General features: G+C 44.6%; 53 protein-coding genes (1 of these 53 only partly in view). 34 read left to right on the plus strand and 19 right to left on the minus strand.

Annotated features, from left to right (window positions below; translation table 11 throughout):
• Positions 1-287: 287 nt before the first annotated feature.
• The 8 genes from J4N43_RS16725 to J4N43_RS16760 are packed head-to-tail and all read right to left on the minus strand — an operon-like array spanning position 288 to position 7,345.
• Entirely contained in the window at positions 288-1,058 is a 771-nt protein-coding gene (locus J4N43_RS16725; protein WP_005375023.1) for an EAL domain-containing protein, read from the minus strand.
• A 19-nt stretch (positions 1,059-1,077) separates the two neighbouring features.
• Entirely contained in the window at positions 1,078-3,168 is a 2,091-nt protein-coding gene (flhA, locus tag J4N43_RS16730) for a flagellar biosynthesis protein FlhA (protein ID WP_005375024.1), read from the minus strand.
• 31 nt (positions 3,169-3,199) lie between these two features.
• Positions 3,200-4,327 (minus strand): flagellar biosynthesis protein FlhB, encoded by a 1,128-nt coding sequence (gene flhB, locus J4N43_RS16735; protein WP_005375025.1) that lies wholly within the window; start codon positions 4,325-4,327, stop codon positions 3,200-3,202.
• Entirely contained in the window at positions 4,324-5,100 is a 777-nt protein-coding gene (gene fliR, locus J4N43_RS16740) for a flagellar biosynthetic protein FliR (RefSeq protein ID WP_005375027.1), read from the minus strand. The genes flhB and fliR overlap by 4 nt, the downstream gene beginning before the upstream one ends.
• Positions 5,100-5,369, minus strand: a complete 270-nt coding sequence (gene fliQ, locus J4N43_RS16745; protein WP_005375036.1) for a flagellar biosynthesis protein FliQ — start codon at positions 5,367-5,369, stop codon at positions 5,100-5,102. The genes fliR and fliQ overlap by 1 nt, the downstream gene beginning before the upstream one ends.
• 12 nt (positions 5,370-5,381) lie before the next feature.
• Positions 5,382-6,140, minus strand: coding sequence for a flagellar type III secretion system pore protein FliP (gene fliP / locus J4N43_RS16750; protein ID WP_005375037.1), 759 nt, complete (start codon positions 6,138-6,140; stop codon positions 5,382-5,384).
• Between the two features lie 18 nt (positions 6,141-6,158).
• Entirely contained in the window at positions 6,159-6,530 is a 372-nt protein-coding gene (gene fliN / locus J4N43_RS16755; RefSeq protein WP_005375038.1) for a flagellar motor switch protein FliN, read from the minus strand.
• A complete protein-coding gene (locus tag J4N43_RS16760; RefSeq protein ID WP_005375039.1) occupies positions 6,527-7,345 on the minus strand; it encodes a FliM/FliN family flagellar motor switch protein in 819 nt (272 codons plus the stop codon). Before J4N43_RS16760 ends, fliN begins: the two co-directional genes overlap by 4 nt.
• 379 nt (positions 7,346-7,724) lie before the next feature.
• On the opposite strand from J4N43_RS16760, the gene J4N43_RS16765 reads away from it, so the two are divergent.
• The 8 genes from J4N43_RS16765 to fliJ are packed head-to-tail and all read left to right on the plus strand — an operon-like array spanning position 7,725 to position 15,748.
• Positions 7,725-8,744 (plus strand): MotY family protein, encoded by a 1,020-nt coding sequence (locus J4N43_RS16765; RefSeq protein ID WP_021707593.1) that lies wholly within the window; start codon positions 7,725-7,727, stop codon positions 8,742-8,744.
• Positions 8,744-10,075 carry a sigma-54 interaction domain-containing protein gene (locus tag J4N43_RS16770; protein ID WP_031778880.1) on the plus strand — a complete coding sequence of 444 codons (1,332 nt, stop codon included), beginning with the start codon at positions 8,744-8,746 and terminating at the stop codon, positions 10,073-10,075. The genes J4N43_RS16765 and J4N43_RS16770 overlap by 1 nt, the downstream gene beginning before the upstream one ends.
• Before the next feature lie 15 nt (positions 10,076-10,090).
• On the plus strand, positions 10,091-10,447 hold the full coding sequence (gene fliE / locus J4N43_RS16775; protein ID WP_005375045.1) for a flagellar hook-basal body complex protein FliE: 357 nt from the start codon (positions 10,091-10,093) through the stop codon (positions 10,445-10,447).
• A gap of 3 nt (positions 10,448-10,450) precedes the next feature.
• Complete coding sequence (fliF, locus tag J4N43_RS16780) at positions 10,451-12,202, plus strand: flagellar basal-body MS-ring/collar protein FliF (RefSeq protein WP_005384024.1); 1,752 nt, start codon at positions 10,451-10,453, stop codon at positions 12,200-12,202.
• Complete coding sequence (locus J4N43_RS16785; protein ID WP_005375048.1) at positions 12,171-13,184, plus strand: flagellar motor switch protein FliG; 1,014 nt, start codon at positions 12,171-12,173, stop codon at positions 13,182-13,184. Before fliF ends, J4N43_RS16785 begins: the two co-directional genes overlap by 32 nt.
• Positions 13,185-13,188: 4 nt before the next feature.
• Entirely contained in the window at positions 13,189-13,944 is a 756-nt protein-coding gene (gene fliH / locus J4N43_RS16790; protein ID WP_005375050.1) for a flagellar assembly protein FliH, read from the plus strand.
• Positions 13,937-15,283, plus strand: a complete 1,347-nt coding sequence (fliI, locus tag J4N43_RS16795) for a flagellar protein export ATPase FliI (protein ID WP_053350026.1) — start codon at positions 13,937-13,939, stop codon at positions 15,281-15,283. Before fliH ends, fliI begins: the two co-directional genes overlap by 8 nt.
• 24 nt (positions 15,284-15,307) lie before the next feature.
• On the plus strand, positions 15,308-15,748 hold the full coding sequence (fliJ, locus tag J4N43_RS16800) for a flagellar export protein FliJ (protein ID WP_005384016.1): 441 nt from the start codon (positions 15,308-15,310) through the stop codon (positions 15,746-15,748).
• A 16-nt stretch (positions 15,749-15,764) separates the two neighbouring features.
• On the opposite strand, the gene J4N43_RS16805 is transcribed toward fliJ, so the two are convergent.
• Together J4N43_RS16805 and J4N43_RS16810 are read right to left on the minus strand one after the other, a co-directional pair.
• A complete protein-coding gene (locus J4N43_RS16805; protein WP_025768593.1) occupies positions 15,765-16,823 on the minus strand; it encodes a S1 family peptidase in 1,059 nt (352 codons plus the stop codon).
• A 73-nt stretch (positions 16,824-16,896) separates the two neighbouring features.
• Complete coding sequence (locus tag J4N43_RS16810; protein WP_005375063.1) at positions 16,897-17,790, minus strand: LysR substrate-binding domain-containing protein; 894 nt, start codon at positions 17,788-17,790, stop codon at positions 16,897-16,899.
• Positions 17,791-17,918: 128 nt separating this feature from the next.
• Between J4N43_RS16810 and J4N43_RS16815 the strand changes: the two genes are divergently transcribed.
• The 6 genes from J4N43_RS16815 to J4N43_RS16840 all read left to right on the plus strand — a co-directional run bounded on the left by J4N43_RS16815 (position 17,919) and on the right by J4N43_RS16840 (position 22,940).
• The gene (locus J4N43_RS16815; RefSeq protein WP_053350027.1) at positions 17,919-18,842 is read left to right on the plus strand and encodes a DMT family transporter; all 924 of its coding nucleotides are present in this window, start codon (positions 17,919-17,921) and stop codon (positions 18,840-18,842) included.
• Positions 18,843-18,941: 99 nt separating this feature from the next.
• Positions 18,942-19,388, plus strand: a complete 447-nt coding sequence (locus tag J4N43_RS16820; protein ID WP_005375065.1) for an SRPBCC family protein — start codon at positions 18,942-18,944, stop codon at positions 19,386-19,388.
• Between the two features lie 83 nt (positions 19,389-19,471).
• A complete protein-coding gene (locus tag J4N43_RS16825) occupies positions 19,472-20,224 on the plus strand; it encodes a phosphatase (protein WP_033906857.1) in 753 nt (250 codons plus the stop codon).
• A 156-nt stretch (positions 20,225-20,380) separates the two neighbouring features.
• Positions 20,381-20,770 (plus strand): cytochrome b562, encoded by a 390-nt coding sequence (locus J4N43_RS16830; protein ID WP_005375067.1) that lies wholly within the window; start codon positions 20,381-20,383, stop codon positions 20,768-20,770.
• Between the two features lie 219 nt (positions 20,771-20,989).
• On the plus strand, positions 20,990-21,349 hold the full coding sequence (locus tag J4N43_RS16835) for a hypothetical protein (protein WP_080276971.1): 360 nt from the start codon (positions 20,990-20,992) through the stop codon (positions 21,347-21,349).
• Positions 21,350-21,500: 151 nt separating this feature from the next.
• Positions 21,501-22,940, plus strand: a complete 1,440-nt coding sequence (locus tag J4N43_RS16840) for a PepSY-associated TM helix domain-containing protein (RefSeq protein WP_053350028.1) — start codon at positions 21,501-21,503, stop codon at positions 22,938-22,940.
• 51 nt (positions 22,941-22,991) lie between these two features.
• On the opposite strand, the gene gloA2 is transcribed toward J4N43_RS16840, so the two are convergent.
• The 3 genes from gloA2 to J4N43_RS16855 all read right to left on the minus strand — a co-directional run bounded on the left by gloA2 (position 22,992) and on the right by J4N43_RS16855 (position 24,867).
• Positions 22,992-23,375 (minus strand): SMU1112c/YaeR family gloxylase I-like metalloprotein, encoded by a 384-nt coding sequence (gene gloA2, locus J4N43_RS16845; protein WP_042521673.1) that lies wholly within the window; start codon positions 23,373-23,375, stop codon positions 22,992-22,994.
• 11 nt (positions 23,376-23,386) lie between these two features.
• Positions 23,387-24,316, minus strand: a complete 930-nt coding sequence (locus tag J4N43_RS16850; protein WP_053350029.1) for a LysR family transcriptional regulator — start codon at positions 24,314-24,316, stop codon at positions 23,387-23,389.
• Between the two features lie 77 nt (positions 24,317-24,393).
• Positions 24,394-24,867 (minus strand): hypothetical protein, encoded by a 474-nt coding sequence (locus J4N43_RS16855; RefSeq protein WP_053350030.1) that lies wholly within the window; start codon positions 24,865-24,867, stop codon positions 24,394-24,396.
• 288 nt (positions 24,868-25,155) lie between these two features.
• Between J4N43_RS16855 and J4N43_RS16860 the strand changes: the two genes are divergently transcribed.
• The 4 genes from J4N43_RS16860 (at position 25,156) to J4N43_RS16875 (ending at position 28,912) form a co-directional block, all read left to right on the plus strand.
• On the plus strand, positions 25,156-25,839 hold the full coding sequence (locus J4N43_RS16860; RefSeq protein WP_252094188.1) for a spondin domain-containing protein: 684 nt from the start codon (positions 25,156-25,158) through the stop codon (positions 25,837-25,839).
• Positions 25,840-25,848: 9 nt separating this feature from the next.
• Positions 25,849-26,544, plus strand: a complete 696-nt coding sequence (locus J4N43_RS16865; protein ID WP_053350032.1) for a spondin domain-containing protein — start codon at positions 25,849-25,851, stop codon at positions 26,542-26,544.
• 146 nt (positions 26,545-26,690) lie between these two features.
• On the plus strand, positions 26,691-27,422 hold the full coding sequence (locus J4N43_RS16870) for a response regulator transcription factor (RefSeq protein ID WP_181881326.1): 732 nt from the start codon (positions 26,691-26,693) through the stop codon (positions 27,420-27,422).
• A gap of 116 nt (positions 27,423-27,538) precedes the next feature.
• Positions 27,539-28,912: a sensor histidine kinase gene (locus tag J4N43_RS16875; protein WP_053350034.1), complete on the plus strand. Its 1,374-nt coding sequence runs from the start codon at positions 27,539-27,541 to the stop codon at positions 28,910-28,912.
• A 26-nt stretch (positions 28,913-28,938) separates the two neighbouring features.
• On the opposite strand, the gene J4N43_RS16880 is transcribed toward J4N43_RS16875, so the two are convergent.
• Positions 28,939-29,454: a superoxide dismutase family protein gene (locus tag J4N43_RS16880; RefSeq protein ID WP_053350035.1), complete on the minus strand. Its 516-nt coding sequence runs from the start codon at positions 29,452-29,454 to the stop codon at positions 28,939-28,941.
• A gap of 541 nt (positions 29,455-29,995) precedes the next feature.
• Between J4N43_RS16880 and J4N43_RS16885 the strand changes: the two genes are divergently transcribed.
• The 11 genes from J4N43_RS16885 to J4N43_RS16935 all read left to right on the plus strand — a co-directional run bounded on the left by J4N43_RS16885 (position 29,996) and on the right by J4N43_RS16935 (position 43,709).
• Entirely contained in the window at positions 29,996-31,405 is a 1,410-nt protein-coding gene (locus tag J4N43_RS16885) for an aminotransferase class V-fold PLP-dependent enzyme (RefSeq protein ID WP_005375092.1), read from the plus strand.
• Positions 31,406-31,467: 62 nt separating this feature from the next.
• Positions 31,468-32,400 (plus strand): transporter substrate-binding domain-containing protein, encoded by a 933-nt coding sequence (locus J4N43_RS16890; RefSeq protein WP_005375093.1) that lies wholly within the window; start codon positions 31,468-31,470, stop codon positions 32,398-32,400.
• The gene (locus J4N43_RS16895; RefSeq protein WP_053350036.1) at positions 32,397-34,727 is read left to right on the plus strand and encodes a putative bifunctional diguanylate cyclase/phosphodiesterase; all 2,331 of its coding nucleotides are present in this window, start codon (positions 32,397-32,399) and stop codon (positions 34,725-34,727) included. Before J4N43_RS16890 ends, J4N43_RS16895 begins: the two co-directional genes overlap by 4 nt.
• A gap of 212 nt (positions 34,728-34,939) precedes the next feature.
• Complete coding sequence (locus J4N43_RS16900) at positions 34,940-36,133, plus strand: glycine C-acetyltransferase (protein WP_005375095.1); 1,194 nt, start codon at positions 34,940-34,942, stop codon at positions 36,131-36,133.
• A gap of 44 nt (positions 36,134-36,177) precedes the next feature.
• A complete protein-coding gene (gene tdh, locus J4N43_RS16905; protein ID WP_005383983.1) occupies positions 36,178-37,209 on the plus strand; it encodes an L-threonine 3-dehydrogenase in 1,032 nt (343 codons plus the stop codon).
• 401 nt (positions 37,210-37,610) lie between these two features.
• On the plus strand, positions 37,611-38,144 hold the full coding sequence (locus J4N43_RS16910; protein WP_017635494.1) for a Csu type fimbrial protein: 534 nt from the start codon (positions 37,611-37,613) through the stop codon (positions 38,142-38,144).
• Between the two features lie 3 nt (positions 38,145-38,147).
• Complete coding sequence (locus J4N43_RS16915) at positions 38,148-38,681, plus strand: Csu type fimbrial protein (protein WP_086012931.1); 534 nt, start codon at positions 38,148-38,150, stop codon at positions 38,679-38,681.
• A gap of 20 nt (positions 38,682-38,701) precedes the next feature.
• On the plus strand, positions 38,702-39,457 hold the full coding sequence (locus J4N43_RS16920) for a fimbrial biogenesis chaperone (RefSeq protein ID WP_025768578.1): 756 nt from the start codon (positions 38,702-38,704) through the stop codon (positions 39,455-39,457).
• Between the two features lie 17 nt (positions 39,458-39,474).
• On the plus strand, positions 39,475-41,883 hold the full coding sequence (locus tag J4N43_RS16925; protein WP_062730909.1) for a fimbria/pilus outer membrane usher protein: 2,409 nt from the start codon (positions 39,475-39,477) through the stop codon (positions 41,881-41,883).
• Positions 41,880-42,848, plus strand: a complete 969-nt coding sequence (locus J4N43_RS16930; RefSeq protein WP_053350038.1) for a Csu type fimbrial protein — start codon at positions 41,880-41,882, stop codon at positions 42,846-42,848. Before J4N43_RS16925 ends, J4N43_RS16930 begins: the two co-directional genes overlap by 4 nt.
• Before the next feature lie 141 nt (positions 42,849-42,989).
• Positions 42,990-43,709 (plus strand): carbonic anhydrase, encoded by a 720-nt coding sequence (locus J4N43_RS16935; protein WP_053350039.1) that lies wholly within the window; start codon positions 42,990-42,992, stop codon positions 43,707-43,709.
• A gap of 72 nt (positions 43,710-43,781) precedes the next feature.
• Here J4N43_RS16935 and J4N43_RS16940 read toward each other — a convergent pair whose 3' ends face one another.
• Complete coding sequence (locus J4N43_RS16940; protein ID WP_053350040.1) at positions 43,782-44,885, minus strand: mechanosensitive ion channel family protein; 1,104 nt, start codon at positions 44,883-44,885, stop codon at positions 43,782-43,784.
• Between the two features lie 301 nt (positions 44,886-45,186).
• On the opposite strand from J4N43_RS16940, the gene J4N43_RS16945 reads away from it, so the two are divergent.
• Complete coding sequence (locus J4N43_RS16945; protein WP_005375109.1) at positions 45,187-45,534, plus strand: helix-turn-helix domain-containing protein; 348 nt, start codon at positions 45,187-45,189, stop codon at positions 45,532-45,534.
• 90 nt (positions 45,535-45,624) lie between these two features.
• Here J4N43_RS16945 and lldD read toward each other — a convergent pair whose 3' ends face one another.
• The gene (lldD, locus tag J4N43_RS16950) at positions 45,625-46,764 is read right to left on the minus strand and encodes an FMN-dependent L-lactate dehydrogenase LldD (protein WP_005383962.1); all 1,140 of its coding nucleotides are present in this window, start codon (positions 46,762-46,764) and stop codon (positions 45,625-45,627) included.
• A 315-nt stretch (positions 46,765-47,079) separates the two neighbouring features.
• Complete coding sequence (locus tag J4N43_RS16955; protein ID WP_005375111.1) at positions 47,080-48,771, minus strand: L-lactate permease; 1,692 nt, start codon at positions 48,769-48,771, stop codon at positions 47,080-47,082.
• A gap of 162 nt (positions 48,772-48,933) precedes the next feature.
• On the opposite strand from J4N43_RS16955, the gene J4N43_RS16960 reads away from it, so the two are divergent.
• Positions 48,934-49,833 (plus strand): LysR family transcriptional regulator, encoded by a 900-nt coding sequence (locus J4N43_RS16960; RefSeq protein WP_005375112.1) that lies wholly within the window; start codon positions 48,934-48,936, stop codon positions 49,831-49,833.
• 120 nt (positions 49,834-49,953) lie between these two features.
• Positions 49,954-51,987, plus strand: coding sequence for a prolyl oligopeptidase family serine peptidase (locus J4N43_RS16965; RefSeq protein ID WP_158159421.1), 2,034 nt, complete (start codon positions 49,954-49,956; stop codon positions 51,985-51,987).
• Positions 51,988-52,229: 242 nt separating this feature from the next.
• Here the strand turns inward: J4N43_RS16965 and J4N43_RS16970 are convergent, their stop codons facing one another.
• Both J4N43_RS16970 and J4N43_RS16975 read right to left on the minus strand, forming a co-directional pair.
• Positions 52,230-53,861: an ABC transporter ATP-binding protein gene (locus J4N43_RS16970; protein WP_017635486.1), complete on the minus strand. Its 1,632-nt coding sequence runs from the start codon at positions 53,859-53,861 to the stop codon at positions 52,230-52,232.
• 85 nt (positions 53,862-53,946) lie between these two features.
• On the minus strand, positions 53,947-54,444 hold the full coding sequence (locus J4N43_RS16975) for a hypothetical protein (RefSeq protein WP_005375116.1): 498 nt from the start codon (positions 54,442-54,444) through the stop codon (positions 53,947-53,949).
• Positions 54,445-54,631: 187 nt separating this feature from the next.
• Between J4N43_RS16975 and J4N43_RS16980 the strand changes: the two genes are divergently transcribed.
• Together J4N43_RS16980 and J4N43_RS16985 are read left to right on the plus strand one after the other, a co-directional pair.
• Positions 54,632-56,992, plus strand: a complete 2,361-nt coding sequence (locus J4N43_RS16980) for a Lon protease family protein (protein WP_005375118.1) — start codon at positions 54,632-54,634, stop codon at positions 56,990-56,992.
• Positions 56,993-57,275: 283 nt separating this feature from the next.
• On the plus strand, positions 57,276-57,671 hold the 5' end (the start) of the coding sequence (locus tag J4N43_RS16985; RefSeq protein ID WP_005375120.1) for a methyl-accepting chemotaxis protein. 1,233 nt of this gene lie beyond the right edge of the window; 396 of the gene's 1,629 nt are visible here — the first part of the coding sequence; its start codon is at positions 57,276-57,278; its stop codon lies off the right edge, out of view.

Raw genomic sequence — 57,671 nt, forward strand, 5'->3', positions numbered from 1 at the left:
TTAGTCACTATATCTTTCAGGCCTCGGGATATTCCCTTGTCACTAACTAGAGGCGGTCGGTCGGCTTTAATGATTAATTTGAAAATTAAAAAATTTCTAAAAAAGATAAAAATTGATGATTTTTAGTGATTTGTATTCCATGAAAACCGGGAAAATCATCATATAAGCCTAAATTTTTTAGTTAAGTTAAAGAAACTATTGCCCAATGATCTTGTGGTTATCCGTTATAAATAAAAAAACAGCACGAATAAATCGTGCTGTTTTAAATATAAATGGTTGAGTTTCAACTATTCCTCATCAAAAGACTGAAAGGAGAGAGAGGTTGGGATATCGCTGAAATAACCAAAATAATAACTGGCACCCAATAAACGATAACGGTTAAGTTCCGTTTGACTCGCTACACGTCCGGCAACCCAAGTATATTTATGCTTTCTTAAGAACTTAGCAATAGGTAGGAAAGCGTGTCTTTCTTCTTTATCTTCTAGTGTGACTGACAATTTGATCATATCGGGACTAAAGTCTGCGACGCGCTCGAAGTTCACTTGCGATGTCGCGACTTCAAACCAAAGTGAATATGCATTCTCTTTTAACTTTTTGGTGAGTGTGGCGACTTTATCACGATCACATAACGTTTCATCAGCTTGAAGAGAAGGAATCACATGTTGAAAAGCAGAAGAGTGGAATTGAATCGTCTGTTCGAGAAAATAAACCCCAGGCTCCCACAGTAATGCATCAACGCGAATCGGCACGACAACATTACTAATCAAGTCGTGGTGAAAGGCTTCTAACTGAAATTGTGTTTGTCTTAGTGCAAGGTAAAGACTGAACAAATCCAGGCAGTACTGCATTTGTTCAGAGAGTTTGAATTGATAGACACTTTGTTCTCCACGCATACCAAATCTCAACGTCAGGTGTTGGAATTCTACTTCCCCTGATTGAGCTTCCCTAATTGCTTGGCATGCGTGTTGGACATCATTGTGTTTTAAAGCATCAAAGACTAATTGATCGTCATCCGTGACGATATGTTGTACTGCGAGACCAACCAAATGTTCGTACATCGCATGTGTTGAAATAAGATTAACCAAGGTTTCCTACCACATTGATTTGTTTGTTTTCTGGGATTTCGTTGTAAGACAATACTGCCAGCCCTTGTGTAAATGTACGAGCGTAACGCGCTAGAAGAGGGCGCAGCTGTGGCATAACGAGAAGGATCGGAGGTAGCCCCTGTTGCTTAAGCTGTTGTCTGATCAATGGCAAGTTTTGTTGGAACTGACCAAGAATGTTTGGCTCAATTGGGAAGCTATCTAGTGTTACCGTACCAGAAGATTGTGCTTGTTGCAGTGAAGTTAGTAGCATTTGTTCTAGCTCATCAGACAGTGCGTAGACATTTAACTCGTTCTTTTGTCCTGCAATTAAGTTAACAAGCGTACGCTTTAGTGCACAGCGTACATCAGATGCAAGTAGGATCGGGTCCTTTGTATTTTCCGCGGATTCCAACATTGTGTTGGCAATCGTGCGAATATCTTTTAGTGGCACTTGGTCCAATAAAAGCTGACGATATACTTTCAGCTGCTGCGCTGGATTAAGTGCTGCTGCTAATGCTTCTGCTAGTTTCGGGGCTTGTTGTGTCAAACGCTGGGTTATTGCTTCCACATCGTCGTGCGTAAACAATTCTGCAAGGTTTGTCTTCATGATTTTACTAATATGAGTGGCAATAACAGTGCCATCATCGACAACTTGGTAACCCATATTAAGTGCTTTTGCTTTATCTTGATGCTCAATCCACACAGCTGGCAACTGATAAGCAGGATCGCTACCCAAAATGCCATCTACCTCACCGTAAGTTTCGCCAACCGCTATCGCCATTAAACGCTCTGGTTCAATAAAACCTTGCTCAATGACTTCGCCATTTAGAGAAATTGTGTATTGGTTTGGCTTGAGGCTCAGGTTGTCACGAATACGAACTTCAGGTAATAAAAAGCCAACTTGTTCAGAAAGGTTTCGACGCACACCGCGGATACGTTGTGATAAAGGAGCCCCTTGTTCTTTGTTGACTAGATGGACGAGTCGATAACCAAGCGCAAGTGATAATGTTTGGACGTGAGGAATATCATCCCATGTCAGCGGTGTATCATCGTCTTGCATTGCTTGTGAAAGTGCTTCGACCTCTTCAATCTGGGAGTCTTGCACTGGCTTCTTGGTTTGACGCCACCCTGCGAACGCTAATGCGCCAGCAAACGCAAAAAAGGCTAGGTGTGGCATACCCGGTACCATACCGATTACCGCCATAATACCTGCGACAGTAAATAGCGTTGCAGGAGTTGCCAGTAATTGCTTTTGCATGGTTTCCGACATGCCATTATCGCTATCATTAATTCGCGTAACGATAATCGCGGCAGCCGTTGCCAATAGTAGTGAAGGAATTTGAGCAACTAGACCATCACCGATTGTGAGTAGGGCATAAGTTTTAAAGGCGTCAGACGCAGCGAGTCCATGCTCGAAGACACCAATACTGATACCACCAATGATATTGATAAACAGAATCAACAAACCTGCGATGGCATCGCCACGCACAAACTTTGATGCACCATCCATCGAACCATGAAAATCGGCTTCGTTGGCGACTTCTTTACGGCGTAAGCGAGCCGTTTCCTGATCGATAAGGCCAGCGTTTAAGTCGGCATCAATTGCCATTTGTTTGCCTGGTAAAGCATCCAACGTAAAGCGGGCTGAAACCTCAGAAATACGTTCACCACCTTTGGTGATTACGACGAAGTTGATGATCATCAAGATGACGAACACCACCATACCAACGACGTAGTTACCGCCAATGACGACTTCACCGAATGCTTGAATGACCTTACCCGCTGCGTCACCACCATTATGTCCTTCTAGGAGTACAATTCGCGTAGAAGCCACGTTCAATGTGAGACGTAATAATGTTGCGACCAGCAAAATAGTTGGAAAAACAGAGAAATCTAATGGTCGCTTTGCGGTTGTGCTGACCAGCAATACTAGGATTGCTAAGACGATATTAAAGGTAAACAGCGCATCCAGTAGCAGAGGAGGCAAAGGAAGAATCACCATTGCTAATATCATTAGCAAGACGATTGGAATGCCAACGTAGCCTTTGGTTGATGTTTGAAGTTGTTTTAACCGGTTAAGCATACTTTCGTGTCCTTGGATAAACGCGGGTTAATCAGTGCTGCAAATGTTTTGGAATCGAAAAATGAGGTAAAGGAATTGGCTCTTTTCCCTCACCTTTACGAAAGGCTTTCAATTGCAAAACGTAAGTAAGAATATGTGCCACTGCGATGTACAGTTGGCTTGGGATTGCTTGTTCAATCGCCGTCGTGTGATAAATCGAACGGGTAAGTGGCGGGGAGTTAATGATTTCCACTTTGTTTTCTCGGGCGATACGTTGAATGTGCATAGCAGTTTCGTCTACGCCTTTTGCGACGACAAAGGGCGCGTCAGAAAGCGAAGGCTCGTATTTCAGTGCGACTGCGTAGTGCGTTGGGTTTGTGATGATCACGTCAGCCGTCGGCACCATTTTATCGATCTTACGGCGCGCAAACTGTTGCTGTATTTGACGAATACGTTGTTTTACTTCCGGACGACCTTCATTATTTTTAAATTCCTCTTTCAATTCTTGTTTCGTCATGCGGAGTTCTTTTAGGTGTTCCCAACGCTGATAAGGAATGTCGATAACCCCAAATAACAACAAGGCGAAGCCCATTAAGAGTAAGCCTTCAAACAGAATGGACATTACTAGAGAAAAACCTTGGCTGAGTGGGAGGTTTTGCATGCCAAGTAATGGCTGTAAGTGGTTGTCTAAATAGCCATATAAGATGCCGAAGATCACGGCTACTTTGAACGTCGACTTTAAGAGCTCAACCACTGAGCGGGTCGAAAAAATGCGCTTTATCCCGCTCAAAGGATTAATTTTGCTGAGCTTTGGCATCACGTTCGCGGGACGGAACATCCAGCCGCCTAGCACAAGGCTACTACCACAGGTCACGATAATAATGACGGTAAACAATGGTAATAGCATGTCGATGATGACTGCTAAACTTTGTCCCAATTGCTCGACAAGTTGTTTAGGATTTTCTAGGTCGGCTCGCGTCAGCATCATGTTGTAGCGAAAGATACCCGACATGCTTTCCCAAATACTATTAAGCTGAGAGTAAAAGTAGAGCGCCACCGCTAGAAATATAACCGCAGTAGTAAACTCTTTCGCGCGAGGAATTTGTCCTTCCTGACGGGCTTTCTTTACCTTCTGCGGTGACGCTTTTTCAGTTTTGTCTTGAGAAGATTGATCGCTCATGCTCCCCCCAACATAAAGTTACTCAAGTGTCTAATGGTGTCGTGAACGAGCGCCGTGTAGCGACCAGGAACACCAGAAACTGAGATTAATACGCTGAATAGACCCAGCAGCATCGTCATAGGAAAACCTAACGCATAGACATTAAGTGATGGTGCGGCTCGGTTCATTACACCAAAACTGATGTTGGCTAGAAGCATGGAAACAATAGCGGGTAAAGCCAAAGCTAGTGAAGAGGCAAACATCCAACCGAAAATATTGACAACACCTTGCAGAGAAAGCGATGTGATACCAGATCCGACTGGCCAAACAACAAAGCTTTGAATCACGATATCTATGACGAGTAAGTGTCCTTCTAGCGCAAGAAACAACAAGGTTGAGAAAATCAGAAATATGCGTCCCAAAATGGCGACAGAAAGCCCGTTAATAGGATCATTCATCATCGCCATACCTAAGCCCATTTGCAGAGAAATCACCTGACCAAGCATGGTGAAAACGTTAAAGAGCATGTGCAAAATTAACCCAAACATTACCCCCCAAATAGCTTGCTCAAAAGCAAGGAACAGGGAAGTCATAGAGAATAATTCGACTTGTGGCATGGGTGGCATTAACGGTCCAGTAATGACAACGATCGAGAGGGCCAGTAAAGTACGAACCCAAACAGGAATAATTGCATCACCAAAGAAAGGCATTGAAATAAATACGGCTCCCACACGAAAAAACGGCCACCAGAGTTGACCGAGTATCGCCGAGAGCTCTGCAAATGTGATGGCCATTAGCCAATCATCCCTGGTATGTTGTGGAACAAGAAATCAAACAGTTCCATGATCTTACGGAGCATCCAGTGACCTGCAAAAATCACCATTAATAAGGTAACGAGCAAACGTGGCAAAAAGCTGAGTGTTTGCTCGTTGATTTGTGTGGCAGCCTGAAATACGGCGATACACAAACCGACAATTAAGCCTGGAACAACCAATACGGCAACCATCAAAATGATCAGCCATACTGCATCGGAAAATAACGTTACGGTTAGTTCTGGGGTCATAACTGCTCCTAGTTAACCGAAGCTGGCAGATAAGGTGCCAACTGTCATTGCCCAACCATCCACGAGTACAAATACCACCAACTTAAAGGGAAGTGAGACAATCAAAGGTGATAGCATCATCATACCCATTGCCATCAGGACACTGGCGACAACCAAGTCGATGACCAAAAACGGGATGAAAAGCATAAAACCAATTTGGAAGGCGGTTTTCAGTTCACTAATGACAAATGCAGGCAAGACAACGGCAAATGAAATATCCTCAACGTTTTGGTCGAGAGGCTCATTGGCAATACGTAACATTTGTTCAAGAGAGCTTTGGTGCGTCTGTGCCAACATGAACTCTCTCACTGGTTTCTCTGCAACAGAAAAAGCCTGTATTAGCGTGATTTCGCCGTTGTCGTATGGCTGAAACGCATTTTCATAAATATCGCTCCAGACAGGGCGCATAATCAGTAACGTCAATGCGAGAGCGATCCCGACCAACACTCTGTTAGGTGGGCTTTGTTGAAGACCAAGAGCTTGGCGCAAAATCGCAAGGACAACGACAATTCGAGTAAAGCTCGTCGCCATCAAAATAAATGCTGGAAGAAAACTGAGCGCCGTCATCAACAACAGAATTTGCAGTTTAACGCTGTATTCTTGTTGTGTGTCGCCATCAGAAACGGACAAGATAGTTAAGCCGTTGTCAGCCGCCATTGTTGGGAAAGCAAACAAAAGTGACACTAATACCAAAAGAGGTAACCAACGGTGCCAAGCGCTCAGATTTTTCATTGTGATGCCTACCTAAGATTATTGACCAACGCCACTCAATGCAGAGTCATGTACATCGATCAGACGAAGTCCATACTTATCATTGACAACGACAACTTCAGCGTGGCCCATAAGAGAACCGTTTACTTTCACGTCTAAAGGCTCGCCATTGAGCTTTTCCAACTCGATAACCGTGCCTTCACCCGCTTTCATTAAGTCCCCAAGTGGGATCTCCTTACTCGCAACTTCCAGCGTGACTGTGACAGGAATGCTTTTGAAAAAGCTAAGGTCACGTTCCGCAGTGGCTGGTTCTTGTTGGAGCGTATCTTCGGCTTCAAAGTCTTCTAATTGAAAATCATCAAAGTTCAGTTCTTCTGCGTCGAATGCATTAGTTTCTAGCGCTTCGCTCATCGCTGCGGTTCCTTATCAGGGTTAAAGATCAAAACAAGTTGGCCGTCTTGCTCGGCAATACGACCTGTAAATAGAGATTGGTTGCCAATGCTTACTGGAACCGTGTTAAGAAGCTCAATAGGTAAAATATCGTTGGGTTGTAAGCCAACCACATCACTTAAAGGCATCTTCTTTTTACTTAGAACAACGTTCAGTCGAACGGGGGTCGTCTCTAAAGAACGACAGAAAGGTTGAAACAAATCGGTATCAGGCTGCAGTTCAAGCTGCTCGATTAGCGTTTGAATAAGATGACCATCTAGCTTGAGATGAATTGAGCCTTGATGATCGTCAAACGCAATGTTTAATTGAACGTTAATGCCAATACCTCTAGGGGTCTCATACTCACCCGTGTCCCACATTTCACCAGGAGCAAGCCAACCGATGATGATTCGACTGATGCGCTCTTGTAAACGTAAGTCACTGGCCGTCAGAGTAGCGGCTGAACGCTCTGCACTTGCACCATAAAATCTATCAGCCAACTTTATTAGCGTGTGAGGGTTACCATGGATGAATACCATGCCGCCTTCCTGATGTTGATAGGTCGACGTTTGCTCTTTGTCCATCTCAACCGATGTAAAGCGGTGCAAGTCTACTGAGGTTAAGCTAGCTTCCACTTTTCCTGTGCTGAGCCAATTTTGTAATTCAGTCGTAAGGTTTGAGCAAGATTCTGAAATTAAATTATCGAGCTTCTCACGAATGATATGAATAGGTTTGCCTAATAATTCTACATCAAGTAGTTGACTATCAGAAATAGGCTCGCTAACTCTATTTTCCATTTATATTTTACCGTGCGTTAACAATCGAAAGTGTTTTAACTTAATGGCGTGTAGTCTACACAGAAATTTTAATGATCTTTTAGCTCCAAACTCTAAGATTGTGACTTTAGTTCACATGTTGCTTTGTTCATATAGTCATAATCTTTTAATGAAATTTAAAAAGAGTTAGTTTTCTTTATAAATCGCTTAATAAATAAAATAACAATGTTGAGCGTTTTAGTTGTTATAGCTTTTTTAAATTGCCTTTATGGCGTAACAACAACTTCAAATAAATAAATTATAAGATACTGTTTTTTATGCTTAAAGCTTCCGTTGGAGGCTAAGCGTGCTCTCTTGAGCGTTTTGTAACCAATTTTAATATTCAGAATAGGTAATTAAAATGATTAGCTATGCCAGTTCTCTCGGCTTGGTGGCATATTTAATTAAACGGTTTAAGTCATGGGAATGTAAGATATACATGAATCATGTCCGTTTGATAATTTGTAACACAATTATTGTTATCAGTTTTATTTTTTCAAAAGTGTCATATTCAGAAGAAGTCTTAACAATCCCTATGGACCTCTCTAAATGGACATATGAGGGAAATAAATTCAAATGCAACTTGTTGCAATCAAATAAAGACTATGGGAAGTTTTATTTCCTAGCGGAACCTAATAATAAATTCTATTTTATTTCCGATATAGAATATGAAAACAATAAATGGAAAACGATTGCTTTAACAACTCAAAATGCTCCTTGGGGTGATGAGCTTTATAGAAAAGAATTTGGTTCCCTTGAATTTACTAAGCCGTCTCAGCGTTTCATCTTTAATAAAGGCGCTGAAGAATTCATGGATTCAATTGCTTCGGGTAGTTGGGTGACGCTGTCACTTAAAGGAAGTAATGCTTCCTCTGTTTCAGAGATTGTGATTCCTACTCTTCAAATTCAAAACGCATTGAAATCATTTAATGCGTGTCGCGCGCGATTGCCTAAATTGTCTTTTTCAGAGGCAAGGGATATGGCGCTCTCATTTGAGTTTGGTCAGAAGACGTTAAGTCGTGGACAGAAAGCAACACTAGAAGCGCTGTATAGCTATGTATCTGTGGATGATCGAGTGACCAAAATCCTCATCGACGGTCACACCGATAACGTTGGTTCAAGTTTAACGAACCTTTCTGTGTCACGTACTCGAGCAGAGCAAGTCACCAATGCTTTGATTGAGCTTGGGGTCGACGAGTCGATGATCGAAACACGAGCTCATGGTTCACGTTACCCAATTGCCAGCAATAACTCGGTTAATGGCCAAGCAAAAAACCGACGTGTCACCCTGCGTTTAGTGAGGGACAACGAGTATACGGCTACGAAACACCACCCAGATCTACAATCACAAAATCAACAAACGAAAGTTAAGGTTCAATGATGACGAAAACGAAAATTTTGTTGGTTGAGCCAAATGAAGCTCTTGCTCAACCAGTATTGGATGTGTTGCAAAATGCAGGTTACACCGCGAAACACACTCGTACTGGTCGAGGCGCTTTGCTTGAAGAGCGAGCAGAAATCACTTTAGTGAGCTCTACGCTGCCGGATATGTGTGTTCGTGAGTTTGTCGCGTGTCACCAAAAGCAGCGAAATTCGGGTGTTGTTATTGCGATTGTCGACCAAGAACAAGGCATCTTGGCTGCTGAGACGATGAAAGCGGGCGCTACTGATTATCTATTACGCCCGTTTGAATCTAATCAGTTGGTTAATCTGCTTAAACGTGTTGAAGCGTTAGGTAAGCCAATGGCCAACATTGTTGCGGAGTCTTGGAGAAGCAAACAAGTTCTGCAATTGGCGCATCGTGCAGCATGTACTAACGCGAGTGTGCTTATTACAGGTGAATCGGGAACGGGTAAAGAAGTGCTGGCGCGATATGTGCATGAGCACTCTCCGCGTATCAATGGTCCATTTGTGGCGGTTAACTGTGCCGCCATTCCAGAGTCAATGTTAGAGGCTGTGCTATTCGGTCATGTAAAAGGCGCGTTCACCGGAGCGACAAATTCTCAAAGCGGTAAGTTTGAAGAAGCAAATGGCGGGACGATTCTGCTTGACGAGATTGGTGAAATGTCACCTGCGGTTCAAGCGAAATTGTTACGCGTCCTTCAAGAGCGTGAAGTAGAACGTGTTGGTAGCCATAAAGCCGTTCAGCTCGATATTCGTGTTATTGCGGCAACCAACAAAGACTTACGTGAGGAAGTTCAAAAAGGCACGTTCCGTGAAGATCTTTATTATCGATTAGATGTGCTGCCTCTGCACTGGCCGCCTTTGCGTGAAAGAAAAGAGGACATTCTACCGATTAGCCAATTCTTTATTGAAAAGTATCAAGATAGCAGCCGCTGTCACCTATCCCAAGATGCGATTAGTGCGCTGAGTCAGTATCACTGGCCGGGCAATATTCGTGAGTTGGAAAATGTCATTCAACGCGCTTTGGTCATGCGTCATGGTGATTACATTACAGCCCATGACCTGATGCTGCCTATTGAGCTTGTCGCGTCAGTTCCTACAGCAGAGCCAACTTCAAGTTTTGGTCATGTAGAAGCGAAGAAGCAAGCTGAATATCAGTTTATTTTGGAAAAGTTACGTCAGTTTGGTGGAAACCGAACGAAAACCGCAAACGCGCTTGGAGTCTCTACTCGAGCGCTACGCTACAAGCTCGCAGCAATGCGAGAACATGGTATTGATTTACAGTCGGCACTAGGCTCGGCTGCCTAATAGGAGAAAAAATAGATGGCAAGTCAACCTACTCATGCGGTCTCGGCAGAGCAACTTATGTTGTCAAAAATGCAGGCGATGCAGGCACAAGTGCAGCCGCCAGAGTTTATCGTGAGTGCAAATCCTTTAGATCAACAATCACTAAACGCACCTTTATCGTTCTCACAAGCGATGACAAATGTGTTGGATACAGTGAATCAACATCAATCAGTGGCTAGTCAAAAAATGACGGCCGTAGAAACAGGAAAAAGTGATGACCTAGTTGGTGCAATGGTCGCGAGCCAAAAAGCCAGCTTGTCCTTTAATGCTTTGATGCAAGTGCGCAACAAAGTCGTGACCTCATTTGAAGATATTATGAAGATGCCGGTGTAATTCATGTCAGAACTAACCCCCCAAGTCGCCGGAAACACAGCTATGGCTACCGGCACAGCACAGACATTTTCTACTGCCAACGGCATGGACGATGTGACAACGAAGCTGAAGCAAATCTGGTCTAGCAGTCAGAGAAACTTAGTGCTATCTGCGGTGTTAGCTGCGATTGTTGCAGCGATTATTGTGGTTGCACTATGGAGTTCCTCGCAGAGCTTTCGTCCGCTCTATAGCCAGCAAGAGCGTTTTGATATCGGCGAAATTGTGTCGGTATTAGAAAGCGAAGGCGTAAGCTACCGCATGCAAGAGCAAAATGGACAAGTTCTTGTACCAGAAGGTGAGGTTGCTAAGGTACGCATGTTGCTTGCATCAAAAGGTGTTAAAGCTAAGCTGCCGACAGGTTTGGATTCGCTCAAGGAAGATAGCTCTCTTGGTACGAGCCAATTTATGGAAACAGCGCGTTATCGTCATGGTTTAGAAGGTGAGTTAGTACGTACTATCATGTCTTTGAACTCAGTAGCGAACGCGCGTGTTCATTTAGCAATACCTCGTCAAACTCTATTCGTCCGCCAAAACAGTGAGAATCCTTCAGCATCTGTCATGCTTGAGCTCAAACCTGGTGAAGACTTAAAGCCTGAACAAGTTGAAGCGATCATTAACCTAGTGGTCGGCAGTGTCACGGCAATGAAGCCAGAATTTGTTTCTGTCATTGACCAGTATGGCCGTCTTCTTAGTGCGGATGTCGCTTCTGCGGAAGCCGGCAAAGTAAACGCGAAATATCTTGAATACCAGAAGAGTGTTGAAAAACAGATCATCCAACGCGCAGCAGATATGCTTACGCCGATTGTGGGGCCGAGTAACTTCCGCGTACAAGTCGCTGCCGATCTGGACTTTAGCCAAGTTGAAGAAACACAAGAAATTTTGGATAACGCGCCGGTTGTGCGTAATGAGCACACCATTCATAACAACTCGGTTGATCAAATTGCGTTGGGTGTTCCTGGTTCTCTAAGTAACCAACCGCCAGTGACAGGATCTGGTGAAGTGGAAACGAACGATAGCCAAAACACGAATGCGCGATCTGAAGTGAATCGTCAATATGCTGTAGGTAGTAGTGTTCGTCGTACTCAATACCAACAAGGCCAAATAGAAAAGCTTAGTGTCTCGGTTCTGTTGAACTCCAAAGCTTCGCCAGATGGTGTGGCGTGGAGTGAAGCCGATAAAGAGCAAATCTCAAACATGATCATGGATGCTGTTGGTATCTCTGCCACACGAGGTGACAGCTTAAGTTTAATGAGTTTCAACTTCACCCCAATCGAAATTGATGCTCCTCCTGCACTGCCGTGGTGGCAAGACCCTACAGTACAGCAGCCAATACGCTACGTTATTGGTGGCTTGTTAGGCTTGGCGATGATCTTCTTCGTACTGCGTCCATTAATCATGCACCTAACTGGCGTTGATAAACCTGTGCCTGAGCTAAATTTTGCTGAGCCTCAGGAAGAACCTGACTACGAAAACTTGCAAACGCGTGAAGAACGCGAGCATGAAGAAGTACTTGATCGCCGCCTATCTGAAAAAGGCATCTCAGCCTCTTCAGGTTTAGATGTAAACAGCGACATGCTACCACCAGCAGGTTCGCCATTAGAAATTCAATTGAAACACCTACAGCTTATTGCTAATGAAGAGCCAGAGCGCGTAGCCGAAATACTGAAACAATGGGTAAACATCAATGAACACAGTTCTATCAAAGCAGACGCTTAGTTATGTTGAACAAACCGCGCTCGTGCTATTAGGCATGGGCGAGGATGCCGCAGCGAAGGTTTTGCAACACTTTAGCCGTGATGAAACCCAGCGTGTGACTCGTGCAATGGCGAAGTTAAATGGCATTAAGAGCGATTCTGCTCGTGGTGTTATTCAAACTTTCTTTGAAGATTTTCGTGAGCACAGCGGTATTCGAGGAGCCTCGAAGGAATACCTATCTAATACATTGCGTAAAGCATTGGGTAACGATTTGGCAAAAGGGTTATTGAATACCTTATATGGCGATGAAATTCGCAACAATATGCAGCGCTTACAGTGGGTGGAAGCAGAAACTCTCGCTCGTTTCATTGTGAACGAGCACCCACAAATGCAAGCAATTTTTCTAGCGTATTTGCCAGCAGACAGCTCTTCAGCGGTATTGAAGCACTTGCCACAAGATTACCATGACGAAATCTTGTTCCGTATTGCTCAATTGCAAGATATCGATCATCAAGTTGCTGTTGATTTGCATGAACTCGTTGAGCGTTGCATCGAAAAAGTATCCGCAAGTCAAAGCACGCCGTTATCAGGTGTTAAGCAAGCTGCAGATATCATTAACCGCTTTGAAGGTGACCGTGGTTCATTGATGGAAATGCTGAAGTTGCATGATGAAGATGTTGTTAATGCAATCGAAGAAAACATGTTCGACTTTATGGTTCTTGGCCGACAACGCGAAGAAACCATGGACATGTTGGTGCAGCAAATCCCGCTAGAGTTGTGGGCAGTCGCGCTAAAAGGTTCCGATATTACCTTACAGCAAGCTATTAAGCGTTCAATGCCGCAACGTATGGTGAAAGCGCTAGAAGATGACATGGACGCACGCGGCGCTGTTGCGTTAAGTCGAGTTCAAAAAGCACGTCAAGACATCATGCAAATGGTACGTGAGCTAGATGAATCTGGTGAAGTTCAGCTGCTTCTCTATGAAGAGCCAACGGTGGAGTAAGGTCATGCTAGAGACAAAATCAAGTACTATGCGATTGCCTCCGAGCGGGTATCGTTTACACCGTTTTCCTCCTTTAGCGCAACCTAAGACTATCGAAGACGAATTCGGGCTAGATAACCAAGGCTGGCAAGAACCTCAAATAGATATCCAACAGCAACTTGAAGAAGGTTTTCAACAAGGTTTGCAACAAGGACATGAGGAAGGCTTACGCCAAGGTATCGAACAGGGCAAGCAACAAGGTCTGTTGGAAGGCCAAAAAGAAGGTTTCCAAAAAGGCTTTGTTTCCGGTGAGCAGTCTGGAAAGCAAGGCTTTTTGGAGGCGGCGAAGCCTGTCAATGAACTTTTTCACGCCCTTTCTCGTTGGCAAGATGAAAAAGAACAGCAACAACGCCATATGATTTGTGAACTGGTACAAAAGGTAGCTCAGCAAGTGATTCGTGCCGAGCTCACTTTAATGCCTCAGCAGATCCTAGCTTTGGTGGACGAGACATTGTCTGCCATGCCTGGTAAAGCGGAAACAGTAACTGTGCATTTAAATCCGCAAGATTTAGAGCGCATTACTCACATCAATGCTGATTTGCCGCAATCTTGGAAACTGGTCCCTAATACGGAGCTTCCTATTGGTGGCTGTCAGTTAGTGACTGATGACGCAGAAGCGGATGCGAGCTGCGACTCTCGTTTGGAAGCCTGTATGGACAATGTAAAGCAACACCTTTTGGATGAAGTCAGTATTCCACAGGTAGAGTCTGAGCATGAGTAATACCCTAAGCCATGAACTATTAAGTGAGCGTTTGAGCGAAGCCTTGGCTTCGCTTGATTCAATTCCTGTTGCTCGCGTAACAGGGCGATTGATAAAAGTAAACGGTTTAATGTTACAAGCCGTAGGGTGTCGGTTTAAGCTTGAGCAGCGTTGTCTCGTAGAAACCGCGGAAGGCGATATGATCGAAGCGCAAGTTGTGGGCTTTGAACACACTATTGCTTACCTCATGCCTATCCGCCGTTTAGGCGGTCTGTTTGCAGGTGCAAAAGTCATCCCTCTTGATGGTGACAGTACCGTGCAGCTAAGCTCTCAGTGGTTAGGACGCGTACTGAATGGTTTAGGTGAGCCGTTAGATGACGGGGCACCGCTTAAGGGGGGAGAGCGAGTTTCACTTGAACCAAAACCGATTAACCCACTGAAGCGACGCCCAGTTGATACACCACTCAACGTAGGCGTGCGTGCGATTAATGGACTATTAACGGTAGGCAAAGGCCAACGTATTGGTTTGATGGCTGGCAGTGGCGTCGGTAAAAGTGTGTTAATGGGGATGATCACCAAAAACACGGAGGCCGATGTAATTGTGGTCGGGCTTATCGGTGAGCGAGGCAGAGAAGTACGTGAGTTTATCGAGAGAAACTTAACCCCAGAAGCGCGCAAGAAAGCGATCATTATCGCGGCTCCTGCTGATGAATCCCCGCTAATGAGGTTAAGAGCGACACTACTTTGTCATCGCGTTTCAGAGTATTTCCGAGACCAAGGCAAAGACGTTCTACTTCTGATGGACTCTCTAACCCGATACGCCATGGCACAGCGCGAAATCGCTCTTTCGCTCGGTGAGCCTCCAGCTTCTCGTGGTTATCCGCCCTCAGTCTTCAGCGTGTTACCTCAACTCCTAGAGCGAGCGGGTAACAGTGAAAATCAACATGGTAGCTTAACGGCAATTTATACCGTATTGGCAGAAGGGGACGACCAACAAGATCCTGTCGTGGATTCCGCGCGCGCCATCTTAGATGGGCATGTCGTTTTATCGCGTCAACTGGCTGAGCAAGGGCATTATCCCGCGATAGATATCAACGCGTCTATTAGCCGTTGTATGAATACTTGTACGCAGGACGCACACAGCACGATTGCGAATAACTTCCGTCAAATGTACTCCAACTACCTTCAGGTTAAAGAGTTACTGCCATTAGGGGGTTATCAACCAGGACAAGATCCTGAGTTAGATCAATCTGTTGCTATGTATCCAAATTTGCGTGCATATCTACAACAAGCTGCCAACGAGTCTGTAGATTACCCAACCAGTTTGACCGAGCTCGCGCAGCTTTTTCAAAGTGCTTAATCAAATGGGAGTGACAAGGCTGAAATGAAATCCAAGTTAAAAGCCGTAGGCAAGTTACAGCAAATGGAAGAAAAACAGCGTGACCGTGTGGGTCAACAACTTGATGCCATGCGTCAGCGTCACTCCCATCTTTCAATGCAATTGGAACAGTTGTCGGCGTTGAAAGGCCACGCTGGACAATCAACCCGAACCGGCCCGACGCTGACGAGCGCGGCTTTGATGAACTTTAATCGTGTTGACCAAATGCTACAAAGAATGCTTCGTCACCACGAGCAAGAGCAAGCCGTTATGCAAGCGGAATGTGCATCTGTACAGAAAACGCTAGAACACAAGCACGCACGCGTTCAAGGGTTAGAAAAAGTGCTTGAACGTTGGCGTACTAAGCAGAACTATGAAAAAGCGAAAAAAGAGCAAAAGATGATTGAAGACATCATTAACTCTCGCGTTAAGCGCAAGATATTATGATGTCTTGTTGACGCTACTAGGAGCGCGAATAATTTCTGCGGTGTCTTAGCCAACCAAACCAGCCTCCAAGCATGATCAACCCTGATCCGAGAGCACCGCCGCCACTGCTGCCGTTGTTACCAAAGCCAGATGTGTTGGTATCGACAGGCTCAAAGCCAGAGTCCCCTTCGCTATGATAATCTTCCGAACTTGCTAAGAGGGCGTTATAACTGGTTTTTACACCTGAGCTGGTTTGGGTCTCAATCCATGTTGCATAGTTCAAAATCTCGGTAAACACACTTGGAATCGCAGCGGATTCGCAAACTGAAGAACCGTAGCTCACAATGCCAATTTGCTGATACATGCCATTATTGTCTTGATAGGTGAGAGGACCGCCTGAGTCACCACGACAGATGCCAGTGTAGCTTCGTTCAGGAAATCCATTCGCACATAAACTTTCCTGAGCGTTAAACCCTGTTACCAACGAAGCGCATTGGGTGTCGGTAAGGGGTTTTACTTCTGCCCAGCGTAAATAGTTAGGGGGGCTTTCATCATTGGTTGAGGTCTGACCTAAACCGAATATCTGATAAACTGACTTGCTGCTGTAGTCTCCAAAGTCTTGCGGTAAAGTGATGGATTGGACGTTATCGGTGATAGGTCTAGTCAATTCAAGGACAGCGATGTCATTAATCCATAAATCGCTAGGCACATAATCAGGATGAATCGTGATAGAGCGAACATCTTTGAATTCTTCAACAAACACGTCATTCATCGTAGGGTTTTTGACTAGCACTCGTAGATCGTTGATTGTCCAGCCATCAGTAAAAACGCTTGGTTCTACGCAGTGGGCCGCAGTTAAAATGAAGCGGTCGTTTACAATGGTTCCCCCACAAATATTGGCAAACTGATTAGCGCCAGTTTTATGTAGAATAAGACGTGCAAAAAAAGGAAGTTGGTTTTGGGTAGCCTGCTGACCCCCAATAATTGCCGTGGAGATCCCTTGTTCTGAAAGGCGGTTATCATTTTCTACTTCAGCGGTCGTACTCAAAGATACTGCAAAACAGAGTGCGCTTAGCCATATTTGATACTGCTTCATAAACCATCCTTGGATGAAAAGTGCTCTTCTAACTTTATACTAGTTTTTCAGTGAATGTGCTTAACAAAAGTTTCTAATAGTTGAATGATTGTTGTAGCCAAGATCGCAACAGATGAAACGATTCAAGCTTTAGCTTGTGTGGCGGGCATACAAAGTAAAGCTGTTGATGAGGATTAATGACGGGTTCACCCAGCTCGATTAGCTGACCATATTTGATGTCATCCTTCACAAACAAGCGATGAGTGACCAATAACCCCAAACGACGAGTTGTGGCCTGGACGGCTTGTATCGACATGTTAAAAGTGATTGGTTTTTTATTTTTAGGTCGCTGGATACCCGTCGCGTCCTGCCACACGTTCCAGTCGTTTTTTCTTCGCTCGTTAGTAACTTCAATGATGGGATACTGCTTTAAGAGTTGAGTGATGTTTGAGTCCTTTGTCGTCGCTAACAATTCAGGGCTGCACACCAAAACCAGTTCATCTTCACTGAGCTTTTCGCAGTAGTAATCCTGCCATTCTTCGGGATTTCCATGCACCAAGGCCGCGTCGATACCTTCTTGTTCTAAATTGAATCTGCCAGACAGGTTTGATAAACGAACGTCTAATTGAGGAGCAAACCCTTGTAAATCTGACATTCGAGGAATCCACCAGTGAAGAGCCAATGAATTGACCATATTGAGCGTAACACGTTGCAAGTTCTGATCTTGGATGAGTGCTTCCGTTGCATCGACAATTTGCTCTAAAGCGGGTGCCACCTTTCGGTAATACTTTTTACCGTCCGCATTGAGTTGAACTTGTCTGCCTATGCGATCAAACAGAGGCTTGTTGACTTGACTCTCCAGCGATTTAATCGCCTGACTTACGGCTGAGTGGCTCACACTTAATATCTGTGCTGCTTCTGTCATGCTGCCAGACTCAGCTACTGCAACAAATGCGTAGATGGACTTTAAGGGGACTAGTTTCCGCATAATTTAAAAACCGTAGCTGGTGATAGATAAGTTAAACTGTAAGTTTTTCTTACATCAATGGTTAATATTACTCGCTATTTGCGATGAGTGATGTCTTTTAAAATGCTCCATATATTAAGGAGTATTGAATGAATGCTGTAAATAAATCTATCCTTTTCATGTTGATGTCTACGTTAAGCTTATCTGTTACTGGACTGTTAGCAAAGCAGTTGTCAGGCGAACTTTCCGTCACACTATTTAGCTTCTTACGTTTTTTGGTGCCTGCGCTTATCTTGCTTATCTTACTTCGTGTGAAAAACCTTACCTTTCCTAAAGCGGGCACGCTAAAGCCTATTTTATTGCGAGCTCTTTGTATCGGTTTGTCACAACTTTGCTTTATCGCGTCATTACAAACGTTAACGCTCGTTGAAGGGGTCGTTTTGTTTGCTACTGGCCCATTATTTATTCCCTTGGTTGAAAAGCTGTTCATGAGGGGGCGCATTCGTGTTTCAACATTGGCGGCTTTAGCAATGGCGTTCACTGGTGTGGTTATGTTGGCGGGCGGTGGAAGTGAGATTACATGGCGAGCGGATTTATTGCTCGGCTTGGCTGGTGGACTCTTCAATTCTGGTTCTCAGCTTACGTTATATAAAGTGAGTAAAACAAATATGTCGCCGCTAGAAATCAACTTTTGGGCGTTTGGTTTTGCTGCCGTATTTCTGTTGCCGCTAACTTTGTTTAATGACTTCGACGCGTTACTTAATATGAGTGTTATGGCGCCTGAGATTTCTTCAAATACGCTGTGGATCGGTATGATGTCTCTGATGATCATTAACACCCAAGTTTTTCGCTCCAAAGCATATAAACTGGCAAGCAGTGGCTCTCAACTTGCGCCACTCATTTTTACTAACTTATTGTTCACTGCGGTTTGGCAGAGCCTGTTTTTTGAAGACCGAATGAGTCAAAGTCAAATTGTTGGGATGAGTTTAATAGTGCTCGCAATCATACTGAACACATGTTGGGTTCGCTTTAAGGCGCATCGCAGTGGCGGTTTACAAGCGAAAACTTCTTAGTCTGTCGGAAAATGAAGGGGGCAGGTAGATAAATTGGTCGTGTGGTTTGATTTTTCCTGAGTATGGGCTAGCGTCAAGAAAGGTTCAGGGAGAGAAATCATGCTTACGCTAAATTATTACGTCGAAATTTCGGCGACACCGCAACGAGTGTGGGAAGTGCTAACCGATGTTGAGTTGTATAAACGTTGGGCACAAGCCTTTTCACCGCAGTCTCAATTTGAAGGAGCTTGGGAAGAAGGAGGTGGCATCACTTTTTTTGATCCAGATATGGGCGGGACAAGGGCGATCATAGATACGGTGCTACCCCTTCAAAAACTTGAATTTCATCATGTTGCCATTTTTAATCCGGATAATCGTCAACAACTCGATGCTGACCTAGCATCTAGGTGGATCGGATCGCGAGAGATCTACCAGATCGATACCAACAACGATCGTTTACTACTCAATGTTACCATTCATACTCACAATGACTTTGTTTCCATGTTTAATCACGGATGGGAAAAAGCTTTACCCTTGATAAAAGCCATTAGTGAAGAGCAAGCTTAGGGTTCTTGCTTATCTTGGGCTGACGATGCGTTACCTGAAGGTATACAATAGCACGCAAGATAGCGCACCTAAGAGAGTGGATGATGGAATTTAAAGTTGATACCCATACACATACGTACGCCAGTGGTCACGCGTACAGTACCTTGATTGAAAATGCAAAGTTGGCAAAAGAGAACGGGCTGGATATGTTCTGCACGACCGATCACGCAGAATCAATGCCGGGTGCGCCTCATTACTGGTTCTTCTCTAACCAGAAAATTCTGCCTCGTTTTCTTGAAGGCGTTGCGATTATTCGCGGCGTTGAATCTAACATTATGAATACCGAAGGCGACATTGATATTCCACTGAGTGTGGACCGCAACTTAGATTGGGTGATCGCGAGTTTTCATGAACCCGTTTTTCGTCCAGCAAACAAGCAAACTCACACGGAAGCACTTGTTAATGTCATTCAGAGTGGTCGTATTGATGCGCTCGGTCATCTTGGTAATCCAAATTTCGACTTTGATTTTCAGACCGTTTTAGCGTGCGCGAAAGAGCACAATGTCGCGATTGAAATTAATAACACCACGCTGAAAGGCAACAGCCGAGTAGGCAGCGTAGACCGTTGCCACGAGATTGCACAAATCGGGAAAGATCTCGGTGTTTTCTTCACCACGGGCAGTGACGCGCACTTCTGTCACGATGTTGGTAATCTGGAGTTGGTTGGAGAGTTAATGGACAAAGTGGGTATTGATAGCAAGAAAGTGATTACTCACACCGCTCAGCAGTTTTTGTCTTTCTTAGCTTTGAGAGGCCGTAAACCAATTGCAGAATATGACAGCATTCTCAACGCATAAACTTGATTACATTTAAGGTATGCACCCGACGCCAGATTGCTTTACACTGCGACCCGGAAATACTCAACTAAGCTAGTTTTTCGCCTTTTATGGCGTAGGTTATTTGGGTGAATAAAGCCGACACAGAATTCGGCACTATAAATGGAGAAGTGAAAAATGTTACGTCCTTTAGTCCTAGGGTGTGCTATTGCGTTTGGCTCAACATACGCAATGGCAGAAGCGGTTGATTTAAAACAAAACATGAAACAGATGAAGATGGAATTCAAACAGGCGGCAGAAGCATCTGATGTCGAAACCATGAAATCTGCGATTGATAGCTTGCAAGCGATTGTTGAACAATCTAAGCGTGGTAATTACCCACCAGAGAAGTTTGATACTTACTTAGAAGGCTTTAACAAGCTGACGGTAACGCTAGATAAGATTGAAGCGGATCTTGATGCGGGCAAGCTACAAGAAGCAAAAGACCAACTGCGTGAAATCGATAGCCTTCGTGAAGAGTACCACGACAAGCGCAATCCAAGCATTTGGAGCAAGTTGTTCGGCTAATTATCTACTGAGCGGAGCATTTGCTCGTGGCAGTGGATTACGCGTTATCTCTAAGTAATGAATGAACACATTATCAGCCTGCCATTTCGGCGGGCTTTTTTGCGCCTGTCAATCGATGCATTCAAGAAAACCTGTGAGGTAGCAACCACTTATTGATACTGTTTTTTGAGCTATCACTCAAAATTGGTTACGCTGTGTGAAATTTGTTAAGTCACCGTTATGCGTAGATTAATTCCCTTTTACCGCTCGATGTTATTTGCTAGTGCTCTCAGTTGGGTGCTAGTGACGCTGATGCCTGTTATCAATGCTCATGGTAACAGCATGGGCGTGTGGGCGACGCTATGTACGCTTAACGGTTTTGAGTTGGTTCAAATAGAAGAGGGCGACAATTCGGTCAGCCACAAAGGCAAGCCTTGTCCGTTTAGCCACTTCTCGACTTTTCATCACGATACACTTCCAACGACACCGATACTTTCAAGACAGAGCTTGGTGACTTCTGACAGCTACGCTTATTTGGCTCTAAGTGTGCGATTTGAAACACCAGTTCCTAGAGCGCCGCCAGTTTCTCTTTTCTCATAACGAAAACAATAACAAGTAAAGTCACATAACACTGCCACTTCGAGCAGTGGTACTCCCAAATCTAAGTCAAATAACGCCGCATACGAATGTGTATGTGCAGGATGCGTTTGGCTGAATTTGGGTGTTCAACAATGAAAAAAGGAAAATACACATGTTGAGAAACTCGGCAAAGCCTCAACTCAAGGAAGCCTCACGCGCAAAATCCATCTACTTTATGACGTGGCGATGGCACTTTTACGCAGGTTTGTTCGTCATTCCATTTATGCTCATGCTTTCCCTCACGGGGTTGGTGATGTTGTTTGATGATGAAATCGAACTGGCTCGATACGAAGCGACATTACAAGTTTCACCACAAGAGCACATGATTCCTGTCTCTGCACAATTGGAAACCGTAAAGCAGGCGTATCCCGATTTTAATGTCACTCAATTTGTACCTGCTAAAACGGCCGATATCGCCAACCGATTCTCGATTCAAAACCAAGAAGGCAGCTCGCTGATTGTTGCAGTAAATCCTTACACAGGAGACGTACAAGGCACCATTAATCGTGGTGATAGCATCTATGAACTGATGAATAGTATTCACGGTACGCTGCTCATTGGCGACCTAGGCGACCGTTTAATTGAAATCGCCGCAAGTCTGGGGATTTTGCTGTTGGTATCTGGTTTGTACCTTTGGTTACCTAGAGACAACGCAAGTCGCGCCGGCTTTTTGAAAATTCGCCTTAACAATGGCCCTCGAATTTTGATGCGTGACCTGCATGCGAATTTAGGTGGCGTGCTGTCGATTGTACTGTTGTTCTTTTTGATTTCAGGTTTGTCGTGGGCAGGGATCTGGGGAGCGAAAATGGTACAAGCTTGGAATACCTTCCCAACCTATTACACATGGGGTGAGAAACCGGAATCTACACTGACACACAAAGATCTTAACCATGGTGCTTCAGAAGAGATGCCATGGAACTTAGAGCTTGCTGCTGTGCCAGAGTCGAAAGACAAACCAGCTCATGATCATGCCAATATGAAGGAAGAGATGGCATACGCAGGCAACCATGATGCGCTCTCCATTGATGATATCATCCTCAAGGCTGAAATGATGGGCTTCACTGGCTATAAGCTGTTTTTGCCACGCTCTGAGACGGGCGTTTACACCGTTGCAGCTAACTCTATGGGCGGCGATATTTCCGACCCAAGACAAGATCGCACCAGCCACTTTGACCAATATTCCGGTCGCTTGTTGGTGGACGTCACGTGGCAAGATTACAGTTTGTTTGCCAAGTTAATGGCGGCAGGTGTGTCATTGCATCAAGGTGATGTCAGTGTGCTTAACAAAGTGCTCAACGTGGTGTTCTGTTTGGCGTTCATCTTAATCTCAATCACAGGTGTGGTGATGTGGTGGATTCGTAGACCAAGTCGCAGTGCTGCATTGGGCGCGCCACCTAAGTTTCAGCAAGGCGGTATTTGGAAGCTTGGTTTAGTAACGTTGGTAGTATTGTGTCTGGCGTTCCCGATGGGCGGTTTGGCAATTGTTACGGTTCTAGCTCTGGATTGGTTGTTGTTTAACCGCGTCGAGAAGCTGAAAACGGCGTTGAATTAGTAACAGACAAAGAGTGGAATAGTAGAAGAGCCAGCGAAGTTCTGGCTCTTTTTATTTCTGATAAATTTCCAGCGGTAAGCCATCTGGATCTTGGAAGAAGGTAAAGGCTTTACCTGTGAATTCGTCAATACGAATTGGCTCAACTTCAACGTCATTCGATTCTAGGTAGGCTTTCACTTGTTCAACATCATCAACCAAAAATGCGAGATGCCTTAACCCTTGTGCTTCAGGAAAGCTCGGTCTCTCTGGTGCGCCCGGAAAGCTAAACAGTTCCACTTGGCCGCCGTCAGGTAAAGCGAGGTCAAGCTTGTATGAGTCTCTGGCTTCACGATAGTTTTCAGCAATGACTTTTAATCCCAACACTTCAGTGTAAAAGCGTTTTGACTTTGGGTAATCGCTGCAAATGATCGCGACGTGATGAATAGCATTAAACATGGTTAGCCTCTTCAAGCATGGTAAGTTTCCTCGGAGACTAAATGCTCCTTAACGAAGTCGATAAACACGCGTAGACGAGCAGGCATGTATTTGGTTTGTGCATACTGCATCGCGATAGCGCCATGGTAGTTACTCTTGATCATCCAATCCGGCAATACTTCCACCACTTCCCCTTGCTCTAATGCGTCTTTGATCACGAAGTCATGGAAGATCCCAATTCCCAAGCCAGACTTAACCCCGTTCAAGCGCATTTGAGAATGGTTGACGGCGTAGCGTCCACTCACGGCAATGGAGTGGAACGCTTCTTCTTTAAAGAATGACCAGATGTTGTCTTTGTCGTTCTCGGCAAGGTAAATGCAGTCGTGCTGCTCAAGTTCAGTGGGATGCTCAGGCATACCGTGTTTGGTGAGGTAATCTGGAGAGGCACATAAAACGAGATTGGTCTTGCTGATCTCTTTGAGTACCAGATTCTCATCGGGTTTGTCGGTGAGCTTGAATGCGACATCAATTCCTTGGCGGAACAGATCGATCTCACCATCTGCTGCACGCAGCTTAAGCTGTATATTTGGATAACGTTCTAGGAATGGCAACACAAACGGTTGAAGCACCGAATTAAGAAATGCTTCTGGGGCTGCCACTGTGAGTGCGCCTGTTGGCTCAGCATGATCTTCTGCAGATAACTCAACGGCTTGCTGCGCGGCATTCACCATTGCGATGCTTTGGTCGTAAACCTTTTGCCCAGCTTGAGTAATGATCAACTTACGAGTCGTGCGCTCAAACAGTTTCACCGAGAGGGCTTGCTCTAATCGCGTGATCAACTTACTTAAAGCCGATGGCGTTACGCCGAGTTGTTTAGCAGCAGCGGTAAAACTGCCTTCGTTTACCACCAAGATAAACGAAGCAAGATCAGGAAGTAGGGCAATGAGTTTTGGATTAACCATAATTGTTCAGTTCTGCGCAGCGGAATAACGATATTGTCTGGTACGGTTTCACGAGGTTCAAGTGTCACCGTCTCGCTTTAACGATATTTTGCCAAAAATGCATTGAGTGCAGGCAAGCCAGATTCACCAGTATGGTATTGCTGCCAACAGTGATAAATGGCCGTTTCGTGGTCTGCAATCAACTCGATAGCTTCTCGCTCAGCGATTGAATACTGCTGTGAAGCTTTCACTTCTTCATGCCACTCTCGATACTTGACCTCATAAGGTTCTACCCACTTCAGAAGAGTCGCTACCAACTCTTGCCATGGTAAACCAATCCACTTGGTTGCATCTGCCAAGCCTTTATCTAGCATTTCTTGGTGTCGACTTTCGATATCCATGCCATTTGTCAGCAGTACAGGTTTGAGCTTTTCTGCGGTGAGTTCTTCCACTTCAATCAAGGCTTGCCACAGCGTTTGTTGTTCACTTTGGGCGTAATGGCTCAAGTAGTGGTTGAAAAAAGCGATGCCGTAGATTTCGCCATAGTAGGCAGACAGAGCGTTATGAATCATGGTGAGAATCGTGATTTAAACAGAGAATACCGCATTGTAGGAGGGGAAAGCGCGAAGTGTAAATACCTGATTAAGAGTAAAAAAGTGCTGCTGACAGAATTCGAACAGAACTTGTGAGAATTTTATGAGAATTCGATGAAGTTGCTGATAGATTTGCTCGTCATCCTTAGAGGCAAGAACGCAAAACGTTCGAAACGTAATGCTTAACCTACTCAAGTCACGAACAAAGAAGTAAAGCCGTACACATGGGCTTGGGTAGTTCAACCCTCATTAAAGGATGGAATCACAATGAAAAAACGTACCCAACTCGGACTCGTCATGACTTCAGTCGCTATGGCACTAGGCTCTGCACCAGTGAATGCAGCGGAATTGGAAATCACCGTGACAAACGCAACCAAAGGCATCTACTTTACGCCTCTTATTGTTGCCGCACATGGTTCTGACCTTCAAATGTTCAGAACGGGTCAAGCAGCAACGCCAGAACTAGAAGCAATGGCAGAAGGCGGTGATATCTCTGGTCTTGCTAGTGTGATTGGTAACGCTGGTGGTGCGGTGGTTGAGAATCCTGCTGGTGGCATTTTGAATCCGGGTGTTGCAACCACCTTCACCTTGGACAGTGGCGACCACGGTTATCTTTCTCTGAGCGCGATGTTGCTGCCAACCAATGATGGTTTCGTCGGTCTAGATAGTTGGAAGATTCCAACGGAAGCGGGTACATACCGAGCAACGCTAAGAAGTTACGATGCCGGTACAGAAGCGAACGATGAACTTGCGTCTAGCATGCCAAACCCACCTTTCATTACCTTTGGTACTGGCGGCACAGGCGTTGAAGCAACGGTAACTAACGACAAGGTTCACGTGCATCCGGGTAACCTTGGTGATAGCGACCCAACCGGCGGCATCAGTGACCTAGACAGCAGCAGCCTTCGTTGGTTAAACCCAGTTGCAACCATCACAATCGTTGTGAAGTAAGGGGGATGTATGAAATACAGAATCTTACTAGTAGCAGCTTCAATCGGCTTGCTCGCCGGTTGTCCAAGCGATGATGATAATGACGTAGTGAAATCGTACCGCTACACCGTCAACGTGGCGAACTTGACTGCGAATCAACCTATGTCTCCGCTCGCGGTACTCACTCACAATGGTGACTACCAACTGTTTGAAATTGGACAAGCGGCATCTGTTGAACTTGAGCATCTTGCCGAAGGCGGTAGTAACGCTGAGCTGATTGAGTTGATGAACAGCAATGACAGTGTTTACCAAGGTATTTCGGGTAATGGATTGGTGTTGCCGGGGGCATCGGACGAAGTCACCATCACGGTTGACCCTAATCGTTACGGTTACTTGTCAGTGGCGTCTATGTTCGTGAATACCAACGATGCCTTTGTTGGCGAAACGGGGCTATCGCTCAAATCGCTCGCAGTGGGTGAAAGCTATGAAATGAGCATGAACGTTTGGGATTCCGGTACAGAGCTAAACGATGAGCTTGCCGCAACCATTCCGGGCCCAGCAGGCGGCGGTGAGGGCTTCAATGCCGCCCGTAATGATAGCAATGACGTTGTTGCTTTCCATGCAGGTGTTGTTAGCCAAGATGACGGATTAGCAAACTCAGCACTTTCTGCGAACCATCGTTTCTTGAACCCAGGTGCGAAAGTCACCATCACTCGAGTCGAGTAACACAGGCTCCGATGACGTCTCCTTTCCAAAGCGCTTGTAACCGAGCGCTTTATCCCTCATGGCGTCATCGGAACCTTTTTTGAAAGAATTTCTAATTGGTTCCGGTCATGTGCAAAGTGAGGATACTCGAAGGCAAGGAAAGGACCATGGAACAACAGGCAATCAATTTAGTCGCGAACATCTTGTTGGTGGAAGATGACGATGATTTGGCAGAACTGGTTCAGATGCATCTCAAGTTTCAAGGACACCAAGTGTCGCGAGCCACAAATGTCGCCGATGCTAAAGCGCAATACCAGCAACAACCCTTTGATTTATTGATCCTTGACCGAGGTTTACCAGATGGTGATGGCCTAGACATCTGCCATTATTTGCGTCAACAACAAGATTGGAGCCCGGTGCTCATGCTGACAGCCAGAGACGGTGAAATGGACAAGGTTGACGGTTTAGAAGCGGGCGTTGATGACTACATCACTAAGCCATTTAGCGTATTAGAATTCCAAGCACGAGTGCGAAACGTGCTCCGTAGAGTCAGCCAAACCGCAGAAGTCAAAGTAGCAGATGAAGTCCTAGACGATGCGATGGATTTTGGTCCGCTGAGAATCATTCCGGAGTTGCACCAAGTATCCCTAAACGACAAAGACGTCACTCTTACCGCGACAGAGTTTACTTTGCTGCAGTTTCTCGCGACTCGTCCGGGCAGAGTCTACAGTAAAGATGAATTGCTCGATCACGTTTGGAACACCAGTCATTCTGGTTATCACCATACGGTGTGTAGCACCATAAACCGTTTACGCAGCAAGTTGTCTTTGTCTGATTCTGATCATCACTTCATTCAAACCGTGTGGGGTGTTGGGTATAAGTTTCAACCAAGACACTAATGCAAGAAAGTAAGTCAAAACATCAAGTCAAGACAGTAAGTCGGCAGTTGTTTTCACCGTCATTTTTCAATCATCACGGGTGTTTCAAAAACACCGCTGTTTAAGGAGGCGATAGGATGAGCTTCAAATCTCGCTTGGTAGTATTTACTAGCTTGTGGTTCTGCCTCGCGGCGGTGGTGATTGCACTAACTTACAATTGGCAAAAAGAAACCATTGAGCTACGCACTAAGCAAAGCCTACATAAAGAGCTAGCAAGCCATATGCGTGACGATAATCCGCTGATGATCGGGACGGATTACAACCCTAAAGCACTTAAGTCGATCTTTCACACGCTTATGCTGATTGGCCCTGATTTTGAAATCTACTTCCTCGATAGCCAAGGCAATATCACCACCCATGCAGCGCCAGAAGGAGCTGAGATCATGGGAGCGGTGGATCTCAATCCCATTAAGCAATTCTTAAATGACCAGCCTTTTCCTATTTTGGGTGAAGACCCACGTAATCGTGGTGAGCACAAAGTCTTTTCTGTCGCGGCGATAGAGGAATTAGGCTCAACGGTCGGTTATCTCTACGTGGTGATTGGCAGTACCCGACATGACGCCATTGCCAATGCTCAAGTCGACACCCCTTACATCGCGCTGGCAGGATTGGTCTTAGTGTCCATTTTAGGCTTTGCTCTTGGAGCTTATGTGCTGGTCAAACGTAGTCTGTTGAACCCGATTGAGCGTGTGACCAAACAACTTCAACAGCAAGCTGAACATGATTTCCGCCTGCAACCTGATTTCACTCACCAAGTGCCGGAGCTCGTGCCGATTGCGAACTCTTATCAGATGATGGCGAAGCATATTCAGCAGCAGTTTTTACAGTTGGAGTATCAATCGTCTCATCGTCGTCAAAGCTTGTTGCAGCTTAGTCATGATTTAAAAACGCCATTATCGAGCGTGCTGGGCTATTTGGAAACGTGGCGTTTGCAACATCCGGAATCTGATCCTTTGATTGACGTCGCTTTCCGAAATTGTGAGAAGCTTTCAACTCAATTGCATTCTCTATTAGACGCTGCGCGTAAAGAAGCTCCAATGCCAAACTACGAGTACCGCCCTGTGGATCTTGGCACGTTGATGGCAGAATGTGCCGAAACGATGCAGAGCCAGTTTTCTCGTAAAGAAGTGGTGTTGAAAGTGGATATCGATAGCGAAATCCAAACCGTGGGTGATAAGGGGCTATTGGAGCGGTTGGTGCTTAACTTACTTGAAAATGCTTTACGCCACAGCCCAATTGGTTCGGAAGTGCATTGCCAAGCGCATTTGAGTGAGGATAAGTCGCGTATCCACTTTACCTTCGTCAATCACATCGAGAAAGAAGCGGAGGGCGGTTCTTTGGGGATCGGGACGAAGATTGTCCAATCGATCTTAATGCTTCACCACAGCTACCTTGAGACCAATGCAACATCCTCTCAGTATCAACAGAAGTTCACACTTCTCGCAATCTAAGAGAAGTGTGACACATAAGTTAATGTTTATTCAATAACACCACATATGACGCGAGCGCCACCACCACCTAGCTTACTTGGGTGATCGGAGTGATTGTCACCACCAGCATGGATCATTAACGCTCGACCTTTTAAATCCGATAATTTTAGGCGAGGCGCGACAACGGGCTGATTGGCATTGCCGTCCATGTCCACATAGAGTGGAGGCAAGTCGCCTAAATGATTGTCATCGGTCCAAGGATAGCCATGCTTCCCTGTGTTGTTAGGATCATAATGGCCACCTGCTGCGCCGCCTAATACGGTTTTGTCATCCTTTTCTATGCTATCGCAAGATGGATTAGTGTGAACATGGAAACCGTGCACACCTGCTGACAAACCTGATAATTGAGGCGTAAAAACAACGCCATAATCACTTTGTGAAATCTCAATGGTACCCGCACTCTCATTGGTGTTGAGAGCAGTCATTTCTACCGTTTTCGCTAGCACGTTAGGGGCGGCGACAAGAGCGGATGCAACTGAAATGCATAGCAATCCTTTTAACATGGGACCTCCTTCTTTTAGGGTGTACGCTCAAGCACATATTAGTGAAAACCTGTTGTACTTATGTCTGTTGAGCGGTGAGTTTATGTCATAGAGTGATGTGTATCACTTTATGGTCTTAAACTGATATCTCGATCCGAAATCAGCTTTCTTTTATTTAGTCTTAACATGTTGAGATCGTTAAGATATAAAAAGAATAGACGCCAATCTTAAAATAGCCTGAATATTTTTAAATTAACGCAAAGTTAAATTTTTAATGACTTTATAACAAAGCTCATAATTGTTTTATAAAGAATTTGGTGGAATTGTCCGCAATAAAGAATAATCAAATTAACGAATATATTAATGTGAACATTGTTGTTTATAGATTTGTGGTCAAACTGTTGCTTATATCATCAAATAAGATAAAAAATTGGAACTAAAGTCACTTAATGGCAGAGGAAAAAATTAAACTCTGATTGTAATGGGTAATAATGTTTTAGTAACAGATAGTTACGCACTTAAAATTAATAATATGGCTAATTTCCGACAAGGATTGAAAAAGATGAAAGACAAGGAATCTATTCAGACTAATAGCAGCCGCCGTAATTTTCTGAAAGGCGCAACAGGAGCTGTTGTTGCTGGTGTGAGTGCTTCCGCTTTCTCAGGCGTAGCTCAAGCACGAGAACAGAAAATTGATTGGAGCAGCCGCGGGCTAGGTAGAAAACATGATAAGCGCTTCTGGCGTAAAGTGCGAAGACAGTTCGTTTTGGATAAACGAACCACTTACATGAACATTGGTACAACAGGTTCAATGCCAAAACATGTTCTTGAAGATTACGAGCATAACAACAAGCTAGTGGCTAAATATCCTTGGGATATGAAAGGCAAATTTGGCTCTTGGCCGTATGTTTCTGAGATGGTTAAAGACGTCGCACCAGGTTTTGGTGCTAACCCAGAAGAGATCATTCTCAGCCGCAACACTACTGATGGCTTATGCTCGATCATTAATGGCTTACACTTTGAACCAGGTGATGTGATTCTAACGACACACCATGAACATATTGCTGCAACATCACCTATGAACGTAGCGAAACATCGTTTTGGTGTGGATGTGGTAGAAATTCAACTACCAGTATTTACTGGTACCGAAAACGTTTCTGAGCAAGATTACATTCAAGCGTTCCGAGACGCGCTTGATGCGAATCAAAACGTTCGCCTAATTGTTTTCTCTCATATCACATACAAAACAGGAACCGCGCTACCAGCAAAAGCCATTTGTGCTTTAGCAAAAGAGTATGGTGTACCTACTCTTGTTGATGGCGCGCATACGGTCGGTATGTTTGACCTTGATTTCCACGATATGGATTGTGATTTCTATGCAGGATCTGGTCATAAGTGGCAGTGTGGTCCGGGCGCGACAGGTATTCTGTATGTTCGTGATAACGGTAACCGTTTGAATGAGTATTGGAGTGACCGAGAGAACCCGTTATGGTTGATCAACTCCTCACTTTCTCATGCTGATTACCTAGGTAAACAGCTGCAAATGCAATACATTGGTAACGATAACTATCCTGCGAAACAAGCACTAGTTGATAGTTGCAAAATGTGGGATGAGATTGGTCGAGACCGTATCGAAGAGCGAGTTGTAAGCCTTGGTAGTTTATGTAAAACCTTGCTTCAAGAGTACTTACCACAAGCCAAAATGTATTCACCAAACGTGGAAGGCTTAACCAGTGGCTTAACGACGGTTAACCCGTTCTCCGATGTAACTAATGAAGAGATACTGACGGAATTCCGAGATCGTTTACGTGAAGAGTATGGTTACATCATCCGTACGACTAGCTTTAAGCTGCATAAGGATGATGACTTTGATACTTACGCGCTGCGTATCTCTACGCATTTGTTCCATGACGAACAAGATGTGGAAGGGCTCGTAGTGGCGATGACGAATTTGTATTACTCGTCGTTCTAACATCGTTGTTTATCACTCAAGCGCCCATTATTGGGCGCTTTGTGAAAGGTAAGGATATTATTATGTCAGTCATAACATTCAAAAGAACTTTAGCGACGGTGGCGCTCATGGTTACCTCTGTTGCGTCGTCTGCCGCTTGGTCAGACGATTTACAACAAATCCGTGAACGCGGTGTACTGCGTCACATTGGTGTCCCGTACGCTAACTTTGTCTCCTATATTGAACAAGGTGAAGTGGAAACTTTGACTGGCTTGGATGTAGAGATAATAAAAGGTTTTGCCAAGTCGTTAGGTGTTCAGTACCAGTATGTTCCAGCACAGTGGAGCGACGTGGTTGGTAAGTTGACAGGGCAAAATGTGCAATATCACAACAAGCAGGCTGTTGTCGGAGAAAGTGTTCCAATTGAAGGCGATTTGATCGCAAATGGCGTTACTATTCTTGATTGGCGCTCTGAGGTTGTCGATTTTTCACAAGATTATTTTCCTTCAGGTGTATGGTTGGTTTCCAGATCCGACTCTAGTCTGAGCCCGATTAAACCTAGTGGGTCGGTCGATGAAGATGTTAAAAACGTCAAGCAGCTGATCGATGGTCGCGAAGTGTTAGCTTTAGAACATTCTTGCTTGGATCCTAACCTTTATGACTTATATGACACAGGTGCAAAAGTTATATTACCTGATGGGGCGCGTCTCCTTAATGAGATGGTTCCAGCGATAATGAAAAATGATGCGGAAAGCACATTGTTAGATGTTGCGGATACGCTAATTGCCCTCGAAAAATGGCCGGGCGAAATAAAAGTCATTGGCCCTATATCTGAAAATCAAAAAATGGCTGTTGCATTCCGTAAAAATTCCCCTGAATTACGCAAAGCATTTGATCGTTATTTAGACTCGATAAAAAAAGACGGTTCATACGAAAAATTAGTAAAAAAATACTATCCATCTATTTACTACTTTTATAACGATTACTTTATAGAAGATAAAAAGAAAGTCCGATGAATAAGGCCGTTAAAAAATTTTCTAGTAAAAGATTTATTACAATAAGCGCAATATTAGTTTCAATTTACCTAGCTATGCTTATTACTGTGACTAGCGTAGGTCAAAATAAATTAAAAGAATCTCAATACAGAGAACTAGATTTAAAAGTTAAAAGTTATGCAAGCACACTCGATAATTTATTTACCATAGCGAGTGAAGATGTTGATAATCTAGCTACAGATAAAACAATACAAACATTCTTTGGTAATTTAGCTTCTGGAATGTCAATGGAGTATGGGTTAGGTGCCAGTTTAATTAATTTAAAGCGTCGCTTCGATGAGAAGATAGACAGTAAGCTAATTAATAGCAGCCAAATCTATAAAAAGCTCACGCTGGTCGGCAGTGATGGAGTCACCATTGTCACCACAGGCTCCGAAAACCTTGCCGAGCATAAGATGGACATACAAACCTTAATGACTCAACACGGGCATCCCGAAGAGGTTTGTGCGACGCGATACAATGATGACGTTCGCATTCAAGTCATTAAGCAAGTTAAGTTCTCCGGAAAGCCTGTTGCCTTTTTAATTGCCGATCTTAATAAGAATATTGTTATTGACCAACTTACTAACCAAGAACACGAAGATAGTTATAGCCGAATGGTGCTAAAAATAAAAGACGTGGAAATGGTTGTATGGGATACCATAAATAAAACACCTTCTCACAATAAGGATGAGAACTATTTCGTTTCTGAGGCTATAGGCGGAAAAATTTACTTTGAAGTGCCTGTGGATAAACATCACTTCAAATTGATGGCGTGGTTCGAGCCTTTGAGTGAACGAGATATATTTACATCACGGCTCTTTATTATTGGTTTGAGTATTCTCGCCGTTATGATCGTCATTGCTTTATGTTATGCATTCATCACGAACAATAATAGGATTGAATTGAAAATTAAGCTTGAGGAAGAAAAAAAGCGTAAAGATATTCTTTCTCAACAGAATAAAAAATTAACGAACGAAATTGAACGTCGAAAAGCGTCTGAAAAAGAACTCGCCTTCCAAGCTAAATATGACACATTAACCAATTTACCTAATCGTAGTTATGGTTCCGAGCGATTGGCTTTGGAGTTAATTAGGGCATCGCGTAGTGGGTCTAAAGTGTTGGTGATGTTCATCGACTTAGACCACTTTAAGCAGATTAACGATTCAATGGGACACTTTGTTGGGGATGAAATCCTTAAACTCAGTGCTCAGCGACTGTATCAAGTCGCAAGAAAAACAGACTTATTGGCGAGAATTGGTGGGGATGAGTTTTTACTCGTCATCCCAGACTTGCCTGATAATGATACTGCAAAGCGAGTTGCTTCAAGTGTGCTTTCGGCGTTTAACGATCCGTTTGTTTGGAACAACCATGAATTCTTCTTGAGTAGCAGCGTTGGAATGTCTGTGTTCCCGGATGACGGAGACAACGCTGAGCAGCTCCTTGCATGTGCTGATATGGCAATGTATCGGGCGAAACAAGATGGGCGTGATGGCTTTTGTTTTTATAACCATAATATGAACCAAGATTTGCAACGCTATTTGGATCTGGAAAATCGTCTGAGAAGTGCGATCTCCAATCAGTTGTTAGAGCTGTATTATCAGCCAATTATTGAGCTGAGTAGTGGTAAAATCGTAGGTGCAGAAGCGCTAATGCGTTGGAATGATGACAAGTACGGATTTGTAAACCCTGAAGAGTTTATCTCTATTGCAGAGAAAAATGGTTTAATTCATCAAATTGGTGAGTTTGCTATTCAACAAGCGTGTCGACAAGCGGCACAATGGCAAAGTCTGACTCCGTTGTTTGTTTCTGTAAACTTTTCTAGTGTTCAATTTAGGTACTGCGAGCGCTTACTTACGTTTATTAAACACAGCCTTGAGGAGTCTGGTCTTCCGTCAGATAAGTTCGATATTGAAGTGACAGAAAGTCTCCTCTTCAATCACGATTCTGAGCTATTAGACATGCTTAATAACTTACGAGCGTTAGGCACCAAACTTACTATTGATGATTTTGGTACTGGTTATTCTGCGCTGAGTTACTTGCAGAAGTTTCCGTTCGACCGCTTAAAGATTGATCGTAGCTTTATGCAAAATATGTTCGAGAACGACTCCGATCGCGAGCTTGTGAACGTAATCATAGCAATGGCGAAAGCGCTGGATCTTAAGATCGTCGCAGAAGGCATCGAAGAACAGCGTCATGTGGATTACCTGAAAAACCTAAACTGTGAGTTCGGACAAGGTTTCCACTATAGCCGACCATTACCTGCTAAGGACTTTGAAGCACTTTTGGCTAAGCCTACCTGGCTATAATTCCTTTTATAACAACCTCATAGAAAAGCATTAATCGAATTTGTGCCTAGGATTCATTAATGCTTTTCCACCTTAAGGTATAATCCTTCCTCCTTCCTTGAATTACACTACAATTAATTGATGAGAGATAGCCCGTGACGCCCGTCACATAAAGGCTCAACCTAATTCTAAACGAGTAAATACTCGCCAAAATAACTAGGAAGGAATTTCAAATGTCTTCTGCATTCTACCAACAGATTCAGCAGCAAATCGAAGAAGTAAAGGCGGAAGGCCTTTACAAATCAGAGCGTGTCATTACGTCTCAACAGCAAGCGGCTGTTAAAATCTCTACTGGTGAAGAAGTACTAAACTTCTGTGCGAACAACTACCTTGGTCTTGCTAACCACCCGGCACTTATCGAAGCGGGTAAAGCAGGCATGGACGAGCACGGCTTTGGTATGGCTTCAGTACGTTTTATCTGTGGTACGCAAGACATCCACAAAGAGCTTGAGCAGAAGCTTTCTAAGTTCCTAGGTAAAGAAGATACGATTCTTTACACATCATGTTTCGACGCAAACGCGGGCCTATTTGAAACTATTCTAGGCAAAGAAGACGCAATCATCTCTGACGCTTTAAACCACGCGTCAATCATCGACGGTGTTCGTCTATGTAAAGCGATGCGTTTCCGCTACTCAAACAACAACATGGAAGAGCTAGAGCAACAACTGATTGCTGCAAAAGAAGCGGGCGCTCGCCACATTCTTATCGTAACGGACGGCGTGTTCTCAATGGACGGCGTAGTAGCAAACCTTCCTGCTATCTGTGACCTTGCAGAGAAGTACGGCGCATTGACGATGGTTGATGACTCGCACGCTGTTGGCTTCATGGGTAAAACTGGTGCAGGTACGCACGAGCACCACAACGTGGTTGACCGTATCGACATCATCACTGGTACGCTAGGCAAAGCAATGGGCGGCGCTTCAGGCGGTTACACATCTGGTAAAGCGGAAGTGATTGACTGGCTACGTCAGCGTTCTCGTCCATACCTATTCTCTAACTCTGTTGCACCAGCAATCGTAAGCGCTTCTATCCGCGTTCTAGATCTACTAGAAGAGAGCGGTGACCTACGTGATCGTCTATGGGAAAACGCAGCACACTTCCGTACTCGTATGGAAGACGCTGGTTTCACAATGGGTGGTGCTGACCACGCAATCATCCCAATCATGCTTGGCGACGCAAAAGTAGCAGCAGAATTTGCAGAGCGTGCGCTGGAGAAAGGCATCTACGTAATCGGCTTCTCATTCCCTGTAGTACCAAAAGGTCAAGCACGTATCCGTACTCAAATGTCTGCGGCGCACTCTCGCGAGCAACTAGACCGTGCAATCGACGCGTTCATCCAAGTTGGTAAGGACATGGGTCTTATTTAAGATTCTAGGCCTTAGACAATAGGGCCTTTAATTAAGGTTACATTATGAAAATTAAAGCATTATCAAAGCTAAAGCCTGAAGAAGGCATCTGGATGACTGAGGTTGATAAACCTGAAGTTGGCCATAACGACATTCTGATCAAAATTAAGAAAACCGCTATCTGTGGTACAGACGTACACATCTACAACTGGGACGAATGGTCACAAAAGACAATTCCAGTGCCTATGGTTGTCGGTCACGAATACGTGGGTGAAGTGGTTGCGATTGGTCAGGAAGTTCGTGGCTTTGAAATCGGTGACCGCGTATCTGGCGAAGGTCACATCACGTGTGGTCATTGTCGTAACTGTCGTGGCGGCCGTACTCACCTATGCCGTAACACGATTGGTGTGGGCGTTAACCGCGAAGGTGCATTCGCAGAATACCTAGTTATCCCAGCGTTCAATGCGTTCAAGATCCCTGAAGGCATCTCTGACGATCTAGCGTCTATCTTTGACCCGTTTGGTAACGCAGTACACACAGCACTTTCTTTCGACCTAGTAGGCGAAGACGTGCTTATCACAGGTGCTGGCCCAATCGGTATCATGGCAGCGGCAGTAGCAAAGCACGTTGGTGCTCGCCACGTAGTGATCACAGACGTGAACGAATACCGTCTAGAACTTGCTCGTAAGATGGGTGTAACACGCGCAGTAAACGTGGCTGAAGAGAAGCTAGAAGACGTAATGGCTGAGCTAGGCATGACAGAAGGCTTCGACGTTGGTCTAGAAATGTCTGGTAACCCAGCAGCATTCAACTCAATGCTAACCACAATGAACCACGGTGGTCGCATTGCACTACTAGGTATTCCACCGTCAGACATGGGTATCGACTGGAACCAAGTTATCTTCAAAGGCTTGGTGATCAAAGGTATCTACGGTCGCGAAATGTTCGAAACGTGGTACAAGATGGCTTCACTGATCCAATCTGGTCTGGATCTATCGCCAATCATCACGCACCACTACAAGATTGATGACTTCCAAGAAGGCTTCGATGTAATGCGCAGCGGTATGTCAGGCAAAGTTATTCTTGATTGGGAATAACTTATTCAAGTAAGAAATGCGCTCCTTTTTGGGGCGCATTTTTGTTTCATGAAGATTTTTGTTTCGGGAAGAAATGGTCGCCAATCTTTTCTAAACTTCTCGTATCGTTCTGCTACTTTTTTTAGATTTTTTCCACTCAACTTCACCCTACCTTCTAACTAATTGTCAATTCTGTATTTGGAATAAGATAATAACCATTTGTTTTTAGTGGTTATTTTTTAGCATTACATGCTTAAAAATCGTTATTTTTAAGTTTAATGTTTTTATTTTCTGTTCGTCTTTATCCTTATCCTGCTTCTTTTTATTGTTTTACATTTTATATGCATTTGGTTTGTCATAATTGAGCTATAACTAATAAAAAGGTTACCGATATACAGTGGAATGTAAAAATGGAGCTTTATATGAAAAGATTTTATCTGATGATGCCTCTGCTCTTAACCTCATTTAGTTGGCAAGCGAATGGAGCGTCAGTGAGCGGTACGATTGATGTTTCAATTAACCTTGTACAAGGTTGTGTGATTAATGGAAATAATGCGGTAGATGCAGCTTCTGGCGTTGGCTTTGGCTCACTTGCCTTTGGAGACGTGCCTGCAATCTTCAGTGAACAAGATGGTGTGGTAAATGGTGGTAGTGCGACGGGTATTGAAGTGCTTTGTAGTAACGGTGTGACACCGACGTTTACATTGGGCACCGGATTGTATGATGCAAGTGCGACCGTTGGTACCTACGCGATGTCAAATGGCGCGCAATTTATTGATTATACGTTGTTTACCGACTCAGACCGAAGCACACAAATTATACAAGGCGGGACGGTAGCTCTGTCTGAATTTACTAGTGCAACATCGCAAACTATTGAGCTTTTTGCGAAAGCTTACGGTACGAGCAGCATTGCCGGCACATACTCCGATACCATCAGTGTGACGCTAAGCTGGTAAAACGTGACGCTGGTTGTTAGGGGCTTTTCACTTGTCGCGATGAGTTTGTGCTCTTTAACTGTGCTGGCTGATGCGACACAAACTTTTCAGGTGTCTGCCACCGTAGATACAGGTTGTTTGATTAACGGCGCAGTACAAGAAGAAAGCGCAACCCAAGCCGGGCAAATAGGCACGTTAGATTTTGGTGAGCATTCTTCAGTTTACGTGACGGAAGTACAAGGCAGCATCACTTACAGTTCATCACTCACATTAAGTTGTACTCCGGGTATTACGATGAATGTTTCCGTAAATGGCGGGATGAATGCATCGGATGGTGTACGTAAGCTAAAGCACAGTGAAGAAGCGACAACGGTAGATTACTTTTTGTTTCAGGATCTAAATTATACGCAGGTGCTTGATATTGACACGCAATATTCCGTCGATACTGACCAAGACCCAGATAATATTCAGTTTCCTATCTGGGCAAAGGCGACAATAAATGGGAATGAAATGGCTGGAATTTATATGGATACGCTTACGCTGACATTAGAGTGGTAAGTGAACTTTGGAGGGGTGAAATGGAATTCATACTCAAAAAACTATTATTAATAACCTTCCTTTTTGTTTTTTTCTCAAATGCCAACGCTAACTCATTATTAATTTGGCCGATTTACCCCAAAATATCAGAGGAGAGTAATGCAACATCACTTTGGATGGTAAATAAAGGCAGTGTTGATTCTTATTTACAGGTGAGAATTTTTAAGTGGGAACAAAACGAAGGAGAAGATAGCTATTCAAGTCAAAGCCAGTTAATTGCAACCCCTCCGTTTGTCAAAATTGAACCAGGTGAAAAGCAGTTAATCCGCATCATCAACCAAGATGAGGCCTCTGCGGGTAAGGAGTATGCATACCGAGTGATCATAGATGAATTACCGCCAACTCAAAACCCTCAAACAGAATTGACGGAAAATGAACTCGCTGTCAAAGTCCGAATGCGTTACTCGATACCTTTGTTTATTTACGGGAAAGGGCTGACTGATACTCAAAAACCAAACCGCGACAGTGAATTATGGGGTGATTTACAGGCACAGTTTATTAAGAAAAATAATCAGCGTTTTGTTCACATTAAAAATTCAGGAAAACACCATGTTCGCTTAGTGAATTTACAGTTGAATCTACCAAATAAAGATCCTGTCGTTATTTCCGATGGACTAGCTGGCTATATTCTTCCTGAACAGTATAAGGTTTGGTCTATTCCCCATAGTAATGTCAGGCCCTTGAGTTTGAGCGCGAATATTGGAGGTAAACGTTACCAAATACCATTGAAGCAATAATGAATAGATTTAATACAATGAATGCTTTCTTGTGGTTGGTATTACTTAGCGTAACGTGGAGCAGTATTGGTCTTTGTGCAAATTCAGCAAACCACTTCTCTGAGCTACCGAGTCCTGAAAATTTCTCATTAGAAAAGTTTGAGAATATTAGCCTCAATCTGGAGTTGGTGATCAATCAAAGAGCAACAGGGCTTGTTGCGAAAGTTGAGCGAGTTGGCGATCAGTTCTTTTTGCTCCGGGAGGACCTCATTTCAGTTGGGGTTACCGCCACGTCGTTGCCTGGAACCGAAGAGAGACTTGAGATTACGTCTATCCCAGGTGTTAACGTGCGTTACTTGCAATCGTCATTGCAACTCGCAATTGACGTACCGCCTAATTGGTTACCGATGCAGAGCTTATCAGCGCAGGATATGGGGCGATTTTCCCCGGCTCAGTTTGGGCGTGGTGGCCTGCTTAACTACAACGTATTTGGTGTGTACGAGAACGAAAGCCGACAAAAGGAGGTTTCTATAAATCATGAAGTCAGAGCCTTTTCTGAGTTTGGCGTTTTTTCTACTACCGGGATATTTAAATCTAACTTTCATCGCGATGTTCAGTCCCAGCAAAGCAGCCAGTACACTCGTTTTGATACGAGTTACGAGTACGTCAATCAAGAGAAGCGAATTCGTATGGAGGTAGGGGATTATATTGTTCGCCCTTTATCTTGGAGCCAACCAGTAAGACTGGCGGGTATTCAGTTGTCGCATGATTTCTCTATGCGTCCGGATGTCGTGACGACGCCGTTACCTGCATTTTACGGTGAGGTCACAGCGCCCACTACGTTAGATTTGTTTATCAATGGCTTTAAAACTGACTCAATGAATGTTGGGCCCGGTCCTTTCATTATTAACGATATTCCAATGCTCTCTGGTGCTGGGGAAGCAACGGTAATTGCAACGGATGCTCAAGGTAAGCAAACGGTCATGACCAGCCCATTTTTTCTCTCTTCCGATCTACTCAAGACCGGATTTACATCTTACAGTGCGAGTATTGGTGCGATCAGAGAAAATTTCGGTAATGCATCTAACGACTATGGAGACGGTGGCGTGGTTACCGCTCTGCGTCATGGCATGACTGATTGGTTAACATTAGAAGCTCAAGCCGAAGCAAAAGATGACCTGATCGTTGCGGGGCTGGGCTTTGTCACCAATGCTTTCAACTTGGGTACGGTGGATGCCTCGTTTCGTGTGAGTAATTTTCAGGATCAATCTACCTCATATGCGCTAGGTTATAGTTATCAGTCTCGGCTGTTTAGCTTCGCTGCTCGAACTCAAGTAGAACAAGCCGACTTTTATACCTTATCTCATTTACCAAATTACGAAATGCTCGATGAAGGCAAGGACGCTTTACTCGCGTCGCGCCATCTATCACAAATCAATATGGGAGTCCGTTTGGGAGATTGGGGCTCACTTTCTGGTGGGTACTTTGATATTCAACAATCCGACTCAGATTCACGTACCCTAAATCTTACTTATAGCTACGCTCTGCCTTTTAATATCAATATGTCCCTTTCTTACAACCATAGTATTGGTGGTCAGAGTGTTACGTTGGCTCAATTCTCTCTACCTTTCAGTTCTTTGGGGGGAAGTTCGGGGCTAACGCTGAAAAGAGAGGACGATGGCGATGTGCGAGGGCGAGTGGGTTACAGCCGCCTTGCGCCAATACGAGGTGGATGGGGCGTCAATTTAGCGCATGATATTAACGAACACCCAGAAAACCGTAAACAGGCTGATTTGACCTACCGTGCGTCATGGGCGCAGTTCAGAGCGGGGTTAAATGGCACCAGTGGCGACTATGATTATTTTGCGGAAATGGCAGGTTCGGTCTCTACATTGGATGGAGAAATATTCCCGGCGAATGAAGTGTATGACAGCTTCGCTGTGGTGAGCACCAGTGGTTTTGAAGGTATTCCGGTTAAATATGAAAATCAAATTGTCGGAGTGACAGACGATGAAGGTTACTTACTTGTTCCTTGGGCTACGGCGTATTACACCGCCAAATATGAAATCGATCCACTTAATTTACCTGCCAATGCTGCGTTTTCTGCGACAGAGCAGTTTGCTTCGATACATTCGGGCTACGGCTACCTGTTAGAGTTCCCAATAGAGCTACAAATTGCACTGAGCATGACGGTGGTAGACGAAAATCATTTGTTCCTTCCGATTGGTACATATGGCCGCTCAGAAACGGGCTTAACAAGCCAAATTGGTTGGGATGGTTTTACCTACTTTGAAGGCGTTGACCCAGGCCGCTACATTCAGTTTTATCCTCAAGGACAGCCGCCATGTAAAGTGTTTATTGAGGGGTTGTATCAGCGTGAGAGTCAAAAAATACAAACATTGCCTGAGCAGGTTTGTATCAAAGCCGAAGAAGAGACCGCACTATGATTTTGCGCCGCTGGCTTGCTAGCCTACTTCTCTTTTTCTCGTTCTCGACAATGGCTTGTCAGCTCACGGCGGCAACACCTTTAATCTTGTTTGGCAATGTTTCTTCGTTTACTGTTTCAAGCTCTCAGCAGCAAAGCTCAGCTCAGCCTCATGCGGGGATTACGTGTGACTTTTCTACACTTGTGTCTTTGTTAAGTGGCGACTACGTATCAGCAACGTTTAACAGTATAAATAATGGTTTGCTATTAAATGAGGATGATCCGAGTTCGGAGCTCAGCTATCAGATTTTTGGCGATCCAGGTCTTTCACAAGAGTATGTATTCGGCCAAACTTACAATTTTTTTGAAATTGGGTTACTCGATTTACTCGGGTTGTTTGGCACTCAAGCTGAGTTTCCGCTTTATGCTCGGACGGGAGTGGGCAGTAATCTTTCCGCTGGGACTTATAAAGACCAAATCACCGTATCCTGGATTTGGGATTACTGTAAGGGTATCGGGGTTCTAGGGGTATGCATTGGCCGCGCCAATGGCAGCGCTCAAAGCGTGATTACGGTTGAGTTGGAAGTGACCCCTGATTGTATGATCACGGCGCCAGATATTGATTTTGGTTCGTCCCCATTAGTGGCCGGTTTTGAGCCAGTCAGTCAGGTTATATCGTTAACTTGTACCAAGAATAGTTCCTTCTCCATTGGCTTGAATGACGGCCTAAATGCGTCCGGCGGTCAGCGGCGAATGATTTCTAGTGGTCACTATTTGGAGTATGAAATCTATAAGTCATCAACGATGGAGCGCTGGGGAGGCACCAGTTCTGAACGTCGTGAACACAGTGACGTCGATACTGGCGGCTCCATTCCGGATGGTATCACGCCACAGAATTATAATTATCGCGCGCAGATACTAACCAGCCAAACGACCCCTCCTGCAGGTACTTACACCGACTCAATAATCGTTGACGTTCAATTTTGAGCATCATGTCAATTACATCATTAGAGGCTTCTATTCCAAAAATCTTTTGTAATCATAGTTTTCACTCTGTCACTGCTTAATTTTGTGAGATTAGTATGGCTTTATTCTCACGGAATTTAACTTTCAGAAATAAGGAAAATGATGAAGAAGTCACTAACAACATTAGGTTTGGCACTGGTATTTACAGGAACAGCTTATGCAGCAAGCTGGGGCTACGAGGGAAACCATGGGCCAGCTCATTGGGGTGAGTTTGCATCTGAGTGCGCGAAAGGTCAAAACCAGAGCCCAATCAACATTGAATCGGCGACCGAAGCGAAGCTAGAAAAATTGAATTTCGACTACGAAGGTAAGGCAATTTCACTGCTGAACAACGGTCACACTTTACAGACTGGTTTAGAAGGTAAAAACACACTCACCATTGATGGTAAAGAGTTTACGTTGAAACAGTTCCACTTCCATACGCCATCTGAAAACCATGTGGACGGTAAAGAATACCCTCTAGAAGCACACTTTGTGCATGCCGACAAAGTAGGTCATCTAGCTGTTGTCGCGGTGTTCTTTAAACTGGGTGACGCGAACCCAGATCTAGCTAAGATGCTAGCTAACATTCCAACTAAAGATCAAGATGTTACCATCAAGGTTCCATTTGATGCTGATGCCATTATCCCAAGTGATAAAGACTACTACCGCTTTAACGGCTCACTAACGACACCGCCATGCTCTGAAGGTGTGCGTTGGTTCGTGATGAAAGAAGCACAAACTATTTCTCCTGAGCAGATAAAATTTTTTTCGGAAGTAATGGGGAAAAACAATCGCCCAATCCAACCGCTGAATGCACGTATGGTGTTAACGCAACAATAACCACTTCATGCGAAGAAAAATAAAAAGCCCGCTTAAACACAGCGGGCTTGATTATTTGGGTATTGGTGAGAACTAGAAGCCGTGATCTTCTTGCTCTTCCGCTTTTACCATTTGTATAGGATCAAGCTTAAGCGTCTGAGTAGGGAACGCGATATCTGCATCGTGTTCTTTAATGATGTTGATTACCTTAAGCAGTATGTCCTGCTTAACCTCATGGTATCTCACCCAATTCACGGTTTTAGTAAAGGTATAGACAAAAAAGTGCAATGATGATGGACCGAATGTATCGAAGTTGACGATAAGTGTTTGGCGTGCATCAATGTCTTTGTGATTTTTCAGCATTTCTTTTACCGCGGTGATAATTTGCGGCATTTTTTCAGCATCGTCGTAACGAAGTCCAATTTTTTCGTAGATACGTCGGTTCAGCATGCGAGATGGGTTTTCTACGACAATGCTGCTAAACACTGAGTTTGGCACATACAGTGGACGCTTATCGAAAGTTCGGATAATGGTCATACGCCAGCCAATGCGTTCTACCGTCCCTTCTATTTGTCGGTCTGGAGAACGGATCCAATCGCCAACTTTAAATGGACGATCGAAGTAGATCATAAGACCTCCAAAAAAGTTAGACAGCAAATCCTTCGCCGCTAAACCGACGATCAAACCACCAACACCACCGAAGGTAAGTAGGCCCGATAGTGACAGACCAAATGCCTGCATTACGGTTAGAATTCCGACGGTAATAAAGAACAGGCGCGCGACCTTAGCTATCGCTTGTACTGTTGTTTCATCTCGGTTCTTTTGTTCGAGAACATGCTCTTCAACATTGGTAATGAGCCGCATAACGGTCCATACGAAGATACTGATGATTAAAATCAGTTTCAGCGTACTTAACCAGTTTATTTTATCGTTGAGCTCGCTCTCTAATATGATGCCGATAGAGACGGTTGCTGGCCAACACCAAATGAGTGTACTGACTGGCGCTTTTAGCGCATCAAGCAACATGTCATCCCAGTGGAAGGGCGTTTTCTCTACGAGCGCAGCGAGGCGAGAGCGGATCAGCCGCCAAGCTATCCAAGCTATAAAGCTAGCGAGCGTAATGAAAAGGACGCTTCCACTCCAATTTTGATGAGACGTTTCAATGTAGCTTTGTAATTCGGTAAACCACTGTGGCATATATAACTTATTTCTAGTGAACCATGGAAGGAAAGGTAGCAGATATTACTCCTTCACCCCAGTGATTTCCTTTAAATCATTTACTTATGTCTAAACCGTCCGAGATGGACTTTTCCTTCCGATGACAAGAGAGTCACCTCAATGTTCTGTTGAGCGACCGCCTCATGCATGTTCAGAGGTACGCTACCAATGATTGAGGGTTGATATTTGGACGATCAATTATAACTTCTCTGACTTATCGCTAACATTTATCTTAAGTAAGTGTGAGAGTGTATTGGCTCTTGAATTAGCGGAGGCAGATATGGAATTTACAGAGCTGGATCGAAACGCGCTCTACGACATCTGGATGTCACAAAAAGCCAAAATGCACATCACTCAAATGGAAATGGCGAAGCGCCTTGGTTTGAGTCTACACGAGTTTTCTGGCTTGTTACGTGGTAATTCTCCACTGACGCTAGGTTTTGTAAAACAGCTATGCGAGCAGCTACATGTACGTCCTGGTCAGGTGATTCCGTCTTTGACGGAGCGTGATCTATCTGCATCTGGTACCGTTTATTTACAAAATCGTGTGACGGTGGATGGCGATATCAGTAACGTGTTTATCGACGGAAACCAAGTCGTGATCGAGTACGTTCACCAAGTTAGCTAGCTTGCTCGTCAAATTATCGGGTTGAAGAGCAATAAAAAACGAGCCACTGTTGGCTCGTTTTTTCGTTTCTGTTTTGCTCGCTTGCAAAGATTATGGGATTTTCACTAGCGAATCGCGTGAAAGATCCGCGATAGACTTCGCGCCTGTAAGCGTCATTGCTACACGCATTTCTTTATCGTACAGATCCAGTAGGTTTTCAACGCCTGCTCCGCCTTGTGCTGCCAATGCGTACACAAATGAACGGCCAAGAAGCGTACAGTCTGCACCAAGTGCGAGCATACGAACGACATCAAGACCAGTACGAATACCAGAGTCTACGAAGATTTTAAGATCACCTTTTACCGCATCCGCAATGCTTGGTAGTGCTTTAGCACTTGAAAGTACGCCATCTAACTGACGGCCACCATGGTTAGATACCACAATGCCATCTGCGCCGAAACGTACCGCATCTTTCGCGTCTTCTTCATCTAGAATGCCTTTGATAACCATTGGGCCATCCCAAAAATCACGAATCCACTCAAGATCTTTCCAGGAGATAGAAGGGTCGAAGTTTGCGCCTAACCAGCCGATGTAATCTTCTAGCTTTGTTGGTTCGCCACGATAAGTTGAGATGTTACCTAAGTCGTGCGGTTTACCAAGTAGACCCACATCCAGCGCCCAGCTTGGGTGGCGCATCGCCTGGAATACACGACGCATGGCCGCGTTAGGGCCACTCATACCTGAGTGCATGTCACGGTAACGTGCGCCAGGAACTGGCATATCAACGGTAAACACCAGCGTTGTTACGCCTGCTGCTTTTGCACGCTCAAGTACGTTTTTCATAAAGCCACGGTCTTTAAGCACGTAAAGCTGGAACCACATTGGACGTTCAATTGCAGGTGCGACTTCTTCAATCGGACAAACCGAAACAGTCGACATAGTAAATGGGATGCCTTTTTTCTCGGCTGCTTTTGCTGCTTGCACCTCGCCTCGGCGCGCGTACATACCAGTTAGACCAACAGGAGCTAGCGCGATTGGCATTGCCAGTTTCTCACCGAAGATCTCGGTTTCGAGGCTCAAATCTGTCATATCGCGTAGGACGCGTTGGCGAAGAGCGACATCACCTAAATCGTCAGTATTACGCTTCAGCGTGCGTTCGTCGTAAGAGCCGCCATCAATATAATGGAATAGAAACGGGGGAAGCTTGGCTTTCGCGGCAGCGCGGTAGTCAGTAGAAGCTGAGATAATCATAATGGTGTCCTAGCGGTTATTCTAAGCAAAGTTGTGGAGCAATTTGCTCTTTCGTTGAGCCTTCATCGCAAAGCAGTGAAGACATCAAAATGAGTATAGTTACCTATGGTTCACTTACGTTTGAATCGGTGATGTTGGTAACCCATTTACATAATTGGTTGAAAAATTTTGTTAAATCACTCAATCAGTTATGCAAACTGGAAAGGGTGACACAGCTGTCGGGGGAATTGATGTAGCAAGCTAAATCAACATGTCGGGGTAGTAGTGCAGACAGCTGTGTCAAATTAGGCAGGGCTGTAAACCCTGCATTTCGCGTTACTTCATCAAGACATCTGTCATTTGGAAGCCATAAATCAGAACCAATCCAATAATGCCTGTCATTACAATGTAGTAGAACGTAGGGATAATCGTTTTACGCAATGTTGCGCCTTCACGACCAAGCAAACCTACCGTGGCTGATGCGGCAACAACGTTGTGAATCGCAATCATGTTACCTGCAGCAGCACCGACGGCCTGGAGTGATACAACAATCACACTCGAAATAGACAACGTTTGTGCCACTTCGAATTGGAACTGGCTGAACATCATATTTGATACCGTGTTTGAGCCAGCGATGAACGCACCCAGTGCACCAACGGTGGCACTCAGCGCTGGGAACGCAGAACCAACAAGGTCAGAGGCGAAGTTTGCGGTTGTGACGGGCATACTTGCTAGGTCAGCACCGTTGATGCCTGAGTTGATAAAGATACGAACCATCGGAATGGTAAATACCAAGACAAAACCCGCCCCAATCAGTGTTTTGCTTGACTCGCCAAACGCTTCACGCAATGGCTTTACACTACCGCTTTGTAACATTGCAGCAAGTAGTGCGACAAACACCAGAATGCCTCCAGGAAGGTATAACGGCTGAATCGCAGCGCTAACGCCAGTCTCACCAAGAATGTTGCTGAACGACAAACTTACGCTTTGTACAAAGCCTTTCAGCTCAGGGCTTACGCGGCTTGCGACGAGAATAACTGCCAGCATTACATATGGAACCCAAGCTTTTACGATGCTCATTGGCTTGCCCGGATTGTCGTTTAGATCGACTTTTAGCGAGCCTAACCACTCTGCAGGCCACTTGTCTTCGCTTTCGAAATCCCACTTAGTCTTTGGTACTAAGAAGCCTTTTTTCGCTGCGGTAACAACGATAGACAGACCAACCAAACCACCGATAAGTGAAGGGAACTCTGCACCTAAGAAAACACCGGTTAACGCGTATGGAACGGTGAAAGAGACACCAGCGAATAGTGCAAATGGTAGAATATCTAGACCTTCACTCCAGCTTCTGTTCTTGCCGAAGAAACGTGTTAACATCATCGCCATTAATACTGGGATCATCGTACCTACGACTGCGTGAATGACAGCAACGTGCGCTGTGATATCTTGCAGGTACATTTCCCACGTTGCACCTTGTGCGGCCAACGACTCACTGATGTTATGGGTGTCTAAACCTTTGTTTACACCTACGATGATAGGCGTGCCTACCGCGCCGAATGAAACAGGCGTTGACTGAATCATCATGCCCATAAGGACAGCGGCTAGCGCAGGAAAGCCGATTGCAACCAGTAGTGGTGCAGCGATTGCTGCCGGGGTACCGAACCCAGATGCGCCTTCAATGAACGAGCCAAAGCACCAAGCAATGATGATGGCTTGTACACGGCGGTCAGCCGAAATATCGGTAAATCCATTACGGATTGTGGTGATCGCTCCAGTGTGTTTTAAAGTGTTGAGCAAGAAGATGGCACCAAACACGATCCATAGAACAGAGACAGTAATGCCCAGTCCTTGGAATACGGAGGCCAGTACGCGATTGGCTGACATATCCCAAAACATTAGTGCGATAGCGACGGTTAGACCGAACGCAACAGGCATGGCTTTTTTAGCAGGCCAGTTGAGACCAACCAATAAGATGGCGGCAACAACAATTGGCGAAAATGCCACTAGGGCAAGTAGGGTTTCACTCATTTGTACATCCTTCGTACGCTGACTTCTCGAACGGTGTCAATCCGCTGTAGAGGTGACTTTTTGTTGTAATGGTTTTGTTAATTTGGCGTGAATTTACTCCTTTATTTTTTGTTGATATAGGGAAATAATGAAAATAATTAATTCCAAAAGTGACATAATGGTATGAGAGCAGACGACTTAATCCTATTTTCTCAAGTAATCGAACTTGGCAGCTTTAGTAAGGTTGCAGAGGCAAATAACCTTACAAATTCGGTAGTTAGCAAAAGAATGGCGAGGTTGGAGGAAGAAATAGGGGCTCAGCTATTATATCGAACAACGCGCAAATTAACCTTGACCGAGGCAGGTAAGGTGTTACTCCACAGTGCTAAAAATGTGAAGCAGGCCACTCAGGAGGCTATGGATGCTGTTGCAGGCTTTGGAGAGAATGTGAGCGGTCATATAAAAATGTCCGTGCCGTGTATCTCTGGAGATTTGATACTTGCTGATGCTGTTGCCGAATTTTGTAACCTTCATCCGGGTCTGACCGTGGATATGTCATTGGATAATCGCTTTGTCGATTTAGTGGCTGATGGTTACGATTTAGTCATTCGAACTGGCTACCTAGCCGACTCAAGTTTGATCGCACGACATATTCTCGATTCCCAATGGGTGGTATGCGCGTCACCTTCTTATATTGCGAAAAATGGGAAACCGATCGAGCCGATTGATCTCACCACGCACAATTGTCTGCAATACGCTTACCAAACCACAGGTGCAACGGATTGGGAGTTTAAAGGAGAAGATGGCAATTACATCGTCAAAGTATCGGGCTGCTTTTCTACTGATAACGCGACCGCATTACGTAAAGCCGCTCTGGGCGGCCATGGTATTGCTTACGTCCCGCGCTGCTTGGTGTATCACGATATTCGTAATGGTCAACTGGTGGATATTTTTCCTGAATTAGTAGGTAAAAAGTTGGGTATCTACGCGGTGTATCCGTTTACTCGTCAACCACCGAACAAAGTGAAGCTGCTTATTGAGCACATTCGTGACCGATACTTAACGATATCTCATTATTTCTAGGTTCTTCATAGATTTAAAACAATGTCGTTGAAATCAAAATTGGGTGCTCTAAGGTAATCACCGCAATAAAACGATTGAAGATAAACAACTTAATAAAAACAACGGAGTAACACGGACGTTATGCATTACCCAAAAACACGTAAAGATTCTGTCGTGGACACTTATTTTGGTCACGACATTACCGACCCTTATCGCTGGTTAGAAGATGATCGAAGTGAAGAAACCGCACAATGGGTTTCGGGTCAAAATTCGGTCACCTTCGATTTCCTTGGTCAGATACCGTACCGCCAACAAATCCGTGACTTAGTGGCGAACAGTCAAAACTACGAAAAATATTCCCAGCCATTTGTACGTGGTGACTACACCTACTTCTACAAAAACGACGGTTTGCAAAACCAAAGCGTATTGTATCGACGTAAAGGCGAGGGAGAAGCCGAGGTTTTCCTTGATACAAATACTTTCTCCGAAGAGGGCACGACCTCTCTTGGCGAAGTCAGCTTCTCTAAAGACTGCCGTTTGGTCGCGTATTCCATCTCGGAAGGGGGCAGTGATTGGCGTAAGATCTTTGTCATTGATACGGAAACCAAAGAACAGTTAGAGCCTGAGATTGTTGATGCGAAGTTTACGTCGATTTCTTGGCTGGGCAGCAAAGGCTTCTATTACTCAAGCTACGATAAGCCGCAAGGCAGCGAGTTGTCTGCTCGAACTGAGCATCACAAGCTTTATTATCATGAACTCGGTACACCTCAGTCTGAAGATAAAGTGATTTTCGGTGAGTTGGATACGCAAGTTCATCGTTATGTGTCTGGTACCACGACGACAGACGATCGCTTCCTCATTATCTCTGGCGCAGAATCTACATCGGGTAATCGTCTGTTTTATATTGATTTACAGTCTGAGTTACAGGCAATTGTGACGCTGCGCGAGACAACGCAAGGAGACACCTACTTAATTGATAGCCAAGACGCAACCTTGCTGCTTTACACCAACCTAGACGCGCCGAATGGCAAAGTTGTCAGCTACAACACTCAGACAGAACAATGGGCTGACGTGATTGCTGAACAAGAACAGCCGTTAGAAATCAGCAAAGGTGGCGGTTATCTGTTTGCGACTTATATGGTAGATGTGCTTTCTAAAGTGCAGCAGTTTAACTACCAAGGTGAGTGGATTCGAGATGTACAATTGCCGGGAGAAGGCACGGCTTATGGTCTGGCGGGTAAAAAAGAAGAAACCACACTTTATTACACATTCACTAACTACGTGACGCCTCCGACGATCTTCTCATTTGATGTCGAATCTGGTGGATCGACGCTGTTTCAAGAATCAAAGGCACCGTTCGATCGTAATGAGTATGAATCAAAACAGGTGTTTTATACCTCAAAAGACGGCACGCAAGTTCCGATGATCATTTCATACAAGAAGGACATTGCACTTGATGGTAGAGCACCAACCATGTTGTATGGTTACGGCGGTTTTAACATCAGCCTCACTCCAATGTTTTCTGGCAATGTAGCCAACTGGCTAGAGTTGGGTGGTATATACGCTGTCGCCAACATGCGAGGCGGCGGTGAATACGGTAAAGCCTGGCACAACGCAGGCACTCAGCAGCAAAAGCAAAACGTGTTTGATGACTTTATTGCGGCGGCGGAATACCTGATTGAAAACGACTACACTAGCTCGGATCGCCTAGCGATTCGCGGTGGTTCTAATGGTGGTTTGTTAGTTGGAGCGTGTATGACGCAACGCCCTGAACTATTCAAAGTCGCGCTGCCTGCGGTTGGCGTGCTTGATATGCTGCGTTATCACACGTTTACTTCTGGAGAAGGCTGGAAGTATGACTATGGCACGTCGGAGCAAAGTGAAGCGATGTTCCAATACTTGCTTGGTTACTCTCCTGTTCACAATGTAAAAGAAGGCGTGCGATATCCTGCTACCTTGGTGACAACTGCTGATCACGACGACCGAGTTGTGCCAGCACATTCGTACAAATTTATTGCGGAGCTGCAAGACAAACAGCAAGGCGCTAATCCAGTATTGATACGCATTGATGTTAATGCCGGTCATGGTGCAGGAATGCCGCTGAGTAAGCAAATTGACCTCACCACAGACGTGTATGCATTTACGTTACATAATATGGGTATTGAGTCGATTTAATGCCCTAGTTGTTAGAAACTTCTGAGAATAAAAAAATGCCGCGACAGTGTCGCGGCATTTTTCATGGTTGGGGGAACTCAATTCATACTGTTTGCCAGTATTTGAGTCAGGTTGACTAAGTCTGACTCTTGAACCAACCAGTCTCGGCGGCCAAACCGAAAGGCAGCTACGCCATTCTTAAGACAAGATGAATTTATCACCTTTTCTTAATCCTAGTTTATGAATATGAAACTGTGATGAACCTAAGCCGCATTGTGCTGATTTTCACTGTTTTCAAGATCAAATGAGGCATCTATCAGTTTTTTCGTGTAGTCATTTTTAGGGTTTTGGAAAATCTTTTCGGCCGTACCTTGTTCCATGACCTCGCCCTTTTGCATGACTAGAACACGATCAGAGAGTGCTTTAACTACTGATAGATCGTGGCTAATAAACAAGTAGCCAATATTGTGTTTTTTCTGCAAATCTTTCAGAAGGTCAATCACTGTCAGTTGCACCGAGCGGTCTAATGCAGAGGTTGGCTCATCAAGCAGAATAAACGAAGGTTCAAGAATCAGTGCTCGCGCGATAGCAATACGCTGACGCTGGCCTCCCGAAAACTCGTGCGGATAACGGTTGATGGACGCGGGATCTAAGCGGACCTCACGGAGCACGTCGCGCGCTTTCTGCATACGTTCTTTTTTACTCAACATTGGTTGGTGGACAGTTAATCCTTCTGTGATGATCTCGCCGATAGTCATACGAGGAGAAAGCGAACCATAAGGGTCTTGGAATACCATCTGAACGTCTTTTTTCAGCTCAAAACGTTCTTTGTTTGTCAGCAAGGCCATATCTTGGCCTTTGTATTCTATTTTGCCAGTTGAGGGCAGTAGACCTATCAAAGCTCGGCCGAGTGTAGACTTACCTGAACCGGACTCCCCAACGATCCCGAGGGTCTCTCCTTGTTTAAGCTCAAGAGAAATGCCTTTTACCGCTTCGAAGTACTCATTCTTGCTCGCAATAAAATGCGACTTTACCAAGAATTTGACTCGTATATCGTCGGCCTTTAAAAGCTGTGTAGCACTTTCGCTAATAGGCTCCTTACTGCCTTTAGGAATCGAGTTGATTAGCATACGTGTGTATTCGTGCTTTGGGTCCTCGAAGAGTGTTTGCGTTTCGCCTTCTTCGACGACTTCTCCTTTACACATCACAATGACACGATCTGCAAAGTGTTTTACGACGCCTAAGTCATGAGTAATAAATAGGATTGCCATGCCCATCTGAGCCTGAATTTCTTTAATCAGGTGCAACACTTCTGCTTGAACCGTGACATCCAACGCTGTTGTAGGTTCGTCGGCGATCAAAATATCGGGCTCGTTAATCAGTGCCATCGCAATCATGATGCGTTGCAATTGACCACCAGAAAATTCGTGTGGGTACTTGTTGTACGCTTTTTCAGGGTTTGGCATATGAACCAATTCAAACAGCTCTAACACCTTTGCTTTTGCTGTTCGTCTGTCGACCGGGCGGTGACACATGATGGCCTCAGCGACTTGGATACCCACCCGCATGTACGGGTTTAGTGAGGTCATCGGCTCTTGAAAAATCATGCCAATGCGATCACCGCGAATACTTTGCATTTCACGCTCTGTTTTATCCAAGATGGAGCTACCCTCAAACATGATGGATGAGCTTTCATGCAAAATAGCGTTGTCTGGCAATAGTTTCATCAGTGCATTGGTTGATACTGACTTGCCAGAGCCAGATTCGCCAACGATGGACAGCGTCTCGCCTGCTTTTAAATCGAAGCTAACATTCTTTACTGCATCGACGATCCCATCGTTTGTCGTAAAGCTGACTGATAGGTTGTTCACCGAAAGAATGGTTTTAGAAGACATCACAGATCCTTGTGGTTGATAAAGCAAATGATACTCAAGCAATGGACAGCACAAACCTAGTTGGCCTCAATACTTGAGCTTTAGATTAATTATACAGGTGAGAAGGCGAAGATTTTGCCGAACTCATTGCTTGCAAATGTAAGAACTGCTCATGCGCGCGCGTTACGTGCTCGAGTTCTATCATCCATTGAGCATTACGTTGGGCAGAGCAAAATGCCGCCATGTGAGCTAACAAGTCTTCGCTCTGTTGACCAAGTAGGTGACCTACGCGCTCAATCAGTTCATGGCTCTCTAGCTGCAAAAATTGAAATAGCGCGTAAGTTTGATTGAGTATTGAGAACGCATCATGTTGTAAGCCGAGTTTGTTGAGAATCTCTGATTGCGTCACGCTGGCATCTCTAAGCCCCGTAATGAGACATACAAACTGGCAAGGTTTAGTTTGTGCATTTTCTAGCGCTAAGTGAATGTGGTTGGGTAGATTGTTGAGCACGTCGTCATATAAACGATGAGCTTCTGGCCAATGGCCTTGTTCCATCAGTTGCTCTGCTTTTAAGTAGCGCATCCAGCATTGCTCAATATTCATATCCATCTCCACAACATTTGATTTGTTTAGATATTAAATGAAATTGATTATCAATTGCAAGTGCGTGTTAATATCACTTATGTGTTCATAAAATGTCCAATCAATCTAGGGTGGAAGGTAAATCACTTAAAATTAAGCAAATAATCTCTACACTCAAATAACGAAAATAAGAAAAAAGGAAGTGGATATGGCAATACTAAGATTGGAAGCTAAGCAGCTATATTCTGTAGCAGATCTAGAGAATATGCCATGTAAGTCGACCAAGGAGTTACCTCCAATTGATGAAATCGTGGGCCAAGAGCGCGCGCAAAAAGCGGTCGAGTTTGCGATGTCCATCAAAGAGAAAGGGTATAACATCTACGCCATTGGTCAGAATGGGCTAGGTAAACGCACCATGATCTTGCGCTATCTGAATCGTCACCAGCACGATGCAGCAGCCCTGTTTGATTGGTGTTACGTTGCGAACTTTGAGGATACCCGTACACCAAAGGTATTAAAGCTGCCTTGTGGTATCGGAAATAAGCTACGTGTTGATATTGAAGCTTTAATGGGCAAATTATTGAATGCTTTACCCCTAGCATTCGACAATGAAATGTACTTTAGCCGCGCTGAGCGATTAAAAAATCAATTGGCAGCTAAGCAACAAAACGAGCTGGATCGTATTAGCCGAGAGGCAAAAGAAAAAGGCATCAGCCTAACACTGACTACACAGGGGGATTATCAGTTTGTCGCCATGAACGGTGATGAGCTTCATACGGAAGAGTCTTTTGATGTACTAAGCAAAAAAGAACAAGAGCAATTCAGCGATGCTATTGATGAACTCGAAGTGCGATTGCGCTCGATGGTTCGTGAGCTTACGGAGTGGGAAGAGACATACAGCGATAAAATCAAAAAGCTCAATGATGAAGTGACGCTTGATGTGATTACTCACTTCATCAAAAAACTCAAAGTGGATTACGCGCAATATTCCGAAATCAAAACCTACTTAACTGAGCTGCAAAAAGATATTGTTGAAAACGCAGATATCTTCCTTGACCAAAGTGGCGAGCAAGGCGAAATTGCGACGGCATCCTTGGATAAAAAATTGCCACGTCGTTATAAAGTGAATGTCTTGGTAAGCCGTAAAAGCAGCGAATTTCCTATCGTTGTTGAAGAAAATCCCAACTATCATTCACTCTTCGGGTCGATTGAGACTGCCACTTTCAAGGGAACGGTGTTTACCGACTTCTCGCTGATTCGTGCAGGGAGCTTGCATAAGGCGAATGGCGGCGTTCTATTAATGGATGCTCAGAAAGTACTTGAACAGCCTTACGTTTGGGATGGTTTGAAGCGCGCATTGCGTGCTCGTCAATTGAGTTTTACGTCTCTAGAAAAAGAAGTCACATTGACGGGAGCGGTATCACTCGATCCTGAACCGATTCCGCTTGATATCAAAATTATCTTATTTGGTGATTACCGAACTTACCAATTACTCCAACATTACGATCCAGAGTTCAGCGAGTTGTTCCGTGTGACGGCAGATTTCGAAGACGAAATGAAACGTACGCCGGAGTCTGAGCTGCATTACGCGCGCTTTATCTCTAGCGTGGTGCATGACAACAATATGCTGCATTGCGATCGCAAAGCCATTGCTCGGATCATCGAATACAGCTCACGTTTGTCTGGCGACCAATCCAAGCTATCTCTACATTCGGCTAATATCGCCAACTTGCTTCGAGAGTCGAACTACGTTGCTCGTCAAGCCAACTCCAACATGATCCGTATTGGGCATGTTGAAGAGGCGCTCAATAACCAAGAAATGCGAGTAAGCCGATTACGCGATAACGTAATGGAAACCTTTATTAACGGCACAACGCTGATTCGCACCGAAGGAGAAGCCGTAGGCCAAGTGAACGCACTTTCGGTATTGAGCACTAGTGACTACATGTTTGGTGCACCGAATCGCATCACAGCGACGACGTGTTACGGTGATGGGGATGTTATCGATATCGAGCGCAGCGTGGATTTGGGGGGCAGTATTCACTCTAAGGGCGTAATGATTTTGTCTGCCTACTTATCTTCCGTATTTGGTAAAACGGCACGAGTGCCATTAACGACAACCATTACCTTTGAGCAATCTTATGGTGGTGTTGATGGTGATAGTGCCAGCATGGCTGAGTTATGTGCGGTTGTGTCTGCTTTTTCAAAGCAACCAAACCGACAAGACATTGCGATAACAGGGTCGATGAATCAATTTGGTCAAGCTCAGCCTATTGGTGGCGTAAACGAAAAGATCGAAGGCTTTTATGATGTGTGTGTAATTAAAGGTCGTCATGACGGGCAGGGAGTCATTATTCCGCGCTCTAATGTTCACAATCTAATGCTTCGTTCCGACATCGTGAAAGCAGTCGAAAAAGGCGAGTTTAATATTTGGGCGATTGACCATGTTACTGAAGCTATCGAATTGTTTACGGGGAAAGTTGCTGGTGAGCCAACCGATGAAGGCTCTTATCCAATCGATACCATTTTTGGCCTTGCTCAAGCTAAGCTCAATTCGTTGAGAAAATAGGCTGAAACCGTCCTAAATGTGAATGTATCTCATCATAAGTGATCATAACGACAATATCCCGACGCTACTGTCGGGATATTGTCAATAACAGATTGAAAATGGAGAGTTTTTGTACTAGACAAAAGTGTGATCGACCTCTAATATTCGCCACTTGTTTATTCGTCTGGGATTTATCCCGTCGCAAGGAAGCATAGATATTCAAACTGCCGAAAAGTAACGTTGTTATAGGCACTGCTCGAGTTTGTTTGGATATAGACATCACGCATACAACTGAGGCCCTGTCATGCAGTTATCACTGAAAAATTTGTCAGTACGAACGCAAATTTTGGTTCCGGTATTATTTACCGCGATTGTTTTGTTTATTGCTCTTTGGATTACTAAAAACAATCTTCAAGCAGAGCAAGATGTTATTGCTTCCAACCAAGAATCTTTGGTTTTTCACAAAGACACATTGGCGAGTATTGACGACCAAATTTACCCTCTGCGCATAAGCGCGGTTTACGCTATTTACGATGCTTCTCGTCGTGAGAATTTTCTAACCGAATTGAAAGAAGGCTTAAAGCAAGTTGATGCCGATTTAAGCGCAATTGAAGCCCGAAACCTATTCCGTGACGATGCCGTTAAAGTTCGCCAAGCAATTGAATCCTATGTGCGATATTCAGAGCGCTCAGTTGCTTTC

This window comes from Vibrio sp. SCSIO 43009 (assembly GCF_023716525.1).
GTDB lineage: Bacteria > Pseudomonadota > Gammaproteobacteria > Enterobacterales > Vibrionaceae > Vibrio > Vibrio alginolyticus.

Bases quoted from the DNA above. Each gene is read 5' to 3' on its own strand.
- J4N43_RS16725 (WP_005375023.1), bottom strand. From the start codon at position 1,058: ATGTACGAACATTTGGTTGGTCTCGCAGTACAACATATCGTCACGGAT.
- flhA (WP_005375024.1), bottom strand. From the start codon at position 3,168: ATGCTTAACCGGTTAAAACAACTTCAAACATCAACCAAAGGCTACGTT.
- flhB (WP_005375025.1), bottom strand. From the start codon at position 4,327: ATGAGCGATCAATCTTCTCAAGACAAAACTGAAAAAGCGTCACCGCAG.
- fliR (WP_005375027.1), bottom strand. From the start codon at position 5,100: ATGGCCATCACATTTGCAGAGCTCTCGGCGATACTCGGTCAACTCTGG.
- fliQ (WP_005375036.1), bottom strand. From the start codon at position 5,369: ATGACCCCAGAACTAACCGTAACGTTATTTTCCGATGCAGTATGGCTG.
- fliP (WP_005375037.1), bottom strand. From the start codon at position 6,140: ATGAAAAATCTGAGCGCTTGGCACCGTTGGTTACCTCTTTTGGTATTA.
- fliN (WP_005375038.1), bottom strand. From the start codon at position 6,530: ATGAGCGAAGCGCTAGAAACTAATGCATTCGACGCAGAAGAACTGAAC.
- J4N43_RS16760 (WP_005375039.1), bottom strand. From the start codon at position 7,345: ATGGAAAATAGAGTTAGCGAGCCTATTTCTGATAGTCAACTACTTGAT.
- J4N43_RS16765 (WP_021707593.1), top strand. From the start codon at position 7,725: ATGATTAGCTATGCCAGTTCTCTCGGCTTGGTGGCATATTTAATTAAA.
- J4N43_RS16770 (WP_031778880.1), top strand. From the start codon at position 8,744: ATGACGAAAACGAAAATTTTGTTGGTTGAGCCAAATGAAGCTCTTGCT.
- fliE (WP_005375045.1), top strand. From the start codon at position 10,091: ATGGCAAGTCAACCTACTCATGCGGTCTCGGCAGAGCAACTTATGTTG.
- fliF (WP_005384024.1), top strand. From the start codon at position 10,451: ATGTCAGAACTAACCCCCCAAGTCGCCGGAAACACAGCTATGGCTACC.
- J4N43_RS16785 (WP_005375048.1), top strand. From the start codon at position 12,171: ATGAACACAGTTCTATCAAAGCAGACGCTTAGTTATGTTGAACAAACC.
- fliH (WP_005375050.1), top strand. From the start codon at position 13,189: ATGCTAGAGACAAAATCAAGTACTATGCGATTGCCTCCGAGCGGGTAT.
- fliI (WP_053350026.1), top strand. From the start codon at position 13,937: ATGAGTAATACCCTAAGCCATGAACTATTAAGTGAGCGTTTGAGCGAA.
- fliJ (WP_005384016.1), top strand. From the start codon at position 15,308: ATGAAATCCAAGTTAAAAGCCGTAGGCAAGTTACAGCAAATGGAAGAA.
- J4N43_RS16805 (WP_025768593.1), bottom strand. From the start codon at position 16,823: ATGAAGCAGTATCAAATATGGCTAAGCGCACTCTGTTTTGCAGTATCT.
- J4N43_RS16810 (WP_005375063.1), bottom strand. From the start codon at position 17,790: ATGCGGAAACTAGTCCCCTTAAAGTCCATCTACGCATTTGTTGCAGTA.
- J4N43_RS16815 (WP_053350027.1), top strand. From the start codon at position 17,919: ATGAATGCTGTAAATAAATCTATCCTTTTCATGTTGATGTCTACGTTA.
- J4N43_RS16820 (WP_005375065.1), top strand. From the start codon at position 18,942: ATGCTTACGCTAAATTATTACGTCGAAATTTCGGCGACACCGCAACGA.
- J4N43_RS16825 (WP_033906857.1), top strand. From the start codon at position 19,472: ATGGAATTTAAAGTTGATACCCATACACATACGTACGCCAGTGGTCAC.
- J4N43_RS16830 (WP_005375067.1), top strand. From the start codon at position 20,381: ATGTTACGTCCTTTAGTCCTAGGGTGTGCTATTGCGTTTGGCTCAACA.
- J4N43_RS16835 (WP_080276971.1), top strand. From the start codon at position 20,990: ATGCGTAGATTAATTCCCTTTTACCGCTCGATGTTATTTGCTAGTGCT.
- J4N43_RS16840 (WP_053350028.1), top strand. From the start codon at position 21,501: ATGTTGAGAAACTCGGCAAAGCCTCAACTCAAGGAAGCCTCACGCGCA.
- gloA2 (WP_042521673.1), bottom strand. From the start codon at position 23,375: ATGTTTAATGCTATTCATCACGTCGCGATCATTTGCAGCGATTACCCA.
- J4N43_RS16850 (WP_053350029.1), bottom strand. From the start codon at position 24,316: ATGGTTAATCCAAAACTCATTGCCCTACTTCCTGATCTTGCTTCGTTT.
- J4N43_RS16855 (WP_053350030.1), bottom strand. From the start codon at position 24,867: ATGATTCATAACGCTCTGTCTGCCTACTATGGCGAAATCTACGGCATC.
- J4N43_RS16860 (WP_252094188.1), top strand. From the start codon at position 25,156: ATGAAAAAACGTACCCAACTCGGACTCGTCATGACTTCAGTCGCTATG.
- J4N43_RS16865 (WP_053350032.1), top strand. From the start codon at position 25,849: ATGAAATACAGAATCTTACTAGTAGCAGCTTCAATCGGCTTGCTCGCC.
- J4N43_RS16870 (WP_181881326.1), top strand. From the start codon at position 26,691: ATGGAACAACAGGCAATCAATTTAGTCGCGAACATCTTGTTGGTGGAA.
- J4N43_RS16875 (WP_053350034.1), top strand. From the start codon at position 27,539: ATGAGCTTCAAATCTCGCTTGGTAGTATTTACTAGCTTGTGGTTCTGC.
- J4N43_RS16880 (WP_053350035.1), bottom strand. From the start codon at position 29,454: ATGTTAAAAGGATTGCTATGCATTTCAGTTGCATCCGCTCTTGTCGCC.
- J4N43_RS16885 (WP_005375092.1), top strand. From the start codon at position 29,996: ATGAAAGACAAGGAATCTATTCAGACTAATAGCAGCCGCCGTAATTTT.
- J4N43_RS16890 (WP_005375093.1), top strand. From the start codon at position 31,468: ATGTCAGTCATAACATTCAAAAGAACTTTAGCGACGGTGGCGCTCATG.
- J4N43_RS16895 (WP_053350036.1), top strand. From the start codon at position 32,397: ATGAATAAGGCCGTTAAAAAATTTTCTAGTAAAAGATTTATTACAATA.
- J4N43_RS16900 (WP_005375095.1), top strand. From the start codon at position 34,940: ATGTCTTCTGCATTCTACCAACAGATTCAGCAGCAAATCGAAGAAGTA.
- tdh (WP_005383983.1), top strand. From the start codon at position 36,178: ATGAAAATTAAAGCATTATCAAAGCTAAAGCCTGAAGAAGGCATCTGG.
- J4N43_RS16910 (WP_017635494.1), top strand. From the start codon at position 37,611: ATGAAAAGATTTTATCTGATGATGCCTCTGCTCTTAACCTCATTTAGT.
- J4N43_RS16920 (WP_025768578.1), top strand. From the start codon at position 38,702: ATGGAATTCATACTCAAAAAACTATTATTAATAACCTTCCTTTTTGTT.
- J4N43_RS16925 (WP_062730909.1), top strand. From the start codon at position 39,475: ATGAATGCTTTCTTGTGGTTGGTATTACTTAGCGTAACGTGGAGCAGT.
- J4N43_RS16930 (WP_053350038.1), top strand. From the start codon at position 41,880: ATGATTTTGCGCCGCTGGCTTGCTAGCCTACTTCTCTTTTTCTCGTTC.
- J4N43_RS16935 (WP_053350039.1), top strand. From the start codon at position 42,990: ATGAAGAAGTCACTAACAACATTAGGTTTGGCACTGGTATTTACAGGA.
- J4N43_RS16940 (WP_053350040.1), bottom strand. From the start codon at position 44,885: ATGCCACAGTGGTTTACCGAATTACAAAGCTACATTGAAACGTCTCAT.
- J4N43_RS16945 (WP_005375109.1), top strand. From the start codon at position 45,187: ATGGAATTTACAGAGCTGGATCGAAACGCGCTCTACGACATCTGGATG.
- lldD (WP_005383962.1), bottom strand. From the start codon at position 46,764: ATGATTATCTCAGCTTCTACTGACTACCGCGCTGCCGCGAAAGCCAAG.
- J4N43_RS16955 (WP_005375111.1), bottom strand. From the start codon at position 48,771: ATGAGTGAAACCCTACTTGCCCTAGTGGCATTTTCGCCAATTGTTGTT.
- J4N43_RS16960 (WP_005375112.1), top strand. From the start codon at position 48,934: ATGAGAGCAGACGACTTAATCCTATTTTCTCAAGTAATCGAACTTGGC.
- J4N43_RS16965 (WP_158159421.1), top strand. From the start codon at position 49,954: ATGCATTACCCAAAAACACGTAAAGATTCTGTCGTGGACACTTATTTT.
- J4N43_RS16970 (WP_017635486.1), bottom strand. From the start codon at position 53,861: ATGTCTTCTAAAACCATTCTTTCGGTGAACAACCTATCAGTCAGCTTT.
- J4N43_RS16975 (WP_005375116.1), bottom strand. From the start codon at position 54,444: ATGAATATTGAGCAATGCTGGATGCGCTACTTAAAAGCAGAGCAACTG.
- J4N43_RS16980 (WP_005375118.1), top strand. From the start codon at position 54,632: ATGGCAATACTAAGATTGGAAGCTAAGCAGCTATATTCTGTAGCAGAT.